The 57,671-nt window shown below is 39.0% G+C and carries 49 protein-coding genes and 1 pseudogene (2 of these 50 cut by a window edge); 32 read left to right on the top strand and 18 right to left on the bottom strand.

What is annotated here, in order from left to right; genetic code table 11:
• A protein-coding gene (gene guaB / locus ACLCDV_RS20875) for an IMP dehydrogenase (RefSeq protein ID WP_317664294.1) crosses the window boundary here: on the bottom strand, positions 1-687 show its 5' portion. The gene continues 789 nt to the left of window position 1, outside the view; only the first 687 of its 1,476 coding nucleotides appear in the window; the start codon lies at positions 685-687; the stop codon falls past the left edge of the window.
• 224 nt (positions 688-911) lie between these two features.
• Between guaB and ACLCDV_RS20880 the strand changes: the two genes are divergently transcribed.
• The 11 genes from ACLCDV_RS20880 to rodA all read left to right on the top strand — a co-directional run bounded on the left by ACLCDV_RS20880 (position 912) and on the right by rodA (position 14,265).
• A complete protein-coding gene (locus tag ACLCDV_RS20880; RefSeq protein WP_070565992.1) occupies positions 912-1,385 on the top strand; it encodes a hypothetical protein in 474 nt (157 codons plus the stop codon).
• 260 nt (positions 1,386-1,645) lie between these two features.
• Positions 1,646-4,627, top strand: a complete 2,982-nt coding sequence (gene secDF / locus ACLCDV_RS20885) for a protein translocase subunit SecDF (RefSeq protein ID WP_411972158.1) — start codon at positions 1,646-1,648, stop codon at positions 4,625-4,627.
• 114 nt (positions 4,628-4,741) lie between these two features.
• Positions 4,742-5,179, top strand: a complete 438-nt coding sequence (locus tag ACLCDV_RS20890) for a MarR family winged helix-turn-helix transcriptional regulator (RefSeq protein WP_411972159.1) — start codon at positions 4,742-4,744, stop codon at positions 5,177-5,179.
• Between the two features lie 2 nt (positions 5,180-5,181).
• Entirely contained in the window at positions 5,182-6,186 is a 1,005-nt protein-coding gene (locus tag ACLCDV_RS20895; protein ID WP_309364101.1) for an NAD(P)/FAD-dependent oxidoreductase, read from the top strand.
• Between the two features lie 2 nt (positions 6,187-6,188).
• Complete coding sequence (locus ACLCDV_RS20900) at positions 6,189-6,521, top strand: 2Fe-2S iron-sulfur cluster-binding protein (protein WP_317664284.1); 333 nt, start codon at positions 6,189-6,191, stop codon at positions 6,519-6,521.
• Positions 6,522-6,774: 253 nt separating this feature from the next.
• Positions 6,775-8,085 carry an NAD(P)/FAD-dependent oxidoreductase gene (locus ACLCDV_RS20905; RefSeq protein WP_317664282.1) on the top strand — a complete coding sequence of 437 codons (1,311 nt, stop codon included), beginning with the start codon at positions 6,775-6,777 and terminating at the stop codon, positions 8,083-8,085.
• Positions 8,086-8,526: 441 nt separating this feature from the next.
• On the top strand, positions 8,527-9,552 hold the full coding sequence (locus ACLCDV_RS20910) for a rod shape-determining protein (protein WP_046671815.1): 1,026 nt from the start codon (positions 8,527-8,529) through the stop codon (positions 9,550-9,552).
• Positions 9,553-9,643: 91 nt separating this feature from the next.
• Complete coding sequence (gene mreC, locus ACLCDV_RS20915; protein ID WP_075993981.1) at positions 9,644-10,486, top strand: rod shape-determining protein MreC; 843 nt, start codon at positions 9,644-9,646, stop codon at positions 10,484-10,486.
• Entirely contained in the window at positions 10,479-10,997 is a 519-nt protein-coding gene (locus ACLCDV_RS20920; protein WP_046671817.1) for a hypothetical protein, read from the top strand. Before mreC ends, ACLCDV_RS20920 begins: the two co-directional genes overlap by 8 nt.
• 27 nt (positions 10,998-11,024) lie before the next feature.
• Complete coding sequence (gene mrdA, locus ACLCDV_RS20925) at positions 11,025-13,007, top strand: penicillin-binding protein 2 (protein ID WP_317664276.1); 1,983 nt, start codon at positions 11,025-11,027, stop codon at positions 13,005-13,007.
• Positions 13,000-14,265, top strand: a complete 1,266-nt coding sequence (gene rodA, locus ACLCDV_RS20930) for a rod shape-determining protein RodA (protein ID WP_201667353.1) — start codon at positions 13,000-13,002, stop codon at positions 14,263-14,265. Before mrdA ends, rodA begins: the two co-directional genes overlap by 8 nt.
• Before the next feature lie 105 nt (positions 14,266-14,370).
• On the opposite strand, the gene ACLCDV_RS20935 is transcribed toward rodA, so the two are convergent.
• The 4 genes from ACLCDV_RS20935 to ACLCDV_RS20950 are packed head-to-tail and all read right to left on the bottom strand — an operon-like array spanning position 14,371 to position 17,196.
• Positions 14,371-15,225 carry a nucleoside phosphorylase gene (locus ACLCDV_RS20935; protein WP_411972160.1) on the bottom strand — a complete coding sequence of 285 codons (855 nt, stop codon included), beginning with the start codon at positions 15,223-15,225 and terminating at the stop codon, positions 14,371-14,373.
• Positions 15,222-15,839 carry an IMPACT family protein gene (locus ACLCDV_RS20940; protein WP_411972161.1) on the bottom strand — a complete coding sequence of 206 codons (618 nt, stop codon included), beginning with the start codon at positions 15,837-15,839 and terminating at the stop codon, positions 15,222-15,224. The genes ACLCDV_RS20935 and ACLCDV_RS20940 overlap by 4 nt, the downstream gene beginning before the upstream one ends.
• Positions 15,836-16,705 (bottom strand): EamA family transporter, encoded by an 870-nt coding sequence (locus tag ACLCDV_RS20945; RefSeq protein WP_411972162.1) that lies wholly within the window; start codon positions 16,703-16,705, stop codon positions 15,836-15,838. The genes ACLCDV_RS20940 and ACLCDV_RS20945 overlap by 4 nt, the downstream gene beginning before the upstream one ends.
• A gap of 14 nt (positions 16,706-16,719) precedes the next feature.
• Positions 16,720-17,196 (bottom strand): thermonuclease family protein, encoded by a 477-nt coding sequence (locus ACLCDV_RS20950; protein WP_317664269.1) that lies wholly within the window; start codon positions 17,194-17,196, stop codon positions 16,720-16,722.
• 574 nt (positions 17,197-17,770) lie between these two features.
• Between ACLCDV_RS20950 and ACLCDV_RS20955 the strand changes: the two genes are divergently transcribed.
• The 5 genes from ACLCDV_RS20955 (at position 17,771) to ACLCDV_RS20975 (ending at position 23,159) form a co-directional block, all read left to right on the top strand.
• Entirely contained in the window at positions 17,771-18,595 is an 825-nt protein-coding gene (locus tag ACLCDV_RS20955) for a prephenate dehydratase (protein WP_046671823.1), read from the top strand.
• Between the two features lie 46 nt (positions 18,596-18,641).
• Entirely contained in the window at positions 18,642-19,754 is a 1,113-nt protein-coding gene (locus ACLCDV_RS20960) for a chorismate mutase (RefSeq protein ID WP_046671824.1), read from the top strand.
• Positions 19,754-21,004, top strand: coding sequence for a 3-phosphoshikimate 1-carboxyvinyltransferase (gene aroA / locus ACLCDV_RS20965; RefSeq protein ID WP_411972163.1), 1,251 nt, complete (start codon positions 19,754-19,756; stop codon positions 21,002-21,004). Before ACLCDV_RS20960 ends, aroA begins: the two co-directional genes overlap by 1 nt.
• 207 nt (positions 21,005-21,211) lie before the next feature.
• A complete protein-coding gene (gene aroC / locus ACLCDV_RS20970; RefSeq protein ID WP_075993987.1) occupies positions 21,212-22,318 on the top strand; it encodes a chorismate synthase in 1,107 nt (368 codons plus the stop codon).
• Positions 22,305-23,159 carry an ROK family protein gene (locus ACLCDV_RS20975; protein ID WP_153847720.1) on the top strand — a complete coding sequence of 285 codons (855 nt, stop codon included), beginning with the start codon at positions 22,305-22,307 and terminating at the stop codon, positions 23,157-23,159. Before aroC ends, ACLCDV_RS20975 begins: the two co-directional genes overlap by 14 nt.
• A 62-nt stretch (positions 23,160-23,221) precedes the next feature.
• On the opposite strand, the gene ACLCDV_RS20980 is transcribed toward ACLCDV_RS20975, so the two are convergent.
• On the bottom strand, positions 23,222-25,636 hold the full coding sequence (locus ACLCDV_RS20980; protein ID WP_411972164.1) for a thiamine pyrophosphate-dependent enzyme: 2,415 nt from the start codon (positions 25,634-25,636) through the stop codon (positions 23,222-23,224).
• A 227-nt stretch (positions 25,637-25,863) separates the two neighbouring features.
• On the opposite strand from ACLCDV_RS20980, the gene ACLCDV_RS20985 reads away from it, so the two are divergent.
• Genes ACLCDV_RS20985 through ACLCDV_RS20995 form a run of 3 tightly spaced genes read left to right on the top strand, consistent with a single transcriptional unit; the run spans position 25,864 to position 28,347 of the window.
• The gene (locus ACLCDV_RS20985) at positions 25,864-27,054 is read left to right on the top strand and encodes a DEAD/DEAH box helicase (RefSeq protein WP_411972165.1); all 1,191 of its coding nucleotides are present in this window, start codon (positions 25,864-25,866) and stop codon (positions 27,052-27,054) included.
• A 52-nt stretch (positions 27,055-27,106) separates the two neighbouring features.
• Positions 27,107-27,853 (top strand): hypothetical protein, encoded by a 747-nt coding sequence (locus ACLCDV_RS20990; RefSeq protein ID WP_120333371.1) that lies wholly within the window; start codon positions 27,107-27,109, stop codon positions 27,851-27,853.
• 38 nt (positions 27,854-27,891) lie between these two features.
• Entirely contained in the window at positions 27,892-28,347 is a 456-nt protein-coding gene (locus tag ACLCDV_RS20995) for an NUDIX domain-containing protein (protein ID WP_153847724.1), read from the top strand.
• A 297-nt stretch (positions 28,348-28,644) separates the two neighbouring features.
• Here the strand turns inward: ACLCDV_RS20995 and ACLCDV_RS21000 are convergent, their stop codons facing one another.
• Positions 28,645-29,358: a class I SAM-dependent methyltransferase gene (locus ACLCDV_RS21000; protein ID WP_336834894.1), complete on the bottom strand. Its 714-nt coding sequence runs from the start codon at positions 29,356-29,358 to the stop codon at positions 28,645-28,647.
• A gap of 141 nt (positions 29,359-29,499) precedes the next feature.
• Here ACLCDV_RS21000 and ACLCDV_RS21005 point away from each other — a divergent pair, with 141 nt between their 5' ends.
• Positions 29,500-30,411, top strand: coding sequence for a LysR family transcriptional regulator (locus ACLCDV_RS21005; RefSeq protein WP_411972166.1), 912 nt, complete (start codon positions 29,500-29,502; stop codon positions 30,409-30,411).
• A gap of 84 nt (positions 30,412-30,495) precedes the next feature.
• On the opposite strand, the gene ACLCDV_RS21010 is transcribed toward ACLCDV_RS21005, so the two are convergent.
• On the bottom strand, positions 30,496-33,012 hold the full coding sequence (locus tag ACLCDV_RS21010; RefSeq protein WP_411972167.1) for a TonB-dependent siderophore receptor: 2,517 nt from the start codon (positions 33,010-33,012) through the stop codon (positions 30,496-30,498).
• A gap of 226 nt (positions 33,013-33,238) precedes the next feature.
• On the opposite strand from ACLCDV_RS21010, the gene ACLCDV_RS21015 reads away from it, so the two are divergent.
• The gene (locus ACLCDV_RS21015; protein ID WP_411972168.1) at positions 33,239-34,375 is read left to right on the top strand and encodes a serine hydrolase domain-containing protein; all 1,137 of its coding nucleotides are present in this window, start codon (positions 33,239-33,241) and stop codon (positions 34,373-34,375) included.
• A gap of 154 nt (positions 34,376-34,529) precedes the next feature.
• Here the strand turns inward: ACLCDV_RS21015 and ACLCDV_RS21020 are convergent, their stop codons facing one another.
• Both ACLCDV_RS21020 and ACLCDV_RS21025 read right to left on the bottom strand, forming a co-directional pair.
• A complete protein-coding gene (locus ACLCDV_RS21020; RefSeq protein ID WP_075993996.1) occupies positions 34,530-35,054 on the bottom strand; it encodes a glutathione peroxidase in 525 nt (174 codons plus the stop codon).
• Positions 35,055-35,065: 11 nt separating this feature from the next.
• The gene (locus ACLCDV_RS21025; RefSeq protein WP_201667347.1) at positions 35,066-35,932 is read right to left on the bottom strand and encodes an N-acetylglucosamine kinase; all 867 of its coding nucleotides are present in this window, start codon (positions 35,930-35,932) and stop codon (positions 35,066-35,068) included.
• A gap of 336 nt (positions 35,933-36,268) precedes the next feature.
• Between ACLCDV_RS21025 and ACLCDV_RS21030 the strand changes: the two genes are divergently transcribed.
• A complete protein-coding gene (locus tag ACLCDV_RS21030) occupies positions 36,269-38,014 on the top strand; it encodes a M61 family metallopeptidase (protein ID WP_411972169.1) in 1,746 nt (581 codons plus the stop codon).
• Positions 38,015-38,067: 53 nt separating this feature from the next.
• On the opposite strand, the gene ACLCDV_RS21035 is transcribed toward ACLCDV_RS21030, so the two are convergent.
• A complete protein-coding gene (locus ACLCDV_RS21035) occupies positions 38,068-38,568 on the bottom strand; it encodes a hypothetical protein (protein ID WP_120333413.1) in 501 nt (166 codons plus the stop codon).
• Between the two features lie 261 nt (positions 38,569-38,829).
• On the opposite strand from ACLCDV_RS21035, the gene ACLCDV_RS21040 reads away from it, so the two are divergent.
• Positions 38,830-40,596: a long-chain fatty acid--CoA ligase gene (locus ACLCDV_RS21040; protein WP_313187324.1), complete on the top strand. Its 1,767-nt coding sequence runs from the start codon at positions 38,830-38,832 to the stop codon at positions 40,594-40,596.
• Positions 40,597-40,631: 35 nt separating this feature from the next.
• On the top strand, positions 40,632-41,633 hold the full coding sequence (locus ACLCDV_RS21045; RefSeq protein WP_145328711.1) for a YihY/virulence factor BrkB family protein: 1,002 nt from the start codon (positions 40,632-40,634) through the stop codon (positions 41,631-41,633).
• Between the two features lie 5 nt (positions 41,634-41,638).
• Here the strand turns inward: ACLCDV_RS21045 and ACLCDV_RS21050 are convergent, their stop codons facing one another.
• Both ACLCDV_RS21050 and ACLCDV_RS21055 read right to left on the bottom strand, forming a co-directional pair.
• Complete coding sequence (locus ACLCDV_RS21050) at positions 41,639-42,325, bottom strand: hypothetical protein (protein WP_336834901.1); 687 nt, start codon at positions 42,323-42,325, stop codon at positions 41,639-41,641.
• 63 nt (positions 42,326-42,388) lie between these two features.
• Positions 42,389-43,000 carry a WbqC family protein gene (locus ACLCDV_RS21055; RefSeq protein ID WP_317669734.1) on the bottom strand — a complete coding sequence of 204 codons (612 nt, stop codon included), beginning with the start codon at positions 42,998-43,000 and terminating at the stop codon, positions 42,389-42,391.
• Positions 43,001-43,087: 87 nt separating this feature from the next.
• Here ACLCDV_RS21055 and ACLCDV_RS21060 point away from each other — a divergent pair, with 87 nt between their 5' ends.
• From ACLCDV_RS21060 to rplI, 7 genes are all read left to right on the top strand, one after another.
• Complete coding sequence (locus ACLCDV_RS21060) at positions 43,088-43,954, top strand: lysophospholipid acyltransferase family protein (protein ID WP_411972170.1); 867 nt, start codon at positions 43,088-43,090, stop codon at positions 43,952-43,954.
• Positions 43,951-44,982: a glycosyltransferase family 2 protein gene (locus ACLCDV_RS21065; protein WP_336834903.1), complete on the top strand. Its 1,032-nt coding sequence runs from the start codon at positions 43,951-43,953 to the stop codon at positions 44,980-44,982. The genes ACLCDV_RS21060 and ACLCDV_RS21065 overlap by 4 nt, the downstream gene beginning before the upstream one ends.
• Before the next feature lie 119 nt (positions 44,983-45,101).
• Positions 45,102-47,126, top strand: coding sequence for an NAD-dependent DNA ligase LigA (gene ligA / locus ACLCDV_RS21070; protein ID WP_075994005.1), 2,025 nt, complete (start codon positions 45,102-45,104; stop codon positions 47,124-47,126).
• A 37-nt stretch (positions 47,127-47,163) separates the two neighbouring features.
• Positions 47,164-48,042 (top strand): 4-hydroxy-tetrahydrodipicolinate synthase, encoded by an 879-nt coding sequence (gene dapA / locus ACLCDV_RS21075; RefSeq protein ID WP_411972171.1) that lies wholly within the window; start codon positions 47,164-47,166, stop codon positions 48,040-48,042.
• Positions 48,043-48,189: 147 nt separating this feature from the next.
• Complete coding sequence (rpsF, locus tag ACLCDV_RS21080) at positions 48,190-48,558, top strand: 30S ribosomal protein S6 (protein WP_046671750.1); 369 nt, start codon at positions 48,190-48,192, stop codon at positions 48,556-48,558.
• A complete protein-coding gene (gene rpsR, locus ACLCDV_RS21085) occupies positions 48,558-48,821 on the top strand; it encodes a 30S ribosomal protein S18 (protein WP_028071347.1) in 264 nt (87 codons plus the stop codon). The genes rpsF and rpsR overlap by 1 nt, the downstream gene beginning before the upstream one ends.
• A 15-nt stretch (positions 48,822-48,836) precedes the next feature.
• Positions 48,837-49,280 carry a 50S ribosomal protein L9 gene (gene rplI / locus ACLCDV_RS21090; RefSeq protein ID WP_046671751.1) on the top strand — a complete coding sequence of 148 codons (444 nt, stop codon included), beginning with the start codon at positions 48,837-48,839 and terminating at the stop codon, positions 49,278-49,280.
• Between the two features lie 65 nt (positions 49,281-49,345).
• Here rplI and ACLCDV_RS21095 read toward each other — a convergent pair whose 3' ends face one another.
• The 4 genes from ACLCDV_RS21095 to dnaE all read right to left on the bottom strand — a co-directional run bounded on the left by ACLCDV_RS21095 (position 49,346) and on the right by dnaE (position 56,107).
• A complete protein-coding gene (locus ACLCDV_RS21095; RefSeq protein WP_411971421.1) occupies positions 49,346-50,194 on the bottom strand; it encodes an IS3 family transposase in 849 nt (282 codons plus the stop codon).
• A gap of 14 nt (positions 50,195-50,208) precedes the next feature.
• Complete coding sequence (locus ACLCDV_RS21100) at positions 50,209-50,637, bottom strand: helix-turn-helix domain-containing protein (RefSeq protein ID WP_289011629.1); 429 nt, start codon at positions 50,635-50,637, stop codon at positions 50,209-50,211.
• Positions 50,638-51,243: 606 nt separating this feature from the next.
• A complete protein-coding gene (gene trxA / locus ACLCDV_RS21105; RefSeq protein ID WP_046671752.1) occupies positions 51,244-51,564 on the bottom strand; it encodes a thioredoxin in 321 nt (106 codons plus the stop codon).
• Positions 51,565-51,688: 124 nt separating this feature from the next.
• A complete protein-coding gene (dnaE, locus tag ACLCDV_RS21110; protein WP_411972172.1) occupies positions 51,689-56,107 on the bottom strand; it encodes a DNA polymerase III subunit alpha in 4,419 nt (1,472 codons plus the stop codon).
• 759 nt (positions 56,108-56,866) lie between these two features.
• On the opposite strand from dnaE, the pseudogene ACLCDV_RS21115 reads away from it, so the two are divergent.
• A pseudogene (locus tag ACLCDV_RS21115) lies at positions 56,867-57,628 on the top strand (Cof-type HAD-IIB family hydrolase); the annotation flags it as partial.
• Here ACLCDV_RS21115 and ACLCDV_RS21120 read toward each other — a convergent pair.
• Positions 57,625-57,671, bottom strand: partial view of a hypothetical protein gene (locus ACLCDV_RS21120; RefSeq protein WP_411972173.1) — the end only. 553 nt of this gene lie beyond the right edge of the window; 47 of the gene's 600 nt are visible here — the last part of the coding sequence; its start codon lies beyond the right edge, outside the window — the gene reads right to left on this strand; the stop codon is at positions 57,625-57,627. The pseudogene ACLCDV_RS21115 and the gene ACLCDV_RS21120 sit on opposite strands and share 4 nt — an antisense overlap.

Below are 57,671 nucleotides of genomic sequence, written 5' to 3' on the forward strand. Positions count from 1 at the left end.
AACACCTACTGCCGCACCAACCAATAAACGGCCATGGCTATCTTTGGCAGCATTGGGGTAATGTTTATATTTTTGGATATCTTTAAAAGTAATCAAGCCTTTCAAAATACCATCCTCATTGACTACGGGAAGTTTTTCGATTTTTTCATTTTGAAGAATCTCTTCCGCTTTCACCAAATCCGTTCCTTCGGGCGCGACAACAAGATTTTCCTTGGTCATCAATTCGTTGATTGGACGGCTCATATCTTTTTGGAAACGAAGATCACGATTCGTTACAATACCAACCAATTGGCCTTTTTCGTTCACAACAGGAATTCCACCGATTTTGTGCTCCTTCATAATATTGAAGGCATCGCCCACAGTTGCTGTTGCCAATAACGTTACTGGATCCTGAATCATACCGCTCTCCGAACGTTTTACTTTGCGTACTTCAGCAGCTTGTTCTGCAATCGTCATGTTCTTATGCAACATACCAATACCGCCAGCTTGAGCAATCGCAATCGCCAAATCAGCACCGGTTACCGTATCCATTGCTGCAGAAACCAATGGAATATTTAATTTGATTTTTTTTGTTAGCGAAGTGCTCGTATCAACGTCACGGGGTAAAATCTCAGAATAAGCTGGAATTAATAAGACGTCGTCGTAAGTGAGACCTTCTGCTACGAATTTTTGTGGATCTAATTGCATGGCAAATATGTATTGGGTTTTCTATTTGCCAGGCAAATTTAAGAAAAATAAGCAATAATAAAAAATAAAAGATACAAATTACAATCGGAAGACAAATTAGAAACGTTATGAATTAAGCATTCACCTAGGGTACGTTCCAGCCTTTATCATTTTTTGGCAGGCTATTTGCTTTTGGTAACACGAAAAGTTATTTTAATTAATGAAAATATAAAGATAAGATAATTATGAAAAAGACATTACTCTCATTAGCTGCCGTCGCAGCATTAGCATTTGGCGCACAGGAAGCGAAAGCTCAATCTCCATTTAGATCAGCGATAGGTGTTGTATTCGATGGTACAACAACTGACTTATGGGGTGTTCAATATAAGCAATCTTTTGGTGGTGCCAACATGGGGCAAGCACAAGTGATGTTTGACGACCATGTTGTTGCTGTTGGTGCGGATTACCAATATGCGAGACCTTTCCAAGGTGTTAATGGTTTGGGATGGTATGCAGGTGTTGGTGCACAATTGACTTTTATTGACGTAGGTGATAACATTACAAACGTTGCGTTGCGTCCGCAATTAGGTTTGGAATTTAAAATTCCAGTTGCTCCGATTGCGTTCCACGCAGACTGGAAACCTGACTGGAGATTGAACCACAACAGTGATTTTGATGCTTCAACATTCTCGTTTGGTATCAAATACACATTGAAATAATATAAAAACAACTAAACAGTATAAAAGGTCCTTCTCTATGTTGAGCAGGGCCTTTTTTTATAAATAAAATCAATAAATATTTCTTTTTTTCTTCAATTCTCCTATTTTTATGCCGTTGACCTGATTGGCGTAAATAAAACTTTTCATTCTACAAAAATTTTATACCTTTGCCATTCTTGGTAAAATGTGATTAAACGAGAACTAATTATCAATTACATAAACAGTATTTAACATTAAAATTAATACAATTATAACAGACGATGCAAGGTAAAGGGCTGATTAAACTTTTAGTGATAGTGGTGTCATTAGCGTGTCTATACTCCCTATCATTTACTTGGGTGACCCGCAATGTGGAGCGAGATGCTGAGAATTTTGCCAAAGGAGACTTGGCGAAAGAGAAAAGCTACCTCGACTCAATGGCAGGTGAAGTAGTGTACAATTTAGGTTTTGCAAAATACACCTATCGGGAAGCCAAAGCAAATGAACTCGCTTTGGGATTGGATTTGAAAGGTGGTATGAACGTGACCATGGAAATCTCATTGGACGAATTGATCCGCAATTTGGCGAACAATCCAAAAGATGAGAAATTCAACAAAGCGTTGGAGCAAGCAGTAGCAAAAAGCAAAACGAGTGCAAAAACAGTCGTTGCTTTATTTATGGAAGAGTACAAATCCATCGGTGCTACAACTCCACTATCGACATTCTTTTCAACAAAAGATAACGCTGCTCTAATTAAACCTGGTGATTCAGACTCCAAAGTCGAATCATTCCTTCAAAAAGAAGCAGACAATGCCATCCAAAACTCATACAAAGTACTTCGTACACGTATCGATAAATTTGGCGTTGCATCGCCAAACATTCAAATTCAACAAGGTACAAACCGTATTTTGATCGAATTACCTGGTGTGAAAGATGAAAGCCGTGTTCGTAACCTATTACAAGGTTCGGCTAAATTGGAATTCTACGAAACCTATACAAACCAGGAAATTTATCCAATACTGGAAAATATCGATAAAACTTTAGCATCAACGTTAAAAGCTGCTCCAGCTGCTACAACAAATGCTGCAGCGGATACAAGCAAAAAATCAGATGATTTATTGTCCAATCTAACCGGTGGTAAAAAAGATGCTAAGAAAGACAGTGCTGCTGTCAATCTAGGTCAGAAAAATCCATTATTTGAAATTTTAAGAGCAAACGCATATCTAAACGAAAACCAGCAGCCAACACTTGGCCCAGGCCCATTGGTGGGTATTGCTTCATTAAAAGATACGGCAAAAGTAAATGCTTACTTGCAACGTCCTGAGGTGAAATCAATCCTTCCTGGAAACTTAAAGCTTTTATGGGCTGTAAAACCTGAGCAAAAAACACCTGAACAACTATCATTATACGCAATTAAAGGGTCTGGACAAGACAATGGCGCTGTATTGACGGGTGATGTGATCACTGACGCAACAGCAAACTTTGATGATAAAAATCAACCTGTGGTTGGTATGCAAATGAACAGTGAGGGTGCTCATCAATGGAAGAAAATTACTGCAAAAGCAGCTCAAAACAGAGATGCAATTGCTATCGTTCTTGATAATGTAGTTTATTCTGCTCCTTCTGTAAACGGTGAAATTCCAAATGGTAGCTCATCAATCTCTGGATCCTTTACGGTAGAAGATACCAAAGATTTGGCGAACGTATTGAAGGCAGGTCGTCTTCCGACAACTGCTAAAATCGTTGAAGAAGCTGTTGTGGGTCCTACTTTGGGTCAGGCTGCCATCGATGCCGGTGTAAACTCCGCTGTTATCGGTATTATCGTGGTAATGATCTTTATGATCGCTTACTACAACACGGCGGGTATCGTAGCAAACATCGCGGTATTGTTAAACGTATTTATCATTATGGGGGTATTGGCATCCTTAAATGCTGTACTGACCCTACCTGGTATTGCCGGTATCGTATTGACAATGGGTACTGCTGTGGATGCAAACGTTTTGATTTATGAACGTATCCGTGAAGAACTGGGCTTAGGAAAATCGATCCGTCAGGCTGTTGCCGATGGATACAAACATGCGTTACCGTCCATCCTGGATTCGCAGATCACAACCTTCTTAATTGGTATTATCCTATTTTTATTCGGTAGTGGTCCGATCTTAGGTTTCGCAACAACGTTAATGGTGGGTATTATTACTTCATTGTTTACTGCGATCTTAGTTACACGTGTTATCTTTGAATGGATGTTGGCGAAAGATTTCAAAATCAAAGTCTCTTTCCCTTGGTCTGCAAACACGTTGCATAACGCAAACTTCAAATTCGTGCAGAAACGTAAAATCTTTTACGCGGTTTCAATCGTTGCTGTGTTAATTTCTGCTGCATCAATTTTCACAAAAGGATTCAGTTTAGGTGTGGATTTCCAAGGTGGACGTACTTATACTGTTCGTTATGATAAACCTGTGGACTTAGAAGCTGTACGTACAAACTTGGATGATATCTTCAAGAAAACGACAGAAGTAAAAGTATTCGGTGCATCCAATCAATTGCGTATTACAACAACTTATCATATCGAAGAAACTTCGGACAGTGCTGATAAAGAAGTATTGGACAAATTAAACCAAGGTCTATCGAAAGTAGATGCTTCCAATAAACATGAGATTCTTTCGTCTCAAAAAGTTGGACCAAGTATCGCTACCGACATCAAATCTAGAGCAACCAGCTCAGCAATTTTCTCTATCATTATTGTTGCAGCTTACATCTTGATCCGTTTCCATAAATGGGAATATTCAGTTGGAGCAGCTATTGCAACAATTCACGATGCGATTATTTTATTGGGATTATTCTCTATCTTGGATGGTATCGTACCATTCTCACTTGATATTGACCAACACTTTGTAGCAGCGATATTAACTGTAATTGCTTACTCGGTGAATGATACAGTAGTTGTATTTGACCGTTTACGTGAATTCGTATCGAAACCAAATGCACATAATGAAGATCTTGGCGATGTCGTAAACCATGCGATCAACTCGACATTAAGTAGAACAATTATCACCTCATTGACAATCGTGTTTGTTCTTGCTGTATTGTTTATCTTTGGTGGTGAAGTTATCCGTGGATTCTCATTTGCGATCTTAATCGGTGTTATCGTAGGTACATATTCATCGATTATCTTAGCTGCACCTTCAGTATATGATTTACGCAAAGGAAAGCATTTGGCAGAAGGTAATACTGCTAAAAAAGCTGAAGTAGTAAGACCATAATAGCTGATATTGATAAAATAAAAAAGGGCGTTCGAATGAATGCCCTTTTTTATTGCATTCAAATTACTTGTCACACTAAATATTTTAAATATATTTGTTGTACTAAATATTTGTATGCTAAACGAAAAATTTGACCGCTACTCTTTCATCTTGGACCAAACAGCCAAGAAAGTAAAACAGTTCGCCCAATCTTCTTTTGCCGAGAAAGGATTTGATATTACTGTAGACCAATGGACCATTTTAAAGGCTTTGTACGAAACAGATCAACTTTCACAAAAAGAACTGGCCAAGCGCTGCGGAAAAGACCAGCCCACACTGACGCGGATCGTAGATATCCTTCTTAAAAAAAATCTGGCTGAGCGGATTACCGATGAAACAGACCGTCGGAGTCTCTACCTCCATTTGACCGAAGAAGGGAAATTAAAAGTAGCATCGCTTACGCCGATTGTCGCGGAGATTCGCATGAAGGCCTGGGAAAATCTAGCGGACGAAGATTTCGAAGCTTTCACAAGGATTTTGAATACAATATATAACAATTTAAATATAGAATAGCTATGATAAATACGGATATCTGTATCATCGGAGCAGGACCTGTTGGCCTATTCGCAGTTTTTGAAGCTGGGCTTTTAAAAATGCGCTGCCATTTGATTGATGTGTTACCCCAAGTGGGCGGTCAACTTTCGGAGATCTACCCCCATAAGCCTATCTACGACATACCTGGTTATCCAAGTATCACTGCACAGGAGTTGATCGATAAACAGCTTGAACAGATTAAACCCTTTGACCCCACATTCACCTTAGGTGAGCGTGTGGAACATATAACAAAACAGGACGACGGTTCTTTTATTGTAGAAACCAATGATCATACGATGGTTCATACACAGGTCATTGTCATCGCCGGAGGCTTAGGTTGCTTTGAACCACGCAAGCCCGAAATTCCAAATCTTCATCTCTTTGAAGGAAAAGGCGTAGATTATATGGTAAAAGACCCAGCCAAGTACCGGGATAAAAAAATCGTCATTGCCGGTGGCGGTGATTCCGCGCTCGACTGGACCTTCCATCTGGCAGATATTGCGCAACAGGTCACTTTAATCCACCGAAGTGACTCCTTCAGGGGCGCTCCGGACTCAGCTGAAAAGGTTTTCAAATTGGCCCAACAGGGTAAGATCAACTTATTATTATCGCACAATCTGACCAATATTCATGGCAATGGCTACTTGTCCCATGTTGAAACAACCAATAAAGAAAAAGAAGTCATCGCAACAGATGCAGACTATTTTATCCCCTTATATGGTCTTACGCCGAAGCTTGGTCCAATCGCAGATTGGGGATTAAATATCGATAAAAATGCGATAGAGGTCAATACGTTTGATTATTCAACCAATATCGAGCGGATCTATGCTATTGGAGACATCAACACCTATCCAGGCAAACTGAAACTCATTCTCTGCGGGTACCATGAGGCTGCACTGATGTGTCAAAGTGCTTTTAAATTTGTCTATCCAGATCAAAAATTGACATTCAAATACACCACAGTAAACGGTATAAATACATTCTAGCCATGGACGATAATTTAATTCATGTCACTGTTATTGATCGTGATGGGACCGAAAATACGCTGGAGGTTCCTACCGATATCAATCTTTCACTCATGGAGATTTTAAAGGCATCCGAATATGAAATTCTGGCCACTTGTGGAGGTATGGCGCTGTGCGCTACCTGTCATATCGAAGTTGTCGAAGGCCTGGATACGCTTCCTTCAGCGAGTGATCAGGAGCTCGACATGCTGGACACGCTCCCGGATGCCGATGATCAAAGCCGTCTTGCCTGTCAGCTTTATCTGCACAATAACAACAACGGTATGAAAATCAAGATAAAAGGCGCATTACAATAGTGTTATCATTGTGTATAAAATACACAATGATAACACTATTAATCGATTTTTTTTTGAGATAGCAATATCCATCATAAAGAACTAAAAATCAAATAAGTACAAAACATATTATTGAAAGAATTAGCTACTTTACAATAAAATTCACAACATATCAGCATAATAAATAAATATTTTTTAGCTTTTTGAGTCAAAATTTAAGATATTTGCAGCTTAATTCGATTGTACCGAATTTTTACAACAAACTATTAAAAATATGCCAAGCAATAGTTCAAATAGAAAATTCCCAAGAGTAATCATTATTGGTGCTGGATTTGGAGGAATTGAAGTTGCTAAAAAGCTTAAAAATAAGGAAGTTGAAGTTCTGTTGCTGGACAGAAATAACTTTCATACTTTTCAACCATTGATGTACCAAGTTGCCACGGGTACTCTTTCAGCGGACTCTATCTCCTTCCCTGTCCGCAAAATGTTCAAAGGCCAAGACAACTTTCATTTTAGACTTGCTGACGTAAAAAGCGTTGACAACGAGGCTAAGATTGTAAGAACGGATGTTGGTGATTTTGACTATGATTATTTAATTGTTGCTACAGGTGCTACGACGAACTTCTTCGGCAATCAACAAATCACAAAATATGCTTTGCCGATGAAAAACATACAAGAAGCATTAAATATTCGAAGCTATGTTTTACAGAATCTCGAAGAAGCAGTACGTATAGAAAACCCTGCTGATCGTAAAGCTAATTTGAATTTTGTAATTGTTGGGGGTGGTCCAACAGGTGTTGAACTTTCGGGGGCAATCGCAGAGATCAAAAACAATGTTCTTGAGAAAGATTATCCAGAATTGAAAAAATCTGAGATGTCGGTTTACCTGGTTGAAGGACTTCCAAAAGTATTGGCTAACTTATCTGAAAAATCTTCTAAAGATTCAGAAAAGTACCTCAAAGATTTAGGTGTAGAAGTATTATTGAATGTTCAGGTAACCGGATATGATGGCAATTCAATTACGTTCGCCGATGGCAGAAGCATTGAAACAAAAACGGTTATCTGGGGAGCAGGTGTAGCTGGGCAATATCCAAATGGATTCAAAAAGGAGATTATCCAACGAGGCAACCGTATACAGACAGACGATCAATGCCGTGTTATTGATATGCCAGGTGTTTATGCCATTGGTGATGTTTCGGCATTTATCACAGATGATCTTCCTCGCGGCCTACCAGGTGTTGCACCGGTGGCTCAGCAACAGGGAGCATATGTTGCCAAACATATTCTTCAAACAATGTCCAATCAACCAACTGAGAAATTCAACTATTTCGACAAAGGATCCATGGCTACGGTAGGTCGTAATAAAGCTGTCGTTGACATGGGAAAAATCCATTTCAATGGATTCTTTGGCTGGATGACCTGGATGTTTGTCCACTTGATGTCCATCTATGGATTCAGAAATAAATTGATCACATTCGTAAACTGGTCGATCAAATTTTTCACCAAAAACAGTGGTGTGCGTTTGATCTTCCACAAATATGATGAACCAACTCCAGAAAAACAGCAGGCAGAAACAGCACAATAGCTTTCTATTGGAGTCTATATAAACTTTTTCAATACCCAACAGCGCCATTATCCCAAGTGATAATGGCGTTGTTTTTTTCCCCCTGTTTTACCTGTTTAATCCACTCGCTAAAAACATGTAATAACAGACTGTAGAAACACTTCGAAACAACAGCCCTCTCCAGATAGTTGTCAAAACCACCTTTTCCCGATTGGATTCTTTCTTCTCGGAGTCAATGATTTCAAAAACACCGGCTTAATTCTTTTTTAACACCGCATCCAATTAAAAATAACTTCCCCTGGAACGTAAGAATTACAGATTATATTCGTTAAATTTAAAGACAGTTTTTTCCAGATAGAATTTACTTTCAGAATGTAGTTTTTTTTGATGTATAACCTCAAAAAGATTAATTTTTTTTGTGTAGGTTTGCATATTATTTTAAAATAGCTTAAGGATTAGCAGATGGGCTTATTTAATTGGTTTACGCAAGAAGTTGCGATTGACTTGGGTACTGCAAATACCCTAATAATTCATAATGACAAAGTAGTAGTGGATGAACCTTCTATTGTTGCATTTGACCGCACCACAAACAAAGTGATCGCCATTGGTCGCCAGGCCATGCAAATGGAGGGTAAAACACACGATAATATAAAGACAGTACGTCCTTTACGTGATGGAGTAATCGCTGATTTTACGGCAGCTGAGCACCTGATCAGAGGTATGGTGAAATTGGTAAACAATGGTAAGAGCTGGTTTTTTCCTTCCCTACGTATGGTTGTTTGTATTCCTTCCGGTATTACGGAAGTAGAGAAAAGAGCTGTGCGCGATTCAGCAGAAATTGCGGGTGCCAAAGAAGTCTATTTAATTCACGAACCCATGGCTGCTGCTGTTGGAATCGGAATTGACGTGGAAGAACCAATGGGTAATATGATTATCGATATCGGTGGTGGTACCACTGAAATTGCTGTCATCGCTTTATCGGGTATTGTATGTGACCAGTCTATTCGTGTTGCTGGTGATAACTTCGACTCTGACATCGTTCAATACATCAGAAGACAACATAACATCATGATCGGTGAACGTACGGCAGAAAAAATCAAAATTGAAGTCGGTGCTGCCCTACCTGAGTTGCAGGAACCACCGGCAGATTTTGCTGTGCAAGGCCGTGATTTGATGACAGGTGTTCCTAAGCAAATTACTGTTTCTTACACCGAAATAGCGCATTGTCTAGATAAGTCCATTTCAAAAATTGAAGAGGCGATCTTAAAAGCACTTGAAATCACTCCGCCAGAATTATCAGCGGATATTTATCAAACAGGTATTTATCTTACCGGTGGTGGTGCATTATTGCGCGGTTTGGACCGCCGTATACAAGCGAAAACTAAACTTCCAGTACATATTGCCGAAGATCCGTTACGTGCTGTCGTAAGAGGGACTGGTATTGCACTTAAAAATATTGGACGATTTAAATTCTTGATGCAATCATAACGTTCGATAATTAATAACAATATTTTATTAAAGAGCGATATAATATGCAAAACTATTATATCGCTTGCTTATTAAATACCCACATTAAAAAATGAGAAACCTTTGGTTATTCCTGAGACGATACAATGCATTCTTCTGGTTTATCCTATTTTTTGGATTCTCGTTATTTTTGGTGATCACCAACAATTCTTTCCAACGTAATTCTGTTTTAAATTCTTCAAATAGTATCATCGGAGGCCTGTACGCAAAGGTCAATTCCTGGAAAAGCTACCTGCACCTCGGGGAGACTAACGATGCACTTGCAAAGGAAAATGCACAATTAAGAAAGGACTTACAAGCCTATCGATCAACTGACAGCATCAAGATCGGTCCTGTCCCAGCAATCGACAGCAGTGAGTTTGGGCGTTACGAATTTATTATTGCGAATGTCATCAACAATAGCATCCACCAAAAGGCAAATACGATTACACTCGATAAAGGCAGTAAAGACGGTATAGAGCGAGGTATGGGTGTTATCGCTCCCAACGGGGTAGTTGGTATTGTATTGAATGTTTCCCCCAACTTCTCGACCGTTCAATCCCTATTGCATCCAGATACGCGTATATCCGTTACACTGGGCCACACCGAGGTCTTCGGATCGTTGGTATGGGGCAATAGCATGGATTACCGTGCGGCAATGGTCAAGGAAATTCCAAACCATATCAAAGTCAATAAAGGAGACAAAGTGTATACCTCTGGATATTCAGGACATTTTCCAAAAGGAATTTTTGTCGGAACGGTCATTCAGACAGGTATTTCTTCAGGAGACGCTTTTTTGGATCTTAGACTATTGTTGAGCACCAATTTCTCCAATTTGCAACATGTCTACGTTGTAAAAGACCTGTTAAATAAAGAATTAAAGACACTAGAAGAATCGACAAAGGACAATGGCTAGGATTTTAATATTTAATATTATTCGATTTATCGTTTTGATAGGCATGCAAGTTTTCCTATTTCAAAATATCGGTTATTACAATCTGGTCGCTGCATTTCCTTATATCTTATTTATTTTTTTACTTCCGACAGGAACACCTAATTTCCTGGTGTATTTGATCGCATTTCTTACGGGACTTACCGTAGATTCATTTTATGATACCCTTGGTGTCAATACCGCAGCCTGTGTTGCATTGGCCGCCTTCCGTATTTTCTTCATGAAAATTACGCTCGAAGTTGAAGAACGTGAATCTTTTTTTACCCCGATGTTGGGGTTCATGAATATTCGCTGGTTCTTTTCCTACATCTTTTTCGGAACATTGATCCATCATACATTTTTGTATCTCTTGGAATCTTTTTCCTTCCAGCACATCCAATACACCTTATTGAGTATAGTTTTAAGTTGTATATTTACAGTAATTATCATGCTATTATTTAGCATATTATTCTACAAAAAGAAAGATCGGTTGTAGTAGATCGATGGATAGAAATTCATTTCTATGAACAGTTTTTTTGCGCGTAAGTACGTCGTTTCGGGAATCTTTATTGCTATCACATTGACCTTGGTAGCCCGCTTATTCTATTTACAGATCATAGACGATTCCTATATACATTCCGCAAACAGCAATGTCATGCGCAAGGTCATTGTATACCCGGCCAGAGGGGTTATATTGGACCGAAAGGGAAAGGTATTAGTTCAAAACGAACCGGTATATGACCTTATGGTTACGCCACGTGAGGTGAAAGAAATCGACACCGCTTTGTTTTGCAAATTGATAGACATTGACAAGGAAGGCTTTATTAAACGGATGGAAAAGGCAAGAGTACACTCGCCTTACCGTGCATCCATTTTTGAAAAACAGCTTTCTGTACGGACATGGGCCCAATATCAGGAATACCAATATCAATTTCGTGGTTTCTATGTCCAAAAAAGAACAATCAGAAGTTATCCCGATAGCATAGCGGCTCAATTTTTGGGTTATGTGAGTGAGGTAAATGATAAAGATATTGAACGCTCCAACGGGTTTTATCGTAGTGGTGACTATATTGGTCGCAGTGGGGTAGAACGTTCTTATGAAGACCTTATTCGGGGAAAACGTGGTGTCAACAACTTAATGGTTGATGCGCTGAACCGCCCGAAAGGGGTATTTATGGAGGGGAAATACGATACACTCGCTGTTGCAGGGGAAGGACTGGTTTCCTCTTTGGATAAGGACCTACAGATTCTAGGGGAAAACCTCATGAAAAATAAATTGGGGTCCATTGTCGCTATTGAACCTGCAACAGGTGAAATATTGGCGTATGTAAGTAGCCCGAGTTACAATCCAAACATGATGGTCGGCAGACAGTCTGGCAATAATTATATGAAATTATTGAAAGACGACACCAAACCGCTTTTTAACCGTCCTATTCAAGCCTCTTACCCCCCAGGCTCTGTGTTTAAGGTTGTTTCAGCACTGACTGCGCAGCAAGCCGGTGTTATTGATCGCAATACGGTATTTTTCTGCCCGCATGGATATAGCTATGGTGGTGGCCGTGGCTGGATGGGCTGTACGCACTATCATGGCTCAACTACATTACAGCGATCTGTAGCCGTATCCTGTAATACCTACTATGGATTTACCTATGCTAAGATGATCGACGGACGTGGGCTTTCGGGACCTAAGGCATACGATCTATGGCGCAATGCAGTAACACAGTTCGGAATTGGTCATAAACTAGGCATTGATCTGCCGGGTGAAAAACCAGGTTTGCTACCTACGTCAGATTTTTATACCAAACGCTATGGTAACGATAAATGGCGTTCAAGTTTCAATATCTCCTTATCTATTGGACAAGGGGAAATGGGTATAACGCCCCTGCAAATGGCCAATATTATGGCTATCGTTGCCAACAAAGGTTTTTATTATAGACCCCATCTGATTAAAGGTATTGGCGCACAGAAAATTGCCAAGAAGGAATTTACCGAAAAAGTCAGTGCCGGCGTGGATGAGCGGTATTATCCTATTGTTATCCAAGGGATGAGTGATGCTGTCAATACACCCGAAGGTACCGCTTGGGCCAATCGTATCCCAGGCATCGAAATGTGCGGAAAAACAGGTACAGCACAAAACCCACACGGAGAAAACCATGCCGTTTTCTTTGCTTTTGCACCTAGAGAAAACCCTAAAATTGCCATTGCTGTCTTTGTTGAAAATGCTGGTTACGGTGGAACCTGGGCAGGACCTATCGCAAGTATGATGGTTGAGAAATACCTCAAAGACACGATAACTGCACCAAAATATATTCAGGATCGCATTTATAAAGCGAATTTTCTTCCTGCACCTAAAAAAGTTGTGGATCCAAAGATTAAAGATGTAAAAAAGACTGATTCCGTAAAATCAAAAACGGATACGTTAAAATCAAAACGCCAGCTGGCAGCCTTAACAAAACCAAAGGAAACAATTGTTCACCATAGCGAGATAAAGAGAAGATATGAATAATCAAAAAACTAGTTTCTTTGGAAAGATAGACTGGCTAACCATCACGCTTTGGCTTGCGCTATGCTTAATTGGCTTATTCAATATCCGTGCGGCGGTATTCAATCCTGAACTACCCAATTTCTTTACCTTAGGAACCAATTATGGAAAACAGTCTTTATATCTTGTTTCCGCAATTATTCTAGGGGTATCCATTCTGATCATAGACGCGAAATTTTTCAGTTCCGCCTCACCGATATTTTATGGTATAACAGCTGTCCTGCTTGTCATCGTACTCGTTGTAGGGCGAAATGTCGGTGGAAACCAGGCCTGGATTGACTTAGGTTTTTTTCGCTTACAGCCTTCCGAGTTTGCAAAACTTTCAACCTGTCTGCTCTTGGCTAACTTTCTAAGTTCTCAAAGTAACAAAGCGCCGACCATGCAGACACTGGCCATGGGTGCCGGTATTGTCTTATTTCCTGTATTTTTGGTTATGTTACAACCCGATACGGGATCTGCCCTTGCCTTCTTTTCGTTGATTTTTGTATTCTACCGCGAGGGCTATGTTAATAATGAACTGCTTATATTTGGCGGGCTATGCATTTTACTTTTTGTTCTTTCTTTATTGGTCAATCCTTGGATTCTTATCTTGATTTTAGCATTGCTCATTGGCCTTGTCATGTGGAACTATCGTAAGAGAAGAAAATACATTATCAATCTAAGTATACTTTTTGCAGCCTGTGCTGTATTTGTTCTCTGTGTGGACTTGGTCTATGAACACGTGCTACAACCCCATCAACGTGACCGTATTGACATTATCCTAGGCAAAATGGAAGACCCTAAAGGCAAAGGATATAATTTGAATCAGTCGAAGATTGCAATTGGATCGGGACAGCTTCTGGGCAAAGGCTACCTACAAGGAACGCAGACAAAATACAACTTTGTACCTGAGCAGAGTACGGACTTTATTTTCTGCACCGTTGGAGAAGAGTGGGGATTTGTTGGATCGGTTACTTTATTACTTATCTATCTCATCCTACTGCTACGTATTATTCATATCGCCGAACGACAGCGTTCAGCCTTCGCCAGGATATATGCATACGGTGTAGCGTCCATCCTCTTTTTTCACTTATTTATCAATATCGGTATGACAATAGGTATTGTTCCAGTTATCGGGATTCCGCTGCCTTTTATCAGTTATGGCGGTTCATCCTTATGGAGTTTCACCATTTTACTATTCATCATGCTTAAATTTGATTCAAATAGAAAAGGAGTTGTCTAAAAACAACTCCTTTTCTATTTGTACCCTTATTTAGTTCTTTTCAACTTTTTTACTGCATCAATTGAGAAAAAACCAAAAACTCCCCGGCATGGCGCAGATAAACGGTTAAATACGCTCCAAAACGAGCTGTATAGCTTTATCAACAACTTCTTCAGGTGCGGAAGAAAACCGACCATCTACCCGACTTGCCAAGATTGCATTAATGGATAAAGCCTGATGTCCAAACATGTTAGCCAATGCATAAATACCCGCTGTTTCCATTTCCAGATTGGTAAAACGCTGATCTTTATATTGAAAGGACTTGATCAAGTCTATAAAATTGGGAATCGTATTAGTTGAGCGAACAGTCCTTCCCTGCGGAGCATAAAATCCGGGCGCAGTCAAGGTGACTCCCTTCGGTAAATCAAAGGCTATTCGATCCAGAAGGCTTGTGCCAGCTTTCGCAACGTAGGGCTTTAGGTTTAATGCGGAAAAATATTCGGCTAGCTCAACCTGAAGCGCCTGCTCCTCGCCGTCGTAAGATCCCTGATAATAGTTCATCAATGCATCAAGACCTATTCCATACGCAGAGGCCAAAATAGTTCCCATCTCAACATCTTGTTGTACCGCTCCAGAGGTTCCAATGCGAACAATATCCAATGAGCTGAGCGTCGACTTTACCGTTCTATTGGCAAAATCAATATTTGCCAGCGCATCCAGTTCATTCAACACAATATCTATATTATCAGTACCTATACCTGTTGAGATTACAGTCAACCGTTTATTTCCCAGATAGCCGGTATGCGTAATAAACTCACGTTTCCCTTTTTTGAGTTCAATACGATCAAAGTGTTTCGATACTTTCGCTACACGGTCTGGATCACCGACCGTAATTACTGTACTTGCCAGATCTTCCGGCAACAAATTCAGATGGTATATACTGCCATCTGCGTTCAAAATCAATTCCGATTCGTTGATCATATCGTATATAAATAAGTTAACTGACAACCTTCTATTTTGGAAAACCGATCAACAACTCGATTGACTTGCATTTTTCGGACTTCAAACTCCAAGTAACACTGATTATCAAATTCCTGCTTTTCAACTTCGACGCCCTCTTCCTTTATGACCCGCATAATAGCATTCATGTGGAGGTAATCGAAGGTAATACCATAATGGTCATTCACTGTACGCTCGATAATTTCTGCTTGGGTCAAAGCATCTTGCGTTGCTGATTTGTAGGCATTAATCAAGCCTGGGACACCCAATAATGTACCACCGAAATAGCGAACGACAATCACGATAACATTGGTGACATCCATCGATAGGAGGACGTTCAAAATTGGGCGTCCTGCTGTTCCCGACGGTTCTCCATCATCATTCACACGAAAGACAGCACGATCTGGCGTGAGACGATAAGCCCAACAATGGTGTCTCGCTTTCGGATGAATCGCTTTCACTTCCAAAATCAGATCTTTTAATTGCTCTTCGGATTTAAATGGAAAAGCATAAGCAATAAATTTACTGCCCTTATCCCTAAAAATTCCCTCGTATTTTGCATCAATAGTCCGGTAAGTATCTTCAAATAAACTCATAGATATGCTATGATTAAAACTGAAACAATAGAAAGCGCTATGCCTAGATAATTCAATAATGATAACCTTTCTTTAAAAAATAAGACGCCAATTAGAGCGCCCAATGAGATCACACCAATATTCATCCCAGTAAATACGACTGATGGATTGTCTGGTAGGGCACGATGCGCTTTCATATAGAATAGGATGTTACAGAAGTTAAATACGCCCAAAACCAATCCATATCCCACAGCTTGCTTTGAAAAACGTTGCTTTTCCACAAAAAGGAAATACAGCAACAGCACCATTGCAATAAACATCGCCATCACAAAGATAATAAACATGGAACTGATATAAGGTATATTAACATGCAAGGCGACCTGTTTGAAGAGGATATCAATTATGCCCATACCGATAAATACCAATAATGGATAAAGCGCTTTATAATGACTAGCTCCCATCGAGCCACTATGCTCATTTTTTAGCCAGCCAATAGAACATAGGATAGCCAATAAACCAAGGGCTATTCCGAGCATCTTATGTCCCTCCATTTTTTCATGAAAGAAGAAAAATGATGCAAGCAAGGGAATAAACAACGATAAGCGTTGTGCAATCTCTGTCTTGACCAAACCACCATAGCGAATGGACAAAGCTATAAAAACAAACATCCCTGGAAGTAATATCGCCAGACTCGTATACAACGTAACCGGCATAGCATCCCATACGAGCGATTTTAGATTCGGTTGCAATACAAAATAGGCCAGTGCAACCGCCATGGGGTAATTCCAAACGATAACTTGTTTGGTTTCGACTCCATTTTGTTTTGCCAATTTTAATAAAACAGCAACGGTTACGCTACAGATGACACTGAATAAAACAAAAATCATGATTCAAAATTCATTTATTTCCAAAGGCCACGTTTCTCCTGACGAGCCTGACGTTCCAATTTTACAAATAAATCTGCATATTGTACATTTGGTGCTAGCGTATAGGATACTGCATAACCCTGTTCAACCAAATCCCGATTGACGAATTTCTTTCCAATATACACATAGGCAAGAAGTCTTCCATACCGATCCCGTTTTCCAATGTCAAAGACTAACTTAACACTTTTTCCATTCAACATTGCCGTTAAATACTGCTTTGCTTCTTGACCATAGTAACCGATTTCCTTGCGTGCCGTCCGTCTCGTTTCCGGGGCATCTACCCCTATCAGCCTAACTTTCTCCCCTTTTGAGGTTCCATTTTCAATGACAAAGGTATCGCCATCGATAACGCGCTTTACCTTCGCCTCTTTTTCCTCTCCTTTAAAAGTAAAACCTGTCAATAAAAAACAGATCATACATACACATACATAAAAATTACTTCGTTTTAGCATAAAATCCAACGTTTGTCCAAAGGTAGTAAAATACTTTTTTAACAAAACAGTCAAAAAAAACGGAAATATTAATATTAAAAACACATAAATTTAATATAAAAAAACAGCAAAAAAATCACATAAAAATAAAGCTATTTTTAACATAAAAAAACAATACAAAAACACAATTTATCATCAAATAAAAACAACAGAACAAAAATTTAAAACACTAAAAAACAACACTATAACATAATTAAATAGAAATAAACACTTTAAAAAAAATACAAATAAACCACTAAAAGTTAATCAAAAAAAACCACACAAAAACACGTGAAAAAATCATGAAATTAACTCAATATTTATAATAAAAAATTATTTTTTTCTTTGATATTTCAAAAACATTCGTACATTTGAAATGTCAAACAACAACAGGATGAACAGAACATATACATATTTCTATTTTAACTTCTTTTATTTTAAAAATAAGAGCCGGGATTAGATTGTGTATAAATCATAAAAAATACAAACAAGAAGAGTCCCGGTTCAAATGATCGGGACTCTTTTTTTTGGAGACAACATAGCGAACAAAAAAACAATGAGTTTAAAAATTGCAATACAGGGAGCAAAGGCTTCATTTCATGAAGAGGCCGCATTTAAATTTTTCGGAAGAGAAGTTGAAATTGTAGAATGTGATTCATTTAAAAAAACTTGTGAATTGCTGAAGCAAAGAAAAGTCGACTATATCGTTATGGCGATCGAAAATTCAATTGCGGGAAGTCTATTACCGAATTATAATTTATTAAGAGATTACAAGTTCCATATCACTGGGGAAGTTTACCTAAACATCCAACAGAATCTCATGGTATTGCCAGGTGTTAAATTAAAGGATATTAAACACATCGAATCGCATCCAATTGCCATTCGCCAATGTGAAGAATTTCTTTCTGAACTTGAAGGTGTACGTATAACCGAGGGATCTGATACCGCTGCAACTGCGAAAATGATTGCGGAGCGAAAATTAACGGATACTGCTGCAATTGCTGGGACATTGGCCGCTGAAATCTATGGTCTTGAAATATTAGAAAAGAGAATCGAAACCAATAAAAAGAACGCAACGCGTTTCCTCGTATTATCTAATGAGGTTGTCGAACATAAGAATGCCAATAAAGCGTCATTATCATTCCAAACAGGAAATACAGTAGGATCTCTGGCGACTATTTTACAATGCTTTGCCGAACAGAATATCAACTTGAGCAAAATTCAGTCAATGCCGGTAATCGGAAAACGCAATGAATATGATTTTTTCGTTGACGTAGAATGGAAAAAACAAACAGACTACGAAGCAGCAATACGTAAAGTACTCAAACATAGTGTCAATTTCAATATTATGGGCGAGTATGTCAAAAACGAAAAACTATAATTAACAATTTACGCATACAATATTAAAATAGATAATCAAACTTAACATGAAAAATACATTAGACATCACTCCTTTAAAATCTTGGTTGGACACAGGAGACAAACCTTTAATTATCGCAGGCCCTTGTAGTGCAGAAACAGAAGAGCAGCTGGTATCAACAGCGCATTTGTTGGCAAATACCGGAAAAGTAAATATTTTACGTGCTGGTATCTGGAAACCACGTACTCGTCCGGGAGAATTTGAAGGTATAGGTTCAATTGGTTTGGAGTGGTTGAAAAGAGCGAAAGAAGAAACAGGTTTATTAACAGCTACTGAAGTTGCTACAGCAAAACACGTGGAAGAAGCTTTGGCTGCTGGTGTGGATGTACTATGGGTAGGTGCACGTTCAACTGCCAATCCATTTACCGTACAAGAAATTGCTGATGCTTTACAAGGTGTAGATATTCCAGTATTTGTTAAAAACCCTGTAAACCCAGATTTATCGTTGTGGATCGGTGCATTGGAACGTATCAACCGTGCTGGTATCAAAAAATTAGGTGCTATCCATAGAGGTTTCTCTTCTTACGAGAAAACAGCATTCCGTAATGAACCAATGTGGGATTTAGCGATTCAGTTAAAAACTGCTTGTCCTAATCTACCGATCATCAACGACCCAAGCCACATCTGTGGAAACCGCGAATTGTTACCATACATCGCACAAAAAGCAATGGATATGGATATGCAAGGATTGATTATCGAATCACATATTGATCCATCTGTCGCTTGGACCGACGCAAAACAACAAGTAACGCCAGCTGCATTGGCCGAGTTGATCGACCACTTGACGTTACGTAAAGCAGCTTCTGACAATCCTTCATTCGAAGATAAATTAGCAGAATTGCGTAGCAACATCGACAAATTAGATGATTTGATCATCCAAAAAATTGGTGAACGTATGAAAATAGCGGAGAAAATCGGCGAATACAAACGCGATAACAACGTGACAATTTTGCAAGTTAACCGTTGGGATGAAATTGTTCAAAAACGCACTAAATTAGCGGAAGCGCTTTCTTTGGGTAGCGAATTTGCGACGAAATTCCTGGAATTAATTCACAACGAATCTATCCGCAAACAAAATGCGGTCATGAATACTCAGGAGCAACCAACAGCAGAAGCATAATGAATCAACAAGTCATCACGCTGACGCATCCTTCAAAAAAGATACAGGGCACGGTCCAACTCACAGGTTCAAAATCTGAGAGCAACCGTGCTCTTATTATCCAATCGCTGAGTAAAGGACAAGTTGAAATAGCCAACCTCTCTGAGGCTGCAGATACGGTTACCCTAAACCGCGTATTGCAAATCGCATCAGAACCGCAACCCGGTTATAATACGATTGACATAGGCCCTGCGGGAACGGCAATGCGCTTCCTTACAGCTTACCTCAACCTTGTTAAAGGCAATTTTATCCTGACGGGGACAGAGCGTATGCAACAGCGTCCAATCGGAATATTGGTCGATGCCATGAAAGAAATTGGCGCCGAAATCCATTATGAAAAAAAGGCGGGGTATCCTCCTTTGAAGATTGAAGGTGGATTATTTCAAGGAAAAGACCGTGTTAAGATCAAAGGAAATATCAGCAGTCAATACATATCGGCCCTGCTATTAATTGCTCCGGCATTAAAAAAGGGACTTACGTTAGAGATTGAAGGCGAATTAACTTCCAGACCTTATGTATCCATGACCTTAGATATGCTTCAAAGTGTCGGGATCCAACACGAATGGACGGAGAATGCGATTAAAATCGCACCGCAAGAATTTGAAAAGCAAACCATATATGTCGAGCCAGATTGGAGCGCAGCATCCTACTGGTATGCTATTGTAGCACTAGCCGACGCAACTGCATCGATTGTATTGCCAGGACTAAGACAACATAGTTTACAGGGCGATATTGCCATCACAGACATTATGGCGCATTTTGGTGTTTATTCGAGCTTTGAATCGGATGGATTGCATTTAAATAAAAAAGAAATCAATTCAGACAAAACGTTGTTCGACTTTAAAGAATGTCCTGATCTCGCACAAACAGTAGTCGTTGTCGCAGCGGCTTTAAAACGTGATGTTTCCTTTACAGGCCTAGAAACCTTAAAGATTAAGGAAACCGACCGTATCGCTGCATTACAGACCGAAATCGCAAAGTTCGGTGCTGAATTGATCGAAGATGGTGATACCTATCACCTGAAAACAGCAGGGGTATATCAGCCTGAAGATGTGACCTTCGACACTTACGAGGATCACCGTATGGCGATGGCATTTGCACCGCTGGCTTTAGCCTTTGACCAAATCAAGATTGCTGAACCGCAAGTTGTAGAAAAATCATATCCTGATTTTTGGAAACATTTACAAGCGCAAGCTTTTGTAATTGACTAACATATTAAAAACAGGGATTAACATCAACATTAATCTCTGTTTTATTATTATTCAATCTCCCAGATAGCCTTTAGCCTGGGACAAAAAATTGTGATGTAATCTATTAAGCCATATACGAGTTACAGATTCATAAATTTGTAGCCAGTCTGGTGCTTTAGAATTGCATTTAAAGGCAAATTTATCTAAGTTTATTGAAATTTAATTTTTATGGCAGGAAATTCATTTGGCGATTTATTCAGAATTAGCACTTTTGGCGAATCACACGGCAAAGCTATAGGTGTAATTATTGATGGTTGCCCTTCAAATATAACAATAGACGAGGAATTTATCCAGTCTGAACTCGATAAACGTAAACCAGGTCAATCTAAGATCACGACACAAAGAAAAGAAAGTGATACCGCACAGATTTTATCTGGCGTATTCGAAGGCAAATCAACGGGAACACCAATAGCAATTGTTATTCCAAATGAAGACCAGCGTTCGAAAGATTACACACATATCAAAGATATCTTCAGACCTTCCCATGCTGATTTCACCTATCAGATGAAATATGGTATCCGTGACTATCGAGGCGGTGGACGGTCTTCGGCGAGGGAAACCGCTGCCCGTGTTGCTGCAGGTGCAGTAGCAAAAAGCTTCCTGAATCAATTTGGCATAGAAATCTTTGCCCACGTTTCGGGGGTAGGCACTATCGAGGCACCAAATGTCGATACCAAAGATCTAAAAGCTTTGCTTGAATTACGGGAAGCGAACATTGCACGTTGTGCAGATCCAGCAACAGCAAATGAAATGGTTGAGTTTATCGACTCGGTCAGAAAAGCGGGTGACACCGTTGGCGGACGTATTTCGGCTGTCATCAGACATGTCCCTGTTGGTTTAGGCGACCCGGTCTTTGATAAGCTCCATGCAGACCTTGCAAAAGCAATGATGAGCATCAATGCTGTACATGGTTTTGAATATGGTTCAGGTTTTGCAGGTTCGGAGTTGCGAGGTTCCGAACATAATGATATATTTGTAGCAGATGACCATGATTTAAATCGAGTGCACACACATACCAACTTCTCTGGAGGGATTCAGGGAGGGATTTCAAATGGTATGGATATTACTTTTAAAGTAGCATTTAAGCCTGTTGCCACTATCATGAGAGATCAAGAAACAGTGGATATCCATGGCAACCCTGCGATTGCAAGTGGCAAGGGAAGACATGACCCTTGTGTTGTTTCGAGAGCAGTAATTATTGTGGAAGCTATGGCAGCACTTGTAATCGCGGATCATCTACTTAAAAATCAAAGTTACAAACATGCTGCAAGATAATTATGTCGTAGGTGTTGATATTGGAGGCACACATATTTCTGCCTGTATCATTGACACAAAACAATGGAATATATACTTAGAAAACGTGGCCAGAAACCACGTTTTTTCTCAAGGAGATGCTAAAACGATTTTACAAACCTGGGCATCCGCTATACGCGATATCATAGCCACTTCTCCTGCTCCTATTCAGTTCATCGGCATTGCCATGCCGGGACCGTTTGACTACGAAAATGGCATATCTAAAATACAGGGACAAAGCAAGTATGACAATCTTTACAATAAAGATGTCAAAACTCTTTTAGCTGAAGAATTGGGACTTTCGCCTACGTCTATTCACTTTATCAATGACGCAGCAGCCTTCCTACAAGGTGAAATATTCGTACAGAACTTGCAAACAAACAACCGGATATTAGGAATTACGTTGGGTACTGGACTTGGATCTGCGGTATGGAATAAAGGTGAGAAGGCCTTTGATGCCGCCCTATGGAACAGCCCTTATGAAGATTGTATTTTCGAAGAATTTCTTGTCACACGGTGGTTCGTCAAGCGTTTCAAAGAAGTAGCAGGAAAAGATGTTACAGGACTTAAGGAGATTTTAGATAATCATCGGGAAACTGAGGAATTTCAAATTATCAAAGATGAATATGCTAAACATCTCTTTGATTTTATGCAGTTCTTCGCAGAGAAACATTCTTCTGAAATATTTATCATCGGTGGCAATATCGCTAAGGCCCTACCTATTTTTATTGGTGACCGAAAAGAATTTGAAAGATTTCAGATTTACACCGCAATACTTGGTGAAAAAGCAGCTATGATTGGTGCTGCGAGTATATTCAATTAAGAAAAGCTATCATCCCTCTTTGGAATACTTAGCTTAGTCAAACAAAAAAAGATATCCATCTATTAAAACATAGATGGATATTTTTCTGGATTAGCTTCATTCATAATGGCATACACCGTCTCGACAACATCGTCAGAAGATGGCTTCGAGAAATAATCCCCGTCGGAACCATATGGTGGGCGATGTGCTTTTGCAGTCAGTGTTCTCGGCTGACTATCCAATAGATAGTAGCCATTTTGCTTCTCTAAGATCTCTTGTAAGATGAAAGCTGAAGCCCCACCTGGCACATCCTCATCTACAATAAGTAGTTTATTTGTTTTCTTCAGCGATTCGGCGCAAAGTTTTCCTTTGTCAAAAGGCTGCAATGTCTGTGCATCAATAATTTCGATGAATATCCCCAAGCGCTCCAGTTCCACGGCCGCTTCTTCAACAACACGTAAAGTTGAACCATAGGATACTACAGTAATATCGCTTCCCTCTTTAACACATTCGGCATAACCGATTGGTACCGTAAATTCACCAACGTTTTCTGGTAGACGCTCTTTTAGACGATACCCATTCAAACATTCGACAACAATAGCCGGTTCGTCAGAGCGGAACAGCGTATTATACATACCCGCTGCCTGTGTCATATTACGCGGCACACATACATGCAAACCTCTCAAGGATCCTAAAATTACCGACATAGGCGAGCCCGAATGCCATATACCTTCCAATCGATGACCCCGTGTACGAATAATTAATGGTGCTTTCTGACCAGCAAAGGTGCGGTAACTTAAACTAGCCAAATCATCACTTGCGACCGTAATACCATAGATTAGGTAATCCAGGTATTGGATCTCAGCAATTGGACGAAGTCCACGGATTGCCAAACCCAGTCCTTTTCCTATAATTGAATTCTCCCGAATACCGGTATCAAATACACGATGCGCACCAAGCTTTTCTTGTAAACCTGCAAAACCTTGATTTACATCTCCAATCTTACCGACATCCTCTCCAAATGCTAACAGTCTTTCGTCACGTCTAAAGTTCTCTTCAAAACATAGATTCAAAACCTCACGTCCATCCACCACTTTAGCTTCTTCACTGTAGACTGCAGGTACGACCGTCACATGAGCAGGTGAATCAACACCATCTGTAAATAATTTTGAATTATAACGTTTCTCATTCAGTTCCTGCTTCTCTTTATACCAATTTAATAATTGCTGGCGCCCATCGCTATGCTGACCTTTTAGCTCGTGCAATACCTTGCGAACCTGGCCGTAAACCTCTTTCAAAGAAGGCTCAACCATCGATTGTAATTTCTTTGACGCAAAATCAGCCCGCTCATTTGGAATGCCCTGAAGTAAATCAATAGCTTCCCTAGCTTCGTTGCTTAGCGTTTTAATATAATCGGCCCAAGCTCGTTTTTGTTCTTGACGAACATGGTCTTTGGCATGTTGATCCAATTGATCCAATTCCGCTATGGTAGCAATACCAGAACTTAAGATCCATTCTTTCATTTTCGCTATACAATCGAAGTCAGTTTCCCATTGCAATCGTTCTTGCGATTTATACCGTTCGTGTGAACCTGAAGAAGAATGTCCTTGAGGCTGCGTCAATTCGGTCACATGAATCAAACATGGAATATGTTTCTCGCGAGCAATATGGGCAGCCTGTTCGTACGTTTCACATAAACCCGCATAATCCCATCCTCTCACTTTGAATATCTCAATTCCGTTTGTCAGTTCTTCCTTCTGAAAACCTTTGAGGATTTCTGAGATATCTCCCTTTGTTGTTTGAATTTCATTGGGCACAGATATCCCATATCCATCATCCCAAATAGAAATCACCGTTGGAATCTGATGAACACCTACGGCATTAATAACTTCAAAAAATACACCTTCAGAAGTCGCTGCATTTCCGATAGTACAGAATGCAACTTCATTTCCTTTATTTGAAAAATAAGATAGGTAGTCTAAATTTCTATTCTGCTTATACAACTTAGAAGCCAAGCCCAAGCCCAGCAACCTTGCCATCTGACCACCGGTGGTCGAAATATCTGAAAACGAGTTTTTCTGAACCATTTGATCCAACCAGTTCCCTTGGTCGTCAACAACACGAGTCGAAAAATGACAGTTCATTTGCCTTCCTGCAGAAGAAGGATCTGCCTCGACATCGGGATGGGCATATAATTGAGAGAAAAAATGGTAGACATCACTGATGCCAGAAGCAAATATAAATGTTTGGTCACGGTAATATCCCGACCGCCAGTCCCCATTTCTGAAAACTTTAGCCATCGCGATTTGTGCCAATTCTTTTCCATCGCCAAAAATACCAAACTTAGCCTTACCTGTAAGCACTTCTTTACGTCCCAATAAACTCACGTAACGACTTTCTAAGGCAGTTCGATAATCATTCACAATAATCTTTTTGAACTCGTCAAAGCTCAAAGTGGAAATAGATTCATTGTTTTGGTCAAATGCAGTATCAAACATATTCTTTTTTGTTTCAACAAATTTAACAAAAATATTATTCTATATAATTGGTGTTTATCAAATAAATTGATAATCAATAACTCAGATTTGAAATAGAATATTCTAATTTCTCAAATTAGTACTTTTTGACAAAAAATCCTAATTTTTACAGATTTTTAATTCCTATAAGCGGGCAAAAACACCATTGTCCTTTTTAATTTTTATTTTTGGGTTTTACATTCATTATTTTGAATTTTTCAGCACTTAAACTCGATAAAATCCTTGTCGCTAATCTTGAAAAACAAAAGCTTTCTTCGCTTACACCTATTCAAGAAATAGCGATCCCTGCCATTTTGGGAGGTAGAGACTGTTTGGCGATTGCCCCAACCGGCACGGGAAAAACGGAGGCTTTCGCCATCCCTATTATTCAGCGCTTACGAACCAAGATTACCGCAGACCACTTATCGGTCCTGATACTTCTTCCTACACGGGAACTCTGTATACAGACCAAACAGCGCATATCGGGCCTTATCGATGGTATGGGTTTGACTATCGCTAGTTTCTATGGTGGGGGTACTTATGAAAGTCAACTTGAAGTTTATCCAAATGCACAGATGATCTTGGCTACTCCTGGACGTTTGTTGGATTTCATTGAACAAGGTATTATCGATCTAAAAACGATAGACACATTGGTGATCGATGAATTCGATCAATTGTTGGATCTTGGTTTCACGAAAGAACTCAATAAAATTATTGGCGCATTGCCCGCTGAGAGACAAACCATTTTCAGTTCAGCAACGAAAACCGTTGAAATCGAAAAAATTGTTCGAAAGAGATTAAGTAACCCTGTCGAGATCAACCTAGAAGCAAAGGCCAAAAAAGGCCAAATAGAAGAATCTGTACTCTATGTCGATAAAAATGATAAAAAGAATCTTCTCCGTTATCTCCTTGAAAACCGTGTTTCACGGCAGGTAATTGTTTTCACGCGAACAGTTCATGCAGTCGAACGGATCGCAACAGATCTAGATCGACACGGCATTTCTTGCTCGGCATTATATGGCGATAAATCACAGCAAAAACGAGAAGAGATTATTGATACGTTCAGACGAAAAGAGGTACGTGTATTAATTGCGACAGACCTCTTGGCGCGAGGTGTAGATTTTCCAGACTTAGAGGCTATCATAAACTACGAGATTCCAGATAGCCCCGAGCTCTATACGCATCGAATTGGGCGAACAGGCCGTTCCCAAGCGGCGGGAAAGGCGTTTACCTTTTGCGATGCAGAGGACAATGAAAAGTGGATAAAATTACAGTTATCCTTAAAACGGCAAATTAAAATTGATGATCAACATCCTTATTTATTGAGCTGGGAGAAAATGCTTTCCAGTAGCCAAAACAATCAACGAAAAGGCGCTTCGAAATCAAGAAAACGTCGTTAATTAATAAATATTCTTTTACTTTTACCAGCAAATCAAAAAATCACAATCCGAGATGAATACAATACATTTATTTGACGATAGCAACAATGCGAATGATAATCGATTGGGAGACCTTGAAAAAACGATTATAATAAATAGCCTGATGGAAGTTCCCTTTGAAGAGCGGGATGAAGAGTGGCGTGATATATTTCTGGCTAATATTGCTGAATGCACCTTAAAATTAGCAGAAACAGAAGTGGTTGTTGGGCCTGACGGATTTCCCTATTTTCAACTCGAAAGTGTTCCGAAGGATCAGAACTTTCAGGCTTTTGTCATTAAAAATCGGCTAAAGGATTTCGTGTTGCCAAAAGGTTTTGGAATTGCTATCAATACACAAAATGAAAACCCTGATTGGGTATTCACCTATGGCGACTTAGTTAACTACTTTTTAAATGGAGAGTTTTATACAGATGATAGTGTTTTCTCTAAGAAAAATGAGCAAACGATTATAGGCAAAGATGAAGAAATATTAGTGGGGCAACCTGCCGAGACCATTCTTCCACAGGCTGTCCGCACCCAATTACGTGAATTTTTGGATTATTATGGCGTAAAGAACACAAAGGTTATGCTCCTAGCCCGTAATTATAAAGATGAAGAAAATGCTTCACAAGATTTGGCATTCAATATCGTTGCAAATCAATTCAGGACTGAAAAAGAATTTACCAATATCATGGAAGCAATAGGCTGGTTTCTTCCCAGACATTATTCCTATATCGGATTGGATGAATTTGCAGTAGACAATGGTTTTATGCCACTGTAAAAAAACAGAAACTAAATATATACAAACATAATTAACCCATGTTTCCATTTAACGTAAGAGTGTACGGAATATTGATCAATGAAAATCAAGAGGTATTGATCAGCGACGAAAGAACGGAAAATGTTTCATTTACCAAATTCCCTGGTGGGGGCTTAGAATACGGGGAAGGCTTATTGGATGCTTTGATCCGTGAGTATCAGGAAGAATGTGATTTTGACATTGCTGTGGTTAAACATATTTACACCACAGACTTTTATGAGAAATCAAGCTTTAACGATAGTCAAATCATATCGATTTACTATCAGGTAAAGAATACCTCAGCTATTCAGATCAGAACGACTACCAAAGCTTTTGATTTCGATCCTGATCAGAAACCTGAAGATAATAAGCTCCAATCTTTTCGATGGGTACCAATTGAATCGGTATTAACGGAAGATTTGACCTTCAAAACAGATCAAATCGCCTGGGAAGAATTCTTAAAAACAGTCAAATAATAATAATTTTTCAATTTTCATCATTTTTATTTGTATTTAAAAAATAAAGACATATCTTTACGTAAACCAATGGAAATACTTGATTTTTTTAAAGTATTGACCTTAATAATTACATTTTATTATTTATTTGACATCTCGCATGTGACGAGGAATAAAAGTAGAGAAGCGTGGGATGGAGCATACATTGGTTTATTGAATTTGTAAATTCCTAGTCCTATAGGTTTTTTAATAGTTAGTGTGATTTTATGGCGATACTCCCCGTATCGCCTTATTTATTTGACACTCGTTTTCCAGCCCTTATTTGAATCCCATATAAGAAGCAAAACAAAGATTTTTGTGTAGAACATCAACATTTTTAAAGCCAACTTGTGTCAATAAGTTTAGTTGATAGATCAGCGATCTTGGCGTATCCTCATGTTCGATATAGTCAAAAACATGATCACGATACTGCTCATCCTTCAGGTTAGTTAAGTATTCACCATATTTTTCCCTGTAAATTAATTTTTGAAGCTGTTCATTATTTTGCTCAATCAAATCAAAAATCCACAGACTTCCTCCCGTTCTCAATAGGCGGAACAGCTTGCTAAACGCATTTTCCCAATCTTTATCATCTCGAAGATGATGTAAAACGGATGTTGCGATAATGACATCAAATTTGTTTTCCTCTAAAGCTGCGGCACGAAAGTCACCTTTAATCAACTGAATTTCTCCGTTGGTTAATTTTCCAACGCGTTCCTTTGCTCTATTTAACATAGGCTGGCTCAGGTCCAACAGACTAACATTTGGATTAGACTTCAATTTTTGCAATAGTTTTACGTCGTAATTACCAGCTCCGCATCCAATGTCCAATATATTTTGAGCGTTTGGATAAAGACTGACAATAGCGTCCGTAATAAGCTCCATGTTCCATACCGCATCCAATGTGGTTGCTTGCCCTGTTTCTAAATTTGAGAACCGCTCGACATCATTGTCAAACCGTGTTTCAATCTCTTGTAGCGTCGCTTTGTTCATTTGTAAATTGTTTATTCCCTAAAGTTCAGATAGATTCCCCCGCACAGCAGTATCTTACACTGTCTGGTCGGCGGTATTTCATCCATTAATTTTTAATAATTTAAAGGTAGGACTAACTGGAATTCATTAAAAATATTTATTTTGTCATCAATTCATACCAAAAAAGTATCGATGGAAATCCGACATCTCATTTATTTCAAAACAGTAGCCGAGGAGCTTCATTTTGGCCGAGCAGCAGAACGCTTATTTATGTCCCAGCCACCATTAAGCCGGCAGATTAAAGATCTAGAAGACGAATTAGGTGTTATTCTTTTCTTCCGAACCAACAAACGCGTCGAGCTAACAGAAGCAGGTAAATACTTTTTGGAGGAGGTTGTGGAGATCCTACAGAATATCGAACACAGCAAAACAATCACCAAACAGATCCACAACAATATCTCTGGAGAATTCAAACTGGGTTATATCAGTTCGACACCTAAGAAAATGCTTGCTACGGTATTAAAGCAAATTCAATTGAAATTTCCATACTTAAGAGTTAGTCTTTTCGAAACATCGACGCAGAAACAAAAATTGGCGCTCGAAAACGGAAAATTGGATCTGGGTATTATGCGTGCTCCAATTTATTCAAGTGAATTGCTTACCACTCCCCTTTTCGAAGACCCTATGGTTATTGTAGGTCAGTCACAGGTGGAATTTAATGCGATCAACTTTTTTAATGAAAGTTTCATTTCTTTCAATCAGAAATACGCATCGGAATACCACCGACTTGTTATTAATATCTGTAATCGCATGGGCTTTGAACCCAAAATTGTACATCAGAGCAATTCGATGTCTTCCATCCTTGAGTTGGTGTCACAAGGCTTGGGCCTGGCAGTCGTCCCTTCGTCCACCATCAAACAATACCCGCATTTAAACCTAAAAATCATGAAGCTTGAAGATATGGATAGCAAAACAGAAGTGATCCTGGTCTCTAATATAAAAAGTAAAAACAGTGCATTAGGCGAATTTATCGCCTGTATCCAGAAAGAGTATCTTGATTTTAATGCGTCCTAAAGTGGCATCGATTGAAATTCCAGCATAAAAAACGGAGTCAGCAACATGCTGACTCCGTTTTTTTTTATGGGTAGAAGAGCGGTATTACCTCTTCTCAAATTTATATGCTAGAGTTGCCATAAAACTACGCGGTGGAATAGGATTCACACTATAGTTTTCATGGATATAATAGTTAAACGCGTTGGTGATATTGGATAATTTACCCAAAATACTCCAGTTTTTATAAGCATAACCAGCGGAGAAATCTATGGTTGTAAATGGACTAACGGAGATCAAACGATTAAGACCATCGCGTACGTTGATCTTTGTATTATTCCAACCTGCATTACGTCGACCTGTATAAAATGCGGAAAAACCTAACTTCAGTCCCTTAACAGTCCCGTTTTGAATGGTATAAAACACGGTTCCATTAGCCGTATGTGCTGTAGTTCCTACCAAACGTACATTTTCTTCGTTTCCAGAGATTTCAGTCACTTTCTCCTTACCATCAACGATGGTTGTATAACTTGAAATTGGATTGGTTTCGGTATAACGCATATAATTGTAGGAATAACCGGCGATAACATTCAATCCTGGAAGTAAGGTTCCAGTAACATCAACTTCCAATCCGCTTGAAGCCGTCTTTCCAGAAAATTCTTTCATATTTGCATCGCTATTGCTTGTTCCATTCGGAAGTACCAATAATTGTTGGGCAAAGCGATTGTTGTTAATTCTATACCAAGCAACATTTGCGGATAACCTACCATTGAAAAAGTCATTTTTCACACCTGCTTCGTACTGATCGATGATGGAGGGAGCCAACGGTTGATAATTTACATCGTATCCCGAATTCGATGTAAAGTTATTTGCATAAGTAACATAGACACTTGATGAGCGGATCGGCTGATAGATCAATCCAAATTTAGGCGACCATGCTTTGTCGACTTTTGCTCCGATCGGATTTTTTTGACCATCTAGATTAATAATCTCTTCCGATTGATTCGTCGCATAAGTATACTTTTCTGAATTCGGTGTACGCTGATACGTGTAGCGAATACCTGCCAATACTTTAAATTGTTCAGTAACTTCTATTAAGTCCTGAAAAAACGCACCATAACGGAAGATATCTGTCGTTGTTTTCGTCAATAGATCCGCTTGTGGCATATCTGTCCGAAGTCCATTTCCCGAAACCAAATGCTGCGCAGTTTGCGAGGGATTAAAGACATAAATTGAATCGTATACGCCACCCACATTTTTAGATGCATCAATTTTATAGGCATACGCATTTGAATGCGATTGATCGGCATCTGCTCCCACCAAGATCTTATGCTTGATGGATCCTGTTTTTACAGTTCCGGTTAGATTCAATTGCTGATTGGCCGTAAACTCATTTGATTTGGACCGGGTTAAACTCCGCGGTGCAATTCCATTTTTATTTGCTTGAATCCGATCTGATCCATAATAATCACGGTCGTATGTTTGGTAACTTGTTATTGCGTTTAAATTCCATGAATCATTAAACTTATGGTTCAAATTGATCTGCCCGTTTGAGGTATTTGTTCTGTTGAAAGCAAAAGGCACATTCATAAAAGTGTTTCTGCCAACTTCATTATTCAACTTTCCATCCACAGTTCCCATTCCAAAGTCCGGAGTAAAATCACTTTTTAAGTAATCGAATGTAAAGTTGAGATCAGTTTTATCGGATATTTTATATAAAACAGAAGGATTTACATAAGTACGTTTTGATGTGACCTGATCCCTAAAGCTACCCGCTTTTTCATAAGTTCCGATAACGCGGAATGCAACCTTATTGGAAATTGGGCCATACACATCTACTGTTGGTTTATAGAAGTCATAACTTCCTACGCGCATCGAAGCCTCGCCTCCATAATAAAATTTAGGCTTTTTCGTAACCAGATTTACAACGGCCCCACCAGATACACCCCCATATAACAAAGCAGAACTTCCTTTTAAAATCTCTACAGATTCCAAGGTGCTCGCCTCAATCGAACCTCCATTGTTGGTTCGTGCACCATTTTTAAATATATTATTCCCGCCTAAGCTATAGCCCCTTGCATAAAAATTTTCGTTGACCCCACCGCGATTTGCTCCCATCGCGACACCGTTTGCATTTTTTAGCGCATCACTCAGGCGATTAACCTGTTGATCTGCAATAACCTGTTCGTTTATAATTTGTACACTCTGCGGCAAATCCCGATCAATAATACCTGCTTTACCGACATGGACTGTTTTACTGTTATGCGAGTTGTAACCTACCACTTCCACTTGTTCCAATTGAGATTCAGAAATATTCAAAGAAACATTAATGGCTGTTGCCTTTCCATTTTTAACCTCGATAGTACGCTCTTCAGCTCCATTTCCGATACTTTTGATCCGAATAGTATAGGTTCCATCTGGAAGATTAGAAAAATGGAAACTTCCATCACCGGAAGTCGAAGTAGACCTACCTAAAGAAACTATGGTTACTGTAGCCGATTCAATTGGTGCACCATCTTTGGTTTTAACACGGCCATGTATCCCTTTACTTTGCGCCGATGCATCCAAATGAATTGCTCCTACCAATCCCAGACTTAAAACAAGTCCCAGAAAAGTTCTTCTCATGTTAATAAAATGTGAGTTCGTAAAAATTATTTGTCGGCGCAAACATACGATATTATTTTATTGTTTAGAATAGTTTTAAATAAAAATAGCTTATAATTATAATATATGAATGATTCAACTTCGTAGCATCTATTATATATTGCAAGGATTCACTGTAACTATTTCTATTAATCGTAAGGATTTCCTTACATTTATGCCATAACTAACATCCTAACTAATCAATTCGATGAGAACGCATAAGCTCCTACTCTCCGCATTTATTTTTTTATTCTTTCCCACATTTTTGCTGGGTCAGCAAACACAGGTTGATCATGATCTCACAGCAATTATGCGTCGTTATAATGCTATCGGGCTCAGTGTAGTCGTCGTCAAAAACAATAAAATTGAGTATCACAAAAATTATGGTTACAAAAACTTGGAAACCAAAACGGCCCTTGGAGAAAATGATCTCTTTAGAATTGCTTCTATTTCAAAGTCATTCACTGCAACATCATTAATGCAATTAATAGCAGATGGCCGATGCAAGTTAGACGACGACTTTGGGGATTTGATAGGTTTTCCAATCAGAAACCCCAATTATCCAGGAAAAAAGATAACACTCCGGATGATCCTTTCCCATACGTCCAGCGTCAATGATAAAAATGGTTACTTCAACCTTGATGTCATCAATCCATCCAAAAACCCAAATTGGAAAGATTCCTACAATCTTTATGAACCCGGCACACAATACCAATATTGTAATCTCAATTTTAATATGGCTGGTGCCGTTCTGGAGAAACTGACCAATACACGTGTCGACAGCTACATTGTTAACCATATCCTCAAACCGCTCAACTTATATGGTGGTTACTGTATAGACTCCTTGGATCAGAAAAGATTGGTTTCGTTATATGCCTTTGATGAAAAGGGAAATCCCCATGAAGAGCCGAGTGCCTATAATCCACGTCGGGAAGAACTCAATCAATACATCCTGGGGTATAGCAATCCTGTGCTTTCTCCGACAGGTGGAATGAAAATATCTGCCTTAGATTTAGCCAGATACATGATGATGCATATGAACTACGGCCATAGTCAGGGAAAAAACATCATCAGTAAAAAATATGCGAAGATTATGCAGACAGCTGTAAATAAAGAATCAGGCTATGGGTTAGCGATTATGAACAATGCAAAAATTGTCCCCGGTGTTACGCTGACAGGACATACCGGTTCGGCATATGGGCTGTATAGTGCCCTGTTTTTCAATCCAAAGAAAAAATATGGGTTTATTGTGATAACCAATGGCTGCAATATCCCCGATAGCGATGACTTCAACCCTTTGCTTAAAGACTGTATAGGAGCCTTGTACGATGCATATATCAAATAGGCAACAACTTACATCAAGTAAACAAAAGCCAACCCATAAACTATAACCTTGTCGCTAAGCTTTATGGGGGAAACCAGAGGCCCTCGGATCGACTGGACAATAAACAAAATAAAAAAGCTGCAGATTTTGCAGCTTTTTTATTTTGTTATTTTTACTATTTCTTGTTTTCTACCCAGTTTACAATAGCCGGATCCAGCGGATTCGTCGCTGAACGGAAGCGATGTACAAGTTTACCGTTCTCATCGATCAAAAACTTTTCAAAGTTCCATTTGATTTCACCTTTAAAATCGGGGTTTTCCTGAGCGGTCAAATACTTAAACAGCGGTGATATTTGATCTCCTTTCACATCGACCTTTTCGGCCATTAGAAAATCAACACCATAATTTTGTTCACAAAACTCTTGAATCTGCGCATTTGAACCCGGTTCCTGTTGTCCAAAATTATTTGCCGGAAAGCCAATAATGACGAGCTTATCGCCAAAGGTTTTGTGCAATTCCTCCAGATCTTTGTACTGTTTTGTGAAACCACATTTTGAGGCAGTATTCACGATCAATATTTTCTTTCCCTTGAAATCGGACATTTTCACTTCTTGCCCATCAAGTGTCGTAAACTTAAAATCATAAAAATTGGGATTGCCAAATAACATTGACATATACACCATAATAGTTGCAATAATCATATCTAATTATTTTAAAGACTTAACAATGAATTACTCTCTCTTTCCAGTACCGCATCAAAAAGCTCGTTGATAGGAGATTTTAAAATGGTACCTACCTTTATCTGATGTGCTTCACAGACTTCCCGTAAAATTAAATCAAAACTATAAGCAATAGAGCCTACAAAGTGACAGGCATATTTATTATAGTCCGGATAGGTCAAAATCGAAGCTTGAACAAATTCTTCGAATCCACTCTTTACCAGATCAATAATAAAGGGATGGGTAATATTATCGGACATGAACGGTGCAAACGATGCTAAGAAAGCATTTGGACGTTCTTTTTGATAAACATTTTTGATGACGATCTCTTTATTTATTCTGTATTTGTTCGCAAATTTTTCGTTCAGATCTTTCGGCATACGGCCATATAGAAAAAGTCTAACAAGATTTTTCCCAAAATATGCCCCCGACCCCTCATCACCTAATACATAGCCATTTCCATTATGCGATGGCATCAGCTCCTCTCCGTCAAAAAAACTCAAATCAGAACCTGTCCCTAATGTCGCTACATAACCTTTTTTATTACCACAGGTTGCTAAGGCACTACCAAAAAGATCATTCTCAACAGAAATGTAAGCATTTTCGAATAAGGGCGTCAATGCATTTGAAACCATTTCCCGACGATCAGGTGTAATGCATCCTGCACCAAAAAAATACAACTCCGTAACTTCATCGGCGTAGGGAATAATTTCGGGTATCTCCTTAATAACACGTGTGATTTCCTTTTCATTTACAAAAAAAGGATTGAGTCCATTTGTACTGAACGAGATAGGTGCACTATCTGGCAATTCCAACTTCCAATCCGACTTTGAAGAGCCGCTATCAACAACTAAGATCATACAAATTTTTGATTATTTTCCCCCTATAAACTACTGTATCAAACTTAGCAAAAATTCTGATAAAAAACAGATTTTTTGCTTCATCTCCCCAGTCCAATAAAAACCGGTATTTCATCCAAAGCATCGATTATGCCTATCGATTAACACCTCATTTCTTAAATAAATTTATGTATATTGGAGGGTACTATTAGCTGCTTCCCGTCATTGTTCTTTTTCTACTGAAGGAGCAATGACGGAGCACGCTGATTCATAATTGTAGAACCAACAATCTATTTTTTTGTTTGATTAAGCGTACGATACTTTTAATTTTGTAAGCTCATACTAAAATCATCTTTCATGGACAGTGACCATTTCAGTATACCCGAAATACATTTTGAGGTATCATTTTCAGAAGTACAAGCTCATTATATCGAAGTAAAAATGAGCATCGCAAAGCTCAACCAGCCTTATGTCGATCTAAAAATGCCGGTCTGGTCTCCTGGATCTTATTTAATTCGTGAATATGCTAAAAACGTAGAACGATTCCGATCATTTGACAAAACAGGAAATACAATTGCCTACCAGAAAATTTCAAAGAACACCTGGCGAATACCCACAGAATCTTTGGATCAGATCGAAGTCATCTACGCGGTATACGGTTTTGAAGTTTCTGTGCGTACCAACTTTTTCGATAGTGACCATGCTTTTATTGTGCCTACGGCAACTTTCTTTCATATCGATGGCCGCATAGACAATCCTTCGACAATCAGCATAGCATTAAAAGATTCTTGGGCAAGTATATCAACTGGACTCGAACAAATTGGAGAACGTAAGTTTTATGCGCCAAATTTTGACATATTATATGATACGCCCATCGAGGCTGGTAATCAGGATGTCTGGAAATTCCAGGCTGCCGGTATCGAACATGAATGCGCCATGGTCGGAGGCGGAAGTTATGATAAAGAACGCTTAACGAAAGATATCACACGTATCGTCGAAGAGGAAACCCGCATCTGGGGTTCGAACCCCAATGAGCGATATGTCATTATTACCCACAACTACCAATCTGGAGGTGGAGGTCTAGAACATCTCAATTCAACAGTATTAGGAGCCTCGAGAAATGCCTATCTAAATGAGACAAGTTACAAAAACTATTTGAGTCTCGTTGCACATGAGTATTTTCACCTATGGAATGTGAAACGCTTACGTCCAAAAGCATTAGGACCGTTTAATTACGATGCCGAAAACTATACCACAGGCCTCTGGATCATGGAAGGATTCACTTCGTACTATGATAATTTAATTATTAAACGCTGTGGATTCTATGATGAAAAAGAGTACCTCGCTTTGTTAGCCAACGATTTCAATATTGTATTAAACCGCCCTGGGCATACGATACAGTCTGCAGCAGCCTCAAGCTTCGATACCTGGATTAAATATTATCGGCCTGATGAAAATTCGATGAATTCAGGAATTTCCTATTACAACAAAGGTGCAATGCTGACAGCATTGTTGGATATTAAAATTATTGCCGCTACAGAAGGTAGGCTAAAATTGGATGATGTTATCCGCGAGGCTTATGAAGAGTTCTACCTAAAACTTGATCGTGGATTTGAAGAAAACGAATTGAGAAGCCTTGCCGAACGTATCGCAGGCACTTCGCTGGACGATATTTTCGATGCTGCTCATCAGGACGGAGAACTGGAATACAACGATTATTTTAATCTAGTCGGTTATGAAATTGTTGATACCAATGTTGATAACAACACGTTGACACTAGGCATTACAACCAACAAAGTGGATGGGTTAATTTCGGTAGCGACAGTGGAAAAATATTCTGGTGCATATGATGCCGGATTAAGTGTAAAAGACGAACTGATTGCAATTAATAATAACAGGCTCGATGTTAAAGACAAGGAAATTGATTTCATTGTTCAACATGCCAAAGAGGGGGAAATATTAAACTTCCTGGTGGCACGAGATGGTTTAGTGCGGGAAATCCCTGTTCAAATCAAAAAGAGCAATAAAAAGATATACGAAATCCGTCCGCTCAAAGAACAAACTTTTCTACAGGAATTGCTAGGTAAAATCTGGATGGCTTAACACGGAAGTATTATCATTAAAAAAGAATAGCGGGAAATCCCGCTATTCTTTTTTTAAAATTTATATCTTACCGAAAAACCGATCGGATCAAATAATTTGATACTGGATTCGTTTAGAAAATCGAAATAAGGTTTTACATCCAATGAGATTTGAAACGGTGCCTGCGGAATATTATATTCAATACCTACGATACCGTCAATACTGAGATTAAGCTGTGAATCAAATGAATGACGCTGACCATCGATAATTTTGTCTTTCTCCTTATAAGAACCGATACTACCACCAAAACCATAATACCAATTAAACCCAGCAGTCAATGGTTTATAGATTTCATATAAGCCCACAACGCGGAAACGGCGAAAATCAGAATTACTCTGAATACTCATAATACCTTCCAATGCGTGGTCCGAGTTAAGCGTGTGACGATATGTAATTCCCTGAGCAGACCCGAATCGTCCACCAATAGCACCCCTATTGTCCAACTGAGCCATAGCTCTATTGGATAATGCTCCAAACATCAGCATTCCACCGACAGCCAAAAATATTTTTTTCATAAAAATCGTACGCTTTTTTGCTTTACATTTTTCCAAACATAGATAAATTGCTTTTTATATGCAATATAATTGCAGTGCACATAAAAAACTATTTACCAGAACTTCCCTTACGAAGGACCTTTTCGATAGGGTAAATATCCATTACAGCTATAACGAAACAATGTTTAATTTGTTATGACAATAATCCCAAATTATCCAACTTTATTTCTGTATATTTAGGTCAATACAGCATGTAGTAGTAACCAAATAAACTCAAGTGATATGGGCAGAATTTTTGACTTTATAACCTTATATAAAGAAAAATACGCAAAGGACATCATGGTAGCAGGGCGAGATGGAAATGGCCAGTGGAAGACATATTCTACCAAAGAATACACCGACGCAATTGACACCTTAAGCAGGGCGTTACTGCAATTAGGCCTCAAAAAAGGTGATCGGGTAGGAATCATGTCCGGCAACAGACCCGAGTGGAATTTAGTTGATTTTGCCTGCAATCAAATCGGTCTCGCAACTGTCCCCCTCTATCCTACTTTATCCGCACAGGATCTTTCGTTTATTGTAAATGACTCGGATGTCAACGTACTATTTGTCAGCAACAGAGAATTGACGGACCGTATTGAACTAGCCATCAAAGAGCACGGTATACACCCACAACTGTATACATTTGATGCCATTGAGAATTATACGCAGCTGAAAACATTCATCGAAACAGCAAAGGATGACACAACTGACCTGGCTCCACTTCGAGAGGCTGTTACAGAAGAAGATCTATTAACACTGATCTACACTTCAGGTACCACAGGACGCCCTAAAGGTGTATACCTGTCCCACAAAAACGTATACAGCAACGTCTTGGCATGCAATCATCTCATCCGATCGGATTTCAAAACAGCACTAAGCTTTCTTCCGCTATGCCATATTTTTGAACGCATGGTGGTCTATATGTACTATTCAAAAGGAATCCAGATCTATTTTTCCGAGACCTTAGACAATGTTGTTGCCGATATCAACGATGTCAAACCGGATGTATTCACCACCGTACCCCGTGTCCTGGAGAAAGTATACGATAAGATTATTGAAAAAGGGAAAGCCTTAACTGGATTAAAAAAGAAAATTTTCTTCTGGGCTGTTGATCTTGGTTTGAAATTTCAAGAACCAGAGCATAATGGACCGCTTTATAAGCTCAAACTTGCGATCGCTAGAAAACTGATATTTTCGAAATGGCAAGAAGCTCTTGGCGGAAATATTAAGATCATTGTATCCGGTGGTGCAGCTCTTCAAGAGCGTTTAGCGCGAGTATTCTGGGCCGCTGGGCTTAAAGTACTTGAGGGGTACGGCCTGACTGAAACATCTCCGGTTATTGCTGTAAACTCCTACTTACCCAATGGGTTGAAATTTGGGACTGTAGGGAAACCCCTGAAAAACTTAGAAGTTAAAATTGCTTCAGATGGTGAGATTCTTGTCAAGGGCCCTAGTATCACGACAGGCTATTATAAAAATGAAGAAGCCACAAAAGAAGCTTTTGACGATAATGGTTTTTTCAAAACGGGCGATATTGGAGAAATTACATCCGATGGTTTCCTAAAAATAACCGATCGAAAAAAGGAAATGTTTAAGACCGCAGGAGGTAAATATATCGCTCCCCAATCCATTGAAAACAAACTCATGGAGTCTACATTAATCGGACAAGTCATGGTTTTTGGAGAAAATAGAAAATTTCCGGGAGCCTTGATTGTTCCTGCATTTGATGTGCTGTCCAAATGGGCAAACCAAAAAGGTATTAATAGCGGTTCAAACGAAGAAATAATCAAAAATCCGGAAGTAATCCAAAAATATCAAGAAGAAATTAACCGATTATCTACTAACTTTGGACATTGGGAAATTGTCAAGAAATTTATTCTTCTTCCAAAGGAATGGACAATCAACGACGGTCAATTGACGCCAAAATTGAGTCTAAAACGAAAAATTATTTTAAAAGAGAACGAAGGAGCAATCGACAAATTGTATCAGGAACAAAACCAGGAGTAACAATTTGCACGATTATTGGAGCTGATCATCTTATTATGAAGCACGTTACACTACGAGATTTATTTACACTCGCCTACTGGAAAAACATTTGGCATGTCTTAATTGATGCCTTTAATGGATTCAATGATGACAAATGTATGAAGAAGAGTGCTTCATTGGCTTATTATACCGTCTTCTCCATCGGCCCACTTCTTATGATTGTTATCTGGTGTATTGGATTTTTCTATGGAGAACATCTTCAAAGTGGATCTTCAGCGCAGGATCAGGTGCTGGAGGAAGTCATGGTTCTTTTTGGTCAGGATGTGACCACACAGATCCAGTCCTATCTTCAGAAGATAACTTTCGAGAATAAATCTAATATGGGGATCACGATAGGTATCGTTACGTTGATTCTATCCTCAACAACCTTATTCGTTGATATACAAGACTCAATAAACAATATCTGGAAAGTAAAACCGAAACCGAAAAAGGGATGGCTAAAATTAATCATCAACAGGCTGATTTCTTTTTCCATCGTCATCGCCCTTGGTTTTTTACTAATTGCCTCACTCATGATCAACGGAGTTATCGTTGCCGTGACCAATTTAGTCATGACTTATTTTCCTTTTATTCCGATTGCACTCATTTCATGGGTGAATACAGGTATCACATTTTCGGTCATTGTCATTTTATTTGGCTTTATCTTTTCCTTCCTTCCGGATGCTAAAGTAAAATTCAGGGACATGCTTGGTGGAGCTATCTTTACAGGCTTACTTTTTATGTTAGGCCGGTACGGCATTTCAATCTATCTGAATCTTTCCTCCACAGCAAGCTTTTACGGAGCTGCGGGATCAATCATTGTCATGTTATTATGGATCTACTATTCGGCTGCAATACTGTACTTTGGCGCAGAATTCACCAAATTTTATGCAATCAAATTTGGTGCAGGCATTATTCCGTCCACATTTGCAGTAGCGGTTGAACAAACGGAAAAAGTTAAAAAAACAGGCAGCGACGCCGAAGCACATGTTGGAGACACCATTCAGGTCTTAAAATAAGCCGTCTATTTTTTCTCTTTTTTACCGCTAATGGAACCATCGATGCCAATGACATTGATGACTTTATCCCCAATTTGTGTAATATCGGATTTTAATCCCACCATAACGGTAAAAATATTCACAGGAGTATCCTGTATCTTCCTAAAATTATGGAGATAACCAAGCTCAAGCCCTAAAAAGAAGCCGTTAAATTTATAATCTGCCCCAGCACCTATTTTGCTGGAGAAATTCAGGTGATTTATATTTTCCATCTTAATAAGCTTTTGGTCCGCGAATACATTTGCCCTTGGCTCACTCGTCAATCCTACACCAGGCCCCACAAAACCATAGATATTCAATAATCGCATCTGCTTCCTAATGCCCCCCGAAAATGAAAGGGTATAGAAATTGGTATTTGCATCTTCGATACGATACTCAAAATTCGGATCGACCAATCGCTGCTTATACTTGAATGAAAGTGTATAAAGTGTGGGGGATACGAAAAACATTGGATTTTTCAGGGAGATATCCAAACCAATACTACCAGAAAACTTTGGCGAAAGTATATCTTTGGTTTTTCCGATCGGAAAGCCCATTCCCGTTGTACCCCAATAGTAAACTTTTCGATAATGTATCGTATCAACACCGCCCTGAGCCCGCGCGAAAGTCCAACACAAAGAAAAAAGAAGAAAAGTAAAAAAGAATTGTTTCATTTGAATGCGTTCAATATTGAATAACAACAATATTAAACGCATTTTGTTCGAAAAACCGTCAGGCTACAGGTAACTTTTTGATTGTGGTCCTTGATTGAATAACAAATCGATGATGCTTAAATCGGGGTAAAATCCATTTTTATCAGAAAAAACCTGATAATATTCTTTTGGATCACGCAGTATACTTTCTTTTTTAGGATGGATCAGGTTACGGAAATCGATCATTTCCGAAGGCGCAGGCACATACTCTTCTGTAAACCCTACTGTTCGTTTAAGTTTGATCGATTTTAGAATGAGTTCTAATTGAGCAACATTAAAATCTACCAAATACGCAAACTTTTCCTCATAGAAACGTATAAAATCATCTTCATAATATTCAAAATATGCAGAGCTACGGTAAGCTGTCTGGATACTTAGCCAATGTAAACGCTGCCAGTCAAACTCATAACTTATCCGAATATCTTTCATAGGAACACGTTCTTTATTGCCATGTTGAATGGGTACAATCAAATCCTGTACACCATTTGCTGAAGCAATGCGGGCCCGCGTACGATAACTCTGCTTTTGAAAATGCTCATATTTCTCGATGACCAAAGGAAGATTATGCTCTTGTATCGTATGAAAATAGGATATTGGTGGAAGATAACATGCCGGAAGTAATAACTGCGATTCCATAAAAACTGATGATTTTTGTTATAAGTGACGCAAAAATAACTTAAATTAAGGATATTTGTAAAGAACACTGGGAATTTTAGCTATAGCATGAAACAAAAAGCGTTAAACGCATTAATCTATATCATCTCTCTTCTCCCCTATTGGTTTCTATATTTGATCTCCGATGGGCTTTATTACATACTCTACTATATTATTGGATATAGGAAGAATATTGTATTTCAGAACTTAAAGAATGCTTTTCCAGAAAAAACGGATAAAGAACGTCTGGTGATTGCCAAAAAGTTTTATCGTTTTTTCCCCGATCTCCTTGTCGAATCGATCAAATTGAAAACGATTACCGCTGAGGAAGTAAAGAAAAAGATGACTTTGGAAGATGTAGAAGAATTGACGAAACACCTCGAAGCGGGCAAAAACGTAATCGGTGTGACCTCACATTATGCCAATTGGGAGCTGGGTATTCACCGTTTGAGCTTAATCACAAACTTCCCTACGCTGATTGTATACAAACCACTCAATAATAAAGATATTGATACAGTATACAATGATATGCGAGGAAGGTTTGGCGCTGAAATGGTACCAATGAAACAAATACTCCGTCATATCGTAAAGTTGAAAGGCCATCCCAATATCAGTATACTCGTTGCCGATCAAACACCGCTGTATTCAGATTCCGATTATTTTATTAATTGGCTAAATCAGGAAACATTGGTCTATACAGGAGCTGAAAGACTTTCTAGAATAAGTAAAGCGCCTGTGGTCTATTGCTATATCGGAAGAAAGCCCAAAAGAGGGCAATATTTCTGTAAATTCGTTACTTTAATCGAAGATCCAAGTGGCTTTGGAGAACATGAAATTACCGATATACACAATCAATTTGCTGAACAGCTTATTCGTGAAAACCCAGAATATTGGTTATGGTCACATAATCGCTGGAAAAGAAAACGTAGAAAATGAGTAAATTACCAAAAGTAGCTGTCGTTATCCTCAATTGGAATGGCCGATTTTTCCTGGAAAAATTTTTACCATCCGTATATAACAGTTCGTATCCGAATGTCGAATTTGTCATTGGAGACAATGCCTCCGATGATGATTCAATTTCATTTGTGAAACAGTACTATCCGACGATTACTATCCTTGAAAATGACAAAAACTATGGCTTCGCAGGAGGTTATAACAAAATACTGCAGCGTGTAGATGCTGATTACTATGTACTCCTCAATTCGGATGTTGAAGTGAGCCAAAACTGGATTGAGCCAGTGATTGAATACTTGGAAAGAAACCCTTCCCTGGCAGCAGCACAGCCCAAAATACGCTCATTTCATGACAAGCAGAAGTTCGAACATGCCGGAGCGGCGGGTGGCTATCTGGATTACTTTGGCTTTCCTTTCTGTAAAGGCAGAATACTACATGAAGTAGAAGATGATGCGGGACAGTACGATAATGAATCCGAGATTTTCTGGGCATCTGGAGCTGCACTTTTTATTCGCTCTGACGCGTGGAAGGAGGCAGATGGCCTTGACGAAGATTTCTTTGCTCATATGGAGGAAATCGATCTATGTTGGCGATTAAAGAAAATGGGCTATGGCATAGGCTATTGTCCTAAATCTATTGTGTATCATGTTGGTGGAGGAACCCTCAATGCAAGTAATCCAAAAAAGACTTACCTCAATTTTAGGAATAACATGGTCATGCTGCAAAAAAACCTGCCGCTGGGCAAAGCCATATGGATTATTTTCATCAGGCTTTGGTTTGACTTTGCAGCCCTTGCTAAGTTTCTGATCGACAGGAAACCCAAGGATGCCTGGGCAATCAGTCGTGCACATCAGTATTTCTTCTTGAATATTTTCAAAAATGCTAAAAAACGAAAAAAATACAAGGTGAAAGAAAATACAAAAGGGCAGTACAAAAAATCGATTATCATTGATTTTTACACAAATAACAAACATAAATTTTCTCAGCTAAATCCAGAGGATTTCAAATAGCGTATTATTTCCCTGTAACATAAAATGCAGAAAAACGCATTTTCAAAATAAAGCAGTCATTACGACAAGATTCTTTATTTATTTTATTTAAACGTACTTTTTATTTGTAATTTTGCAAAATGTTGGTGATGGACATTGAAAAAAAGATAAAAGACTTAACGGCAGAGCTCAACCATTATAACTATCAATACTATGTATTGGCGAACAGTGTTATTTCGGACTACGACTTCGACCTTAAATTAAAGGAACTCGAAGCGCTGGAAGCTCAATATCCCAACTTTGCCGACCCCAACTCCCCTACACAGCGTGTTGGTGGAGACATTACCTCCCGATTTCAAACGGAAAAGCACCGCTGGCCAATGCTTTCATTGGGCAACACATACAATCAGGAGGAGTTACTTGACTTCGACCAACGAATCCGCAAAATCATCGGCGATCAGTTCGAATATGTTTGTGAATTAAAATTTGACGGTTTATCCATCAGCTTGACTTATGAAAATGGCCTACTAAGTAAAGCCGTTACACGCGGTGATGGTACACAAGGCGATGTTGTCACAAACAATGTTAAAACCATTCGTTCTATCCCGATCAAACTCAAAGAAGGAGATTATCCAGATCAATTCGAAATACGAGGTGAAATATTTATGCACAAATCAGCTTTTCTCCGCCTGAATAAGGAACGAGCCGATAATGAGGAGCAAACCTATGCCAACCCAAGAAATTTCGCTTCTGGAACCATCAAACTCCAAGATTCTGCTGAAGTTGCAAAACGCCCATTGGACTGTTTCCTTTACTTTTTGTACTGCGACAACAGAACAAATCTATTTCACGACCATTGGAATAGCTTAAACCATGTCAAAGACTGGGGATTTCACGTCAGCGAGCATAGCAGAAAATGCAGCACGTTAACCGATGTTTTTGCATTTATTGACTATTGGGATGTCGAACGTCATAACCTAGGTTATGAAATTGATGGAATTGTTATTAAAGTAAATGATTACGCACAGCAGGAGGAACTTGGCTTTACTGCCAAAAATCCACGTTGGGCAATATCCTATAAATTCAAAGCAGAGCGTGTAGAAACCACATTGAACTCGATTAGTTATCAAGTTGGACGTACCGGTGCTGTTACACCTGTTGCCAATCTTCAACCTGTACAACTGGCAGGCACAACGGTAAAACGCGCTTCCTTACACAATGCGAATGAAATTGCACGTCTCGACTTACACGAAGATGACACTGTCTTTGTAGAAAAAGGGGGCGAAATTATACCTAAAATAATTGGGGTAAATCTCGAGAAAAGATTAGCAGGATCAACAAGTTTTGTCTACCCCACATCTTGTCCGGAATGCGACACAGTACTCATACGACAAGAAGGCGAAGCCGTACACTACTGCCCTAATGAAACGGGATGCCCACCACAAATTGTTGGCAAAATGCAGCATTTTATCGGACGAAAAATGATGGACATCGAAGGAATGGGAGACGAGACCGTGGATACTTTCTTCAAGAAAGGTTTGTTACGCAATATCGTTGACATCTATGGCCTAAAAGACCATCAAGATGACCTGCAACAACTGGAACGTTTCGGTCAAAAATCAATCGATAACATGCTAAACGGCATCGAAAAATCCAAAGAAAAACCTTTTGAAAAAGTTTTATTTTCGCTTGGAATACGTCATGTCGGCGAGACGATTGCAAAAAAATTAGCCCAGCATTTCAAAAATATTGATGCACTCGCGCAAGCCTCGACAGAGGAAATCGAAGGAGTACAAGATATTGGACGCCGTATTGCGGAGAGTGTCAAAGAATACTTAGACAATCCAATTCATCAACAACAGATTGTTGCACTGAGAAATTATGGCTTAAATTTCGAAATTGAGGAAAAGGAGATTATCCTTGCGAGCAATTCACTTGAAGGGAAAACCTTCCTGATTTCCGGTGTATTTGCAGACCATTCACGTGAAGAGCTTGCAGCAGTAATTGAAAGCAATGGCGGAAAGATGTTATCTTCCATTTCTGCCAAATTAAGCTACCTCGTAGCGGGAGATAAAATGGGACCGTCCAAACTAGCGAAAGCAGAAAAATTAGGTATCCCGATGATTAATGATCAAGAACTATTTGAACTCATTAATCCCAAGTAAGTTTTTTTAATTAAATTTATATAAATACAAAAACAAGATGAACGAGCTTCACGGCGCAGGAGTAGCATTAGTCACTCCTTTTAACTCAGATGAATCTGTTGATTTCGAAGCATTAGGTCAGCTAATTGACTTGCAAATCAACGAAGGTATGGATTATTTGGTTTCTTTAGGTACAACTGGAGAAGTTGCCACTTTAACCAATGATGAACGAAAGCGTATCTGGGATTTTACTGTCAAGCGCGTGAACGGTAGACTTCCTTTGGTTGCTGGAATTGGTGGTAATAATACGGCCGAAATTGTGGAACAAATTAAAAACTTTGATCCAACAGGCTTCTGTGCAATTTTATCCGTATCTCCTTATTATAACAAACCAACACAAGAAGGCATTTACCAGCATTACAAGGCTGTTTCAAACGCCTCTCCACTTCCGGTTATTTTATACAATGTGCCTGGGCGTACAGGCAGCAATATATCAGCACAGACAACATTACGACTAGCCAATGATTTTTCCAATATCGTAGCCATCAAAGAAGCTTCTGGAAATTTTGCGCAATTCAGCGAAATTCTACGGGATAAACCTACGGGATTTCTATTGATCTCTGGAGATGATCCGGTTACCTTGCCGATGATGTCTCTTGGAGCTGCTGGCATCATTTCAGTGATTGGAAACGCATTACCGAAAAAGGTCGCCACATTAGCTAAGTTATGCGCTGAAGGCAATTATGCGGAAGCTAGATCGATCCATAATGAACTCCTTGACATTACAGATCTGTGTTTTATTGAAGGAAACCCTGCTGGTGTAAAATATATTCTACAGGAATTGGGGATCGGAAAAGATCAATTACGACTTCCTTTAGTCCCTGTTAGCGAGAAAATACAGGCAGCTATCAAAGAAGAATTAAAGAAATTGAACTAAAATATAGCCACGTTCGGTTGAGAAAAGTTTAGATCCCTCCAAAGGATCTAAACTTTTTTATTTCAAAGCTTTGCAACATAACAATATAATAACTACCTTTGCACTTCCACAAAAGTGGAATTTTAAATAACAAAATTAATTAACACAATGCAACAGTACGAATCTGTAATCGTTCTTACCCCGTTGCTTTCTGATGATGCTGCGAAAGAAGTAATCGCAAAATTCAAAAACATCTTAACAGAAGGCGGAGCCGAGATTGTCGCTGAAGACAATTGGGGTTTGAAAAAATTAGCGTATCCAATCCAGAAAAAAACTACTGGATTTTATCACTTAACTGAATTCAAGGCTCCAGGTGAATTAATCAATAAATTAGAGGTTGAATACAAACGTGATGAGCGCATTATGCGTTTCTTGACTGTAAGCTTAGACAAACATGCTAAAGCATACAACGAGAAAAAACGTAGCGGTGCATTCAACAAAAAAGCTGAAACTAAAACTGAGGAGGGCGCAAACTAATGGCTAACGAAAATATCCAATACGTAACTGCTCCTAAAGTAGAGGACAACCGTAAAAAATACTGTCGTTTCAAAAAGAATGGTATCAAATATATCGATTATAAAGATGCTAACTTCTTGATGAAATTTGTAAATGATCAAGGTAAAATCTTACCTCGTCGTTTAACTGGTACATCTTTGAAATTTCAACGTAAAGTAGCTCAAGCTGTTAAACGTGCTCGTCACATCGGCTTATTACCTTACTTAGCTGATGCAATTAAATAAGGAGGACGATAGAAAATGGAAGTAATTTTAAAACAAGATATCAAAGGCTTAGGTGAGCAAAACGATATCGTTAATGTAAAGCCAGGTTTCGGTCGTAACTACTTAATCCCGCAAGGATTTGCTATCCAAGCGACTGAATCTGCAAAGAAAGTTTTAGCTGAGAACATCAAACAAGCTCAGTTCAAACAAGAAAAAATCAAAAAAGACGCTACTGAATTAGCGGGTAAATTGGAAGCTATCAAACTTTCAATCGGTGCTAAAGCAGGTGAATCTGGTAAAATCTTTGGTAAAGTAAACAGCATTCAAATTGCTGATGCGTTGAAAGCAAAAGGTTTTGATGTAGATCGTCGTCGTATCACTTTCGAAGTAGAACCTAAAGAACTAGGTGAATACATCGCAAACTTAAACTTACACAAAGAAGTGAAAGTTCAAGTTCCTTTCGAAGTAATTGCTGAATAATTCAGTTTATTTATGACTAGTCCTGAAAAATCGATACAGGTTTTCAGTGATTAAAAATAAATAATTTAAACAGTAGTAGCCGATAGGTTGCTACTGTTTTTTGTTTTATAAGTTCTGAAGTTCATGTTTGATTTCATGTGCATCTGATTTGGAGTTAGCATATGATTAGACCAATGTGGTCTGTCATTATTATAGATATCGATTGCTTCAGCTACGATCTGCTTCATCAAATGTAGATCTAAATGATAGGTATCAATCATGAACTCTTGTTTGAGTATACCATTGATTCGTTCAGCGATGGCATTTTCATAAGGATCAGAGTTTTCTGTCATACTGCAACTGAGCTGGTACTTGCTTAGGTAATATTGGTATTCTTCTGCACAATATTGTACTCCTCTGTCGGAATGATGGATTAACGGCTCGTTTGTTTTTCTTTGTTTTTGTGCCATTTTTAGTGCTTTTACAACATGCGGTGTGCACATGGTCTGTGAGACCTCAAAGCCAACAATTTTCTTCGAATAGGCATCTGTAACCAAACTCAGGTAACAGGGGTTTTCTCGCTTTCCTATATAAGTGATATCACTTACCCAAACCTGATTGGGACGGCAAACAGCCACTTCTTTAATAATATTCGGATATTTTCTAAATCTATGATGTGACATAGTGGTCGTATGATAGCTTCTTTTACGTGTAATTAACAAATGGTTGGCGCGTAAAATATCAAAGAATTTGTCTCTACCCACCTTTAATGCCCGTAGCTCCCTTGCCAACATATGGTAAAGTTTCCGTGTACCTATTCTTGGCTGGGTAGTGCGTATTTCATGAACTAAGTCCACAATTTTCTCGGCTATACCCTGGCTCCTGGCTATACGTTTGATCCTTCGATAATACACCTGCCTGTCTAACCCGAACAATCCACAAGTAAAACTTAGGCTTTCTTGTTTTTCTTGCCGGAAACGATTGATTGCGCGGGTTTCAAGTTTTTTCTTACGTCGATTTTATATTCTTTTTCTGCAATATCGATCATCATGTCAAAGATGATCGCTTTGGAATCAGCGATGTGATTCTGATGCTCAAGTTGAGCCTTTTGCTTCTCCAGCAGTCTGACTTTGGCTTCAAGTTCTAAAATGCGCTGTTCTGGTGACTTTGCCATATTGGATGGTATTTGATTCTCCCAATCAAAGTTACCATATTTTTTTAACCAATTGCGAATAGTGCTATCTCCCTGGATGCCATACTGTTTTTGTGCTTGGGAGAGTGTCAATTTCCCCGATTCAATCTCTTTAACGACATTCAGCTTCAATGTTAAAGTGTAATCACGCTGAGTCCGCTTTACATAATTTGTTCCTTCTTCCATAACGATTTTTTTTGCGTATCGATATTTCAGGACGAGACATTAGTCAATAATAAAAAGCGGCTATCCTTTCGGATAGCCGCTTTTGTTTTTACCCATACTTTAGCCAAAAAAAACTCGCGTTACGGAGAGCAACGCGAGGCATAATCTAGGGTATTTGAAAGGGAAAATCTTTGTCAATTTCTATTTTTTTCAAAAAAACAACTCCTAAATCATCGAGTCAAAAAAAAAATAACATCAAAATCAAAAAATCGAAACAAATTCTTTTCGAAAACCAATTTCAACACTCAAAAGAAGTAAAAAATATTGATTTATGCAAATAAAAATGATTTTTTATCAAAAAATAAACATAAACACATAAAAAATAACAATAAAATCATACTAAAACACAAAAAAACTAAAAATACAACATATTAAACCGCTAAAAAACAAAATAAATACACAAAATACACCAAAACAAACAAAATATGAGCACAAAACAACTAAAACAAACAAAATATTAGCACAAAACAACTAAAACTCGATATAAAATCAAAAAAAAACTGAATTTTAAAAGCAAAAAAAAGCCTGAAATAGAATATTTCAGGCTTTTTTTTGCTTTTAACTAAATTATGCTAATTGTTTTTCTAATTTCTCGTTCAATACTGATTTTGGAACAGCTCCAATTTGTTTATCGACAATTTCTCCATTTTTAAAGAACAATAGAGCTGGAATATTACGAATGCCATAACGAACGGAAATCTCTGGATTTTCATCCACATTTACTTTTCCTACAACAGCTTTACCTTCATAATCCTTAGCCAGTTCTTCAACCACAGGACCTACCATACGGCAAGGACCACACCACTCTGCCCAAAAATCAATTAATACTGGTTTGTCTGCTTTTAAGACAACTTCTTCAAAGTTGCTATCTGTAATTTCTAATGCCATAATCTTTTAATTTTATAAACCGAAGTTATATCTTTAATACTATTTAATTGCTAAAATCAATAAACAAAGATAGTAACAACTACCAATGTATTTGTAATCTTAATTACACAAATTCCAATCCAAACTAATTCAATCGATAATTTATCCCCTCAAACTTATCTATACAGTCCAGAAATTCATTTGTTAGGTTTATTTTCAGACTTTTAGCTGGCATTTCGACAGATATTTCATCTTGGGGATCCCAAATTTTAAACTTTAATTGACAATTTGGCACAACCCCCTCAATCTCATTTTGCGCCAGTATATCTTTGATTCCGTCAAGAAATGCTTCATTCAACTTAGGTAAAGGAATATTGATCGTAAAACTCTTCGCCATCTTCTCACGAAGATCCGAAAGTAACTGTACACTACGCAGCTCAAAGCCCCAATTTCCAACCTGTCTGAAACGTTCCTGTACCAAACCCCGTAATTGCACAAAATAGCCTTCTTGCAAATACCCCTTCAATTTGACGTATTCTTCGCCAAAAACTGCCATATCATAAGAATCACTATAATCTTCTATGATAAACGACGCAAAAGGCTTACCAGTCTTCGTCAATCGATGGTTTGCCGATGCGATAATGCCACCAATCACCAATTCTTTATTCTTGATTCGATTAAACTCAAGCAAAGTCTCTTCATCGACCTCTGCCGCTTTAACTTTATTGATCAATGCCAAATCTGAAACCGAATTCTGACAAAAATGCTCAATCTCAAACCGGTATGTATCTAAGGGGTGACTGGTCAAATAAATACCGATAACATCTTTTTCATATTTAAGCTTTTCAATCAATCCCCATTGCGGACATGGTGCCAAAACAGGTTCCGGCAATTCTGCAGCTCCACCTACACCAAACAAACTCGCCTGGGCCGAACTTTCATTTTCTTTAAATCGCTGGCCAAATCGTATCGCCTTTTCCATTCCTGTTGAATTTTCATCCGAATGGAAATATTGTGCACGGTGCGTGTTCTCAAAACTATCAAAACCACCAGCATAAGCCAAACTCTCAAAAGCTTTCTTGTTAACCGCACGTAGATCAATGCGTTTGGCCATATCGAAAACAGATTTATACAAACCTGACTGCCGCGTTTGCACGATAGCGTCAACAGCTCCTGCTCCAACTCCTTTAACTGCGCCTATCCCGAAACGGATTGCACCACGTTCGTTTACTGTAAATTTATAATAGGATTCATTCACATCAGGACCAAGTACCTCTAATCCCATACGCTTACATTCCTCCATAAAGAATGTCACCTGCTTGATGTCATTCATATTGTTAGAAAGTACCGCAGCCATATATTCCGCTGGAAAATGCGCTTTCAAATAGGCTGTTTGATAGGCTACCCAAGCATAACAGGTCGAGTGGGATTTATTAAATGCATAACTCGCAAAAGCCTCCCAGTCGGTCCAGATCTTTTCCAGAACTTTGGCGTTATGCCCTCTCTCCTCTGCCTGTGAAACAAACTTAGGCTTCATCTTATCCAGTACCGCTTTTTGTTTCTTACCCATGGCCTTACGCAAAACGTCGGCATCACCTTTCGAGAATCCGGCTAACTTTTGGGACAAAAGCATGACCTGCTCTTGATATACTGTAATACCGTAGGTCTCCTTGAGGTATTCCTCACAGGCATCCAAATCATAAACAATAGGATCTATACCATGCTTACGCTTAATAAAACTTGGAATATACTCTATTGGACCCGGGCGATAAAGTGCATTCATCGCAATCAAATCGGCAAATACCGTCGGCTTAAGGTCTCGCATGTATTTCTGCATTCCAGGCGATTCGTACTGGAACACCCCGATGGTCTCTCCACGCTGAAAGAGCTCATAAGTAAGCTCGTCGTCGATCGGAAATTGATCCGGATCCAGCACGATACCATGGCTTAATTTGACATTTTCGACTGTATCTTTAATCAGTGTCAGTGTCTTTAAACCCAAAAAGTCCATTTTCAGCAAACCTGCACTTTCAACAACGTGGTTATCGAACTGCGTCACATAAAGATCCGAGTCTTTTGCCAAAGAAACAGGAACGAAATTAGTAATATCGTCTGGCGTAATGATAACACCACAGGCATGGATACCTGTATTTCGGACAGAACCCTCCAAAACCCGGGCCTGTCTGATCGTTTCAGCCTCCAATCCAGCACCATCAGCAATAGATTTCAACCGATTAACAGCTTCAATTTCCTCAGTTCTCAGCTTTTCCTTTAAGCCAGCATCATCTAAAGTAAAAATCTTGGACAATTTAAGATTCGGAATCAGCTTGGCAATCTCATTGGCATCACCCAAAGGTAAGTCTAATACACGCGCTGTATCTTTGATGGATGACTTCGCTGCCATTGTACCATAGGTAATAATCTGGGCAACCTGACTAGCTCCATATTTATTGATTACATATTGCATGACACGACCACGCCCCTCGTCATCAAAATCGATATCAATATCGGGCATTGACACACGGTCGGGATTCAAGAAACGCTCGAAAAGCAAGTCATATTTAATCGGATCGATATTGGTAATTCCCAAACAATAGGCCACGGCTGAACCAGCAGCAGATCCCCGCCCTGGTCCCACAGAAACTCCCATGTCACGAGCAGCAGCAATAAAATCCTGAACAATCAAAAAGTAACCGGGATAACCGGTCTTTTCGATCGTAGCTAGTTCGAAGTCAAGACGTTCGCGAATATCATCTGTTATTTCTTCATAACGCTTCTCAGCCCCCACATAACAGAGATGAGCCAGATATTTATTTTCACCACGTTTTCCGCCATCTTCAAGATCCGCTTCCACTTGAAATTCTTCGGGTATATCAAATTTAGGTAAAAGGACATCGCGATTTAATTTAAATATCTCTACCTTATCGACAATCTCCTGAATATTTAGAATGGCTTCGGGCAAATCTTTAAATAAAGCCTTCATTTCATCCGAAGACTTGAAATAATACTCCTGATTGGGTAAACCAAAACGGAACCCTCGTCCTCGACCTTTTGGCGTTGAGAGTTTCTCACCATCTTTCACACAGAGCAAAATATCATGCGCATGCGCATCGCCTTTCTTCTCGTAATATGTATTATTGGTTGCAACAACTTTGACCTGATATTTGCGGGAAAATTTAAGCAAGGTTTGATTCACACGATCCTCGTCTTCCTGACCATGGCGCATCAATTCGAGATAAAAATCATCTCCAAATTGCTCTTTCCACCATAACAGAGCCTCTTCGGCCTGGCTCTCACCAATATTCAGTATTTTATTAGGCACTTCCCCTTGTAGGTTACCCGACAGGGCAATAACATCCTCCTTATATTGAAGGATAAGATCTTTATCAATACGGGGTACATAATAGAACCCCGCTGTATACGCAAAGGAAGCGAGCTTAGCCAAATTGTGATAACCTCTTTTATTCTTTGCCAATAACACAATCTGATACCCATTATCTTTCCTGGACTTATCTTTGTGGTTTTCACAAACAAAAAACTCACAACCAACAATTGGCTTTAAAAGCTGACCAGTAGGTTCCTGCCCATTTTCAATCGCCTCTGCATTTTGTGCTTCAATTTCTTTGTTGTGTCCTATAATACGAGAGACAAATTCAAAGGCGCCCATCATATTTCCATGATCAGTCAATGCAACCGCAGGCATATTATCTTTGACCGCTGCCGAAACTAACTTATCGTACGACATCGTGGACTGTAGGATCGAAAACTGAGAATGGTTATGTAAATGGGCAAATTTGGCATCCTTTAAAGCTGCTAACGCGTCCGCATCAACAACAACCTTGACTTCATCTGGCTGAGACCGTTTTCTAATTTCATCAGAAGCTGCTTTTAGGTTGATATGTTTCAGTCCAACAGTAGGTATAGGCCCCGGATTGTTGGTTTTAAAATCGACAAAGTAGCCCGTATCGACCTGAAGTTCTTCGGCAGTGAACACCTCTCTTCTGACAAGCTCCAGAAAACAACGTGTTGTAGCCTCAACGTCGGCTGTTGCATTATGTGCCTCAGCAAACGGCACTCCAAATAAATAGGAATGCAGCTCGGTCAAATTGGGTAATTTAAAACGGCCACCGCGACCGCCCGGAATTTTCAGGAGTTCAGCTGTTACTTCCGTACAAGTATCCAATACAGGCATATTAGCCATATTGGACGCAACACCATAACGGTAAAATTCACAGCCCATGATATTCAAATCAAAACCAATATTCTGTCCAACAACAAACTTGGCTTTATTCAATGCCACATTGAATTTCTCTAAGACCTCCTGAAGCGGCACCCCCTGCTCTTCTGCCAATGCAGTCGATATGCCGTGTATTTTTTCAGAGTCATAGGGTATATCAAATCCATCTGGCTTAATCAAGAAATCGTGATGTTCGACCAAATTTCCCATCTCATCATGAATTTGCCAAGCCAATTGAATACAGCGCGGCCAATTGTCCGTATCGGTAATCGGTGCGTCCCAACGCTTAGGCAAACCCGTCGTTTCCGTATCGAAAATAATATACATAAAATTCTAACCCTCTTTAATACAAAACATTAAATGCAAGACAATTTACATTTTTTTGAACTTGAAATTTACGAAATTATTAGAGAAGATTGTGTCAGATTTTTGCGAAAATCCACTAAAGAAAATCCGGCGTTACACGATACCTTGCAATTGTTTCGCTTCAACAAAAAACAGCATCATAAACTCCTTGATCTTCCTCTTTTTATGCGCCTCGAAAAGTCAATATCAGGCCAAATCATCCAGCTCTCGAGCTCTTTTTTATCATGTATATCAAAAGATCCAACAGTATACCCACTTCAAATGAATAGCTTTTTTAACACATACTTCATAGGGACTTTATAGGGGCATCATTCGGAGCTTATTCGGATGAATACTTATAATCTCCCTATTACCTCCCCTTGTATCTCTGGTTTTATTTTCTCTTAACCTTGCGGTTGACAGTTATTTATCTCCACCAAGTGTGGTAAAAATTTTCATGAGGCCCCATGTCAATATTCTTCCGACTAATTTCAACGAGCCTAACCAAATAACATGCCCCCCACCACTACTTTCAATGGTCATTAATCCAGAGCCGAGACTTCGCATCTACAGGCCGACTGTCTTCCATTTGGGCATACTTATCCTCAATACAATTAAAAACGAGATAAGCCTAGGGGAGATAAAACACTTCAAATTTAATATTGTAATAGTTACACTATCCCAAGTATTTAGTATATTTGATTTTGACCCAAAAATCCATGATTAAAGCTATTTTTTTTTGACATCGATGGAACTTTGCTAAGTTTCAAAACACATCAAGTTCCCGAATCTACTCAACAAGCATTTCAATTATTAAAAGAAAAAAACATCAAGGTATTTGTTTCAACAGGAAGGTCCTACAATCAGCTGGGACATATTCGTTACCTGGATTTTGATGGATATATCACCTTCAATGGCGGGTATTGCGTCACGAAGGAACAGGAAGTCATTTATAAAAATAACATTCCTCAAAAAGACATTCGCTCCTTATTGGATTATGCTAAAAAGCGTGAAGACCTGACTTTTTCATTCATGTCTGAAAAAGAAATTTCCTTGAACCAGGTTACACCGGAGGTACAACGAATGTACGAACAGGTCAATGTGCCGACACCACCTATTCGGGATTACGAAAAGGATTTTGATCTTGACTCAGTTATGCAGGTCAATGTTTTTATCAATCCTGAAGAAGAAGCTGAATTCATGGAAAATGTGATGCCAAATTCGGTTGCTTCGAGATGGACGCCCATTTTTGCTGATGTCAATCCGATGGGACAAAGCAAAAAAATTGGAATAGATGTTTTTTTAGATCATTTCAACTTCACCTTGGAAGAAACCATGTCATTTGGCGACGGCGGAAATGATATTACCATGCTAGCGCACACCCATATTGGAATTGCTATGGGTAATGCCAATCCCGAGGTAAAGGAAATTGCAGATTATATAACAGACAGCGTTGATGAAAATGGCATCTGGAATGCCTTAAAACACTTCAATATCATCTAAAGTTGGATAGTTAACGTAATTCGAGAAGTATTGCTGTTGCTAT

The organism is Sphingobacterium sp. Lzh-3, assembly GCF_046764375.1.
Lineage (GTDB): Bacteria > Bacteroidota > Bacteroidia > Sphingobacteriales > Sphingobacteriaceae > Sphingobacterium.

Coding starts and splice junctions, on each gene's coding strand:
- ACLCDV_RS20880 (WP_070565992.1), top strand. CDS start 912: ATGAAAAAGACATTACTCTCATTAGCTGCCGTCGCAGCATTAGCATTT.
- secDF (WP_411972158.1), top strand. CDS start 1,646: ATGCAAGGTAAAGGGCTGATTAAACTTTTAGTGATAGTGGTGTCATTA.
- ACLCDV_RS20890 (WP_411972159.1), top strand. CDS start 4,742: ATGCTAAACGAAAAATTTGACCGCTACTCTTTCATCTTGGACCAAACA.
- ACLCDV_RS20895 (WP_309364101.1), top strand. CDS start 5,182: ATGATAAATACGGATATCTGTATCATCGGAGCAGGACCTGTTGGCCTA.
- ACLCDV_RS20900 (WP_317664284.1), top strand. CDS start 6,189: ATGGACGATAATTTAATTCATGTCACTGTTATTGATCGTGATGGGACC.
- ACLCDV_RS20905 (WP_317664282.1), top strand. CDS start 6,775: ATGCCAAGCAATAGTTCAAATAGAAAATTCCCAAGAGTAATCATTATT.
- ACLCDV_RS20910 (WP_046671815.1), top strand. CDS start 8,527: ATGGGCTTATTTAATTGGTTTACGCAAGAAGTTGCGATTGACTTGGGT.
- mreC (WP_075993981.1), top strand. CDS start 9,644: ATGAGAAACCTTTGGTTATTCCTGAGACGATACAATGCATTCTTCTGG.
- ACLCDV_RS20920 (WP_046671817.1), top strand. CDS start 10,479: ATGGCTAGGATTTTAATATTTAATATTATTCGATTTATCGTTTTGATA.
- mrdA (WP_317664276.1), top strand. CDS start 11,025: ATGAACAGTTTTTTTGCGCGTAAGTACGTCGTTTCGGGAATCTTTATT.
- rodA (WP_201667353.1), top strand. CDS start 13,000: ATGAATAATCAAAAAACTAGTTTCTTTGGAAAGATAGACTGGCTAACC.
- ACLCDV_RS20935 (WP_411972160.1), bottom strand. CDS start 15,225: ATGATCAACGAATCGGAATTGATTTTGAACGCAGATGGCAGTATATAC.
- ACLCDV_RS20940 (WP_411972161.1), bottom strand. CDS start 15,839: ATGAGTTTATTTGAAGATACTTACCGGACTATTGATGCAAAATACGAG.
- ACLCDV_RS20945 (WP_411972162.1), bottom strand. CDS start 16,705: ATGATTTTTGTTTTATTCAGTGTCATCTGTAGCGTAACCGTTGCTGTT.
- ACLCDV_RS20950 (WP_317664269.1), bottom strand. CDS start 17,196: ATGCTAAAACGAAGTAATTTTTATGTATGTGTATGTATGATCTGTTTT.
- ACLCDV_RS20955 (WP_046671823.1), top strand. CDS start 17,771: ATGAGTTTAAAAATTGCAATACAGGGAGCAAAGGCTTCATTTCATGAA.
- ACLCDV_RS20960 (WP_046671824.1), top strand. CDS start 18,642: ATGAAAAATACATTAGACATCACTCCTTTAAAATCTTGGTTGGACACA.
- aroA (WP_411972163.1), top strand. CDS start 19,754: ATGAATCAACAAGTCATCACGCTGACGCATCCTTCAAAAAAGATACAG.
- aroC (WP_075993987.1), top strand. CDS start 21,212: ATGGCAGGAAATTCATTTGGCGATTTATTCAGAATTAGCACTTTTGGC.
- ACLCDV_RS20975 (WP_153847720.1), top strand. CDS start 22,305: ATGCTGCAAGATAATTATGTCGTAGGTGTTGATATTGGAGGCACACAT.
- ACLCDV_RS20980 (WP_411972164.1), bottom strand. CDS start 25,636: ATGTTTGATACTGCATTTGACCAAAACAATGAATCTATTTCCACTTTG.
- ACLCDV_RS20990 (WP_120333371.1), top strand. CDS start 27,107: ATGAATACAATACATTTATTTGACGATAGCAACAATGCGAATGATAAT.
- ACLCDV_RS20995 (WP_153847724.1), top strand. CDS start 27,892: ATGTTTCCATTTAACGTAAGAGTGTACGGAATATTGATCAATGAAAAT.
- ACLCDV_RS21000 (WP_336834894.1), bottom strand. CDS start 29,358: ATGAACAAAGCGACGCTACAAGAGATTGAAACACGGTTTGACAATGAT.
- ACLCDV_RS21010 (WP_411972167.1), bottom strand. CDS start 33,012: ATGAGAAGAACTTTTCTGGGACTTGTTTTAAGTCTGGGATTGGTAGGA.
- ACLCDV_RS21015 (WP_411972168.1), top strand. CDS start 33,239: ATGAGAACGCATAAGCTCCTACTCTCCGCATTTATTTTTTTATTCTTT.
- ACLCDV_RS21020 (WP_075993996.1), bottom strand. CDS start 35,054: ATGATTATTGCAACTATTATGGTGTATATGTCAATGTTATTTGGCAAT.
- ACLCDV_RS21025 (WP_201667347.1), bottom strand. CDS start 35,932: ATGATCTTAGTTGTTGATAGCGGCTCTTCAAAGTCGGATTGGAAGTTG.
- ACLCDV_RS21030 (WP_411972169.1), top strand. CDS start 36,269: ATGGACAGTGACCATTTCAGTATACCCGAAATACATTTTGAGGTATCA.
- ACLCDV_RS21035 (WP_120333413.1), bottom strand. CDS start 38,568: ATGAAAAAAATATTTTTGGCTGTCGGTGGAATGCTGATGTTTGGAGCA.
- ACLCDV_RS21040 (WP_313187324.1), top strand. CDS start 38,830: ATGGGCAGAATTTTTGACTTTATAACCTTATATAAAGAAAAATACGCA.
- ACLCDV_RS21045 (WP_145328711.1), top strand. CDS start 40,632: ATGAAGCACGTTACACTACGAGATTTATTTACACTCGCCTACTGGAAA.
- ACLCDV_RS21050 (WP_336834901.1), bottom strand. CDS start 42,325: ATGAAACAATTCTTTTTTACTTTTCTTCTTTTTTCTTTGTGTTGGACT.
- ACLCDV_RS21055 (WP_317669734.1), bottom strand. CDS start 43,000: ATGGAATCGCAGTTATTACTTCCGGCATGTTATCTTCCACCAATATCC.
- ACLCDV_RS21060 (WP_411972170.1), top strand. CDS start 43,088: ATGAAACAAAAAGCGTTAAACGCATTAATCTATATCATCTCTCTTCTC.
- ACLCDV_RS21065 (WP_336834903.1), top strand. CDS start 43,951: ATGAGTAAATTACCAAAAGTAGCTGTCGTTATCCTCAATTGGAATGGC.
- ligA (WP_075994005.1), top strand. CDS start 45,102: ATGTTGGTGATGGACATTGAAAAAAAGATAAAAGACTTAACGGCAGAG.
- dapA (WP_411972171.1), top strand. CDS start 47,164: ATGAACGAGCTTCACGGCGCAGGAGTAGCATTAGTCACTCCTTTTAAC.
- rpsF (WP_046671750.1), top strand. CDS start 48,190: ATGCAACAGTACGAATCTGTAATCGTTCTTACCCCGTTGCTTTCTGAT.
- rpsR (WP_028071347.1), top strand. CDS start 48,558: ATGGCTAACGAAAATATCCAATACGTAACTGCTCCTAAAGTAGAGGAC.
- rplI (WP_046671751.1), top strand. CDS start 48,837: ATGGAAGTAATTTTAAAACAAGATATCAAAGGCTTAGGTGAGCAAAAC.
- ACLCDV_RS21100 (WP_289011629.1), bottom strand. CDS start 50,637: ATGGAAGAAGGAACAAATTATGTAAAGCGGACTCAGCGTGATTACACT.
- trxA (WP_046671752.1), bottom strand. CDS start 51,564: ATGGCATTAGAAATTACAGATAGCAACTTTGAAGAAGTTGTCTTAAAA.
- dnaE (WP_411972172.1), bottom strand. CDS start 56,107: ATGTATATTATTTTCGATACGGAAACGACGGGTTTGCCTAAGCGTTGG.